Origin of the sequence: Dyadobacter jiangsuensis, from assembly GCF_003014695.1 — a bacterium.
Classification (GTDB): Bacteria; Bacteroidota; Bacteroidia; order Cytophagales; family Spirosomataceae; genus Dyadobacter; species Dyadobacter jiangsuensis.
Genome location: NZ_PYAS01000006.1, coordinates 1 through 57,671, shown reverse-complemented (window position 1 = coordinate 57,671; position 57,671 = coordinate 1). Strand labels below are relative to the sequence as shown.

Genomic DNA, 57,671 nt, shown 5'->3' with positions numbered 1-57,671 from the left:
ATCAACATGAAAGCGGATACGATCGTGAAACTGGCGGCGCATCCCAATATCATCGGTATTAAAGACGCTGGCGGAAGCATCGAACAAAGTATGGAGCTTGCCTCACGTGCGCCGGAAGACTTTTTGCTGCTTTCGGGCGATGATAACCTGGTCACTACCATGGTAAGCGTGGGCTGGCACGGTGTCATTTCCGTGATCGCCAATGCTTTCCCGAAAGAATTCCGCGACCTTACCTGGGCTGCATTGGAAGGCCGTTTCAAAGACGCTGCCCAGTTGCAACTTGCGTTCCTGGAATTCGATACTTTGCTTTACATTGAGTCGAACCCGGTTGGTATCAAGAAATGCCTTGAAATTAAAGGTATTTGCAGCTCGGATGTACGTTTGCCATTGCTGAAAGCCTCGAAAGATCTGGGCGAGAAGCTGGAAAAGGCGATGGTACGGGAAGGGTTTATGTGATAGTGCGGTCAGGTTTTGTCAAGTGTAGTCAGGTTTTGTCAAGTGTAGTCAGATTTGTCATCAGTGATAGTTTGGTGTTGACTTTGGCTTCCGACTTCTAAGTTTATATTTCAGGCATCACAGGTTTGGGGATTTAATTCCGGCCTGTGATGTTTTGTTTTAAATCAAAAACGAAATGCTATGATCACGTTTTACCCAGGGCCTAGCAAGGTTTATCCTCAGGTCGAACAATATATTTCCGAAGCATTTGCCAGCGGGCTGATCAGCGCCAATCACCGCAGCTCCGGGTTCATGCATTTGCTGGAACAGACGATCTCCGATTTGAAAGACAAGCTCGATGTTCCGGCCGGTTATGAGGTTTATTTCGTGTCGTCGGCGACGGAATGCTGGGAAATTATAGCCCAGTCACTGTTGATCGATTCCAGCCTGCATATTTACAATGGTGCTTTCGGCGAGAAATGGATGGAATATACACACCGCATTTCGCATCGTGCCAGCGACGCGGCCTTCGGGCTGAACGAAACGCTGCTCATGGACCGTTCCGCTGTTTTCTCGCGCAACGAACTGATTTGCGTAACCTACAATGAGACTTCAAACGGTACCAAAGTTCCCGAAGGCTTCCTGCTCGATATCCGCAAAAAGGTGGATAACCTCATTGCCGTGGACGCCACATCGGCGATGGCGGGCGTGATTCTGCCCTGGGAGAATGCCGATATCTGGTACGCTTCGGTGCAGAAATGTTTCGGCTTACCGGCGGGCCTCGCGGTAATGATCGTTTCGCCCAAAGCCATCGAACGCGCCATACAAGTGGGCGAGCGGAAGCATTATAATAGCCTGCTGTTCATTCGCGACAACTTTTTGAAATTTCAAACCCCTTTTACACCGAATATTCTCGGCATTTACCTGCTCGGAAAGGTGATGCAGCAGGTGTCGGGCATTGAAGAGGTGGATGCGCAGACGCGTAGCCGCGCACACGACTGGTATGCGTTCCTGCTGGAAAACGGTTACGAACTGGTGGTGGAAAATACTGCGGTGCGATCGGATACCGTGATCGCCGTCCGTGCAGAGAAAGAGCGCATTGCATTGCTCAAAAGTGCAGCACAAAAGGAAGGGATTACATTAGGCAATGGCTATGGTAAAGAGAAAGATACCAGTTTCCGCATTGCCAATTTCCCGGCGATCAGCGACGAGGAAATTAGCATATTGAAGGCTTTTTTGGTTAAAATGGCCCCTAATTGACAGAATGAGTAGTAAATGCCCCTACTTGTATTTATAACTAAAAACAAATCTACTCACCCGCGGATTTCTAAATTGTGCGATTAGATATTTTAAAGCAATACCAGGCCCAGACCAAATGTCTGGTTGCATTGGATTCGATTATTTTTGGTTTTGACGGCGAGGAGCTGAAACTGCTGCTCGTCAAAAGGGGGATCGAGGACGAGCACCACACCTGGTCGCTGATGGGCGGTTGGGTACAGCCCGACGAAAGCCTCGAAGGCGCCTCGTCCCGCATTCTTTTCGAATTGACCAACCTGACAGACATTTACCTCGAACAACTGTACACTTTCGGAAGCCCCCACCGCGACCCGGTGGAGCGCACGGTGTCGGTTGCCTATTTTGCCTTGATCAATGTGGAAGATTACGACCACAAGATCTCTAAAAATTACGAAGCGCAATGGTTCTCCATGCAGGAGTTGCCCAAATTGCTATTTGACCACGGTGTGATGGTCGATATGGCGATCCAGCATTTGCGCTACAAGGCCTCACAACACCCGATCGGTTTTGAATTGTTGCCGGAGAAATTCACGATCCCGCAGTTACAGAAACTTTACGAAGCGATTTTCGGGACGGAGCTCGATAAGCGGAATTTTAGCCGTAAATTGTTGTCAACCAATTTGTTGATCAAGCTGGACGAAAAGCAGAAGGGCTATTCCAAAAAGGGGGCTTTCTTTTATAAAATCGACGAGGAAAAGTATAAAAAGCAGTTCAATACATTCCTGAACTTCCTGCCGGGAAGCGCGTCCTAGCTGTCGCTATTTTCACGATCCTCGGTTTTTGAGGTTGTGTAAGCAGTCGGTTTTGAGCAACTTTGCGGGATCAAACCGCCCCAAAGTGTAAGCCCATGTTCAATTTTAAGGAAATCATTTCCGTCACGCTGATCCTCTTTTCGGTGATCGATGTGCTTGGTTCACTGCCGATTATCGTCGATTTTAGGCGGAAGTTAGGCAAGATCGAGTCCGAGAAAACGACCATCGTGGCCGGGGCGATTATGGTGATATTCCTGTTTCTGGGAGAAAGATTGTTGAGCCTTTTCGGGGTCGATATTGCTTCGTTCGCTATTGCCGGGGCTATTATCCTGTTCCTGCTCGGGCTCGAAATGATCCTGGGGCGCGATATTTTCAAACACGGCAATATCGATGTAGGCGTGGCGTCCATCGTACCGATCGCATTCCCGATGATCGCCGGCGCGGCCACGATGACCACATTGCTGTCGCTTCGTTCGACCTATCAAATTCAGAATATCCTGGTCGGCATCGTGCTGAACCTCTTTTTTATTTACCTCGTATTAAAATCATCGAACTGGCTGGAAAGGAAACTCGGGCAGGGAGGTACGGATATCCTTCGTAAGGTGTTCGGTATCATTCTATTAGCGATTTCTATTAAACTTTTCAAAACCAACCTTTCGATGTAAGTGGCGCCTTGGTCGTCGCTTTTTATGTCAAGACAAATTTTTAAAACCATATAACAATGCAACAACTGGATAGCCTTAATCAAGTCGCGGATTTCCACAGAACTTTCAAACACCCGATCCTGGAAACGCCGACGATTCCCTCCGAAGAAAGAAGCCGCTTGCGCGTAGCATTGCTGGCCGAGGAGTTGAAGGAGCTGGAAGTTGCGATTCTCGAAAAGGACATTGTGGAAGTAGCCGATGCACTTTGCGACCTGCAATATGTATTGTCGGGCGCGGTGCTGGAATTCGGGCTGGGTGAGAAGTTCCGCACATTGTTCGATGAAGTGCAGCGATCGAATATGTCGAAAGCCTGCAACTCGGTGGAAGAAGCGGAAGCGACCGTGGCGCATTACCAGGCGAAAGGTACAGAATGCTATTACAAAGAAGATAATGGCAAGTACCTCGTGTACCGCACGGCTGACGACAAGACTTTAAAGAATATCAATTATTCTCCTGCCGACCTGGCGTCGATCATCGGTTAATCGTATTCCCCCAAAAACAATCGACTCATTATGAGCTCTGTTCTCGAACGATTTTTGCGTTACGTGCAAATCGACACGCAGTCGGACCCTAATTCGGAGACGTTCCCCAGTACCGCCAAACAGCGTAACCTGAGCAACCTGCTCGCCGAAGAGCTTCGTGCACTGGGCGTCGCGGATGCGCACGTGGATGAGCACGGGTACGTGTATGCGACGATCCCTTCCAATTCTGAACGGATGGACATTCCTGTGATCTGCTTTTGCTCGCATGTGGATACTTCGCCGGATGTTACGGGCGAGCATGTGAAACCGATCGTTCACCGGAATTGGGATGGATCGGATATTGTCCTGCCGGACGATCATTCGCAAGTTTTGAGAGTAGGGGACCTACATGACCTGGATCAGCAGATTGGGAATGACATCGTTACAGCGAGTGGTACCACATTGCTGGGAGCTGACAATAAAGCCGGTGTGGCCGAAATTATGGCCGCGGCAGAGCATTTGTTGGCCAATCCGCAGATTAAGCACGGCGATATCAAGATCCTTTTCACGCCGGATGAGGAGGTAGGAAGAGGGACGGAAAAGGTAGATTTGCAAAAGCTGGGCGCCGATTTTGGCTATACTGTCGATGGTGAGGCGATTGGCACGCTGGAAGACGAAACATTTTCCGCGGACGGCGTGAAAATTACCATTCACGGCGTGAGCACGCATCCGGGCTATGCGATTGGGAAGCTGGAAAATGCGTTGAAAATAGCCGCCGAAATACTGGCAAAGTTGCCGAAAGACAGACTTTCACCGGAAACCACTCAGGATAAAGAGGGGTTCATCCACCCGGTTCAAATGGAAGGAATTCAGGAAAAAGCGGTACTGAGCTTCATTATCCGTGATTTCACTGTCGCCGGACTGCACGAAAAGGAGGCATTCCTGAAAGGCATTATGGAAGATGTCCTCCAAGGATATCCGAATTCTTCCGCCGAGTTCAAGGTCCAGGAGCAATACCGGAATATGAAGGAGGTGCTGGACCAACATCCCGAGGTGATTCAGCATGCATTGGAAGCGATGAAAAGGGCGGGACTTACCCCGATCCAGCGCAGCATCCGCGGCGGTACCGACGGCTCGCGGCTATCGTTCATGGGCCTCCCGTGCCCCAATATCTTCGCCGGCGAACACGCCTTCCACTCCAAACTGGAATGGGTATCGGTACAGGACATGGAGAAGGCGGTGGAGGTGATTGTCAGTTTGGCGGCTGTCTGGGAGGAGAAGTAGTCAAGTATGGTCATTTGTAGTCAAGTATGGTCATTTGTAGTCAAGTGTGGTCATATGTTGTCAGGTGTAGTCAGGTATTGTCAAGGATTGTCTCACTTAGCGATTAACTGACTATACTTGACTACTCCTGACCACACATGACAACACCTGACCAATACATTAATAGTTAATAAAAGGAACATTCGTGTCTAAAAAGTCAAAGTTTTATGTAGTGTGGCAAGGCCGGAAGACGGGGGTTTTTACCGATTGGAAGGAATGCGAGGCGCAGATCAAGGGCTTCGAGGATGCGCGCTACAAGTCTTTTGATTCTTTGCAGGAAGCCGAAGCGGCTATTCAGCGGAATTACTGGGAGTTTGTAGCCAAGAAGGATACCAAACCCGCGGTGCAGGAGCCGCCTGCTAACGTAGGTCGGCCGATTAAAAACAGCATTGCGGTAGATGCGGCGTGGAACACCGCCACCGGCGATATGGAATACCAGGGCGTATATTACGCCACCGGCGACCGCATTTTCCTGCAAGGGCCGTTTAAGGACGGTACCAATAACATCGGCGAGTTTCTGGCGATTGTGCATGCATTGGCCTATTTGCAGAAGAAGGAGAGCGATTTGCCGATTTACACCGATTCCAAGACCGCAATGGCCTGGATCAAGAAAAAACATGCGAATACCAAGCTGGCTTTGACCCCGCGGAACAAGCCGCTTTTTGAAATGTTGCAACGCGCCGAACGCTGGCTCGCAACAAACACTTACCCCAACAGGATATTGAAATGGGAGACGGAGTATTGGGGAGAGAATCCGGCTGATTTTGGAAGAAAATAGACCATAATATGCCCCGTAACGCCCATTTCCGGTTCAAGCAATTCACTGTCCGGCAGGATCAGTGCGCGATGAAAGTATGTACCGACGCCTGTGTATTGGGCGCATGGGCGGACGTGGAGGACGCCGACCGCATTCTCGACATTGGTGCTGGAACGGGCCTGCTGTCGCTTATGGTCGCGCAGCGCAACTCGTATGCGATGATCGACGCCGTAGAAATTGACGCGGAGGCTTTTTACCAGGCTGGGGAAAATGTGGAGCAAAGTCCGTTTCACGACCGCATTACTTTGTTTCATTCGGCGGTGCAGGAGTTCGTTTCGGATCATTTGTATGATGTGATCATCACCAATCCGCCTTTCTTCCAGTCGGATCTGCTTTCCCCGATCGATAAAAAGAATATCGCGCACCATGCCAAATCCCTTGATTTTGAGGAACTACTGGTTGCTATCGAGCGGCTTTTGAAACCGGAGGGGAAATTCAATATTCTTTTTCCGGTGGATGAAGGTGAGCGCTTCGCGGAAAAGGCGGAGCAAGCCGGGTGGAAACTCACTCGTAAACTGACATTGTTTCACCAGGAGGATAAAAAAGCATTTCGCTTGCTGATGCTTTTTCAACGAGCTGAATTCGCTCATAATGTGCACGTTGAACCCGATTTGTGCATTTATGAAAAGGATGGTGTTACCCATGATCCTCGTTTCAAGGAGTTGTTAAAAGCTTTTTATTTGAAATTTTGATCAGGAAAAACACGAACTTTGCCGCAAATTACCGGCAAAGCATTGTCACTGAAACCGTACATGACCGACCAAGCTATCCAGATTTCCGTTGTTATCCCGCTTTACAATGAAGAAGAGTCGCTTCCCGAGCTCTGCGAGTGGATTGCGAGGGTCATGGAGGAAAATCACTTTACTTATGAAGTGCTTTTCATGGACGACGGCAGCAAGGACCGTTCCTGGGAGGTGATTCAACGGCTTTCGAAGGAAAATGCTCATGTGCGCGGGATGAGTTTTGTGCGGAATTATGGCAAAACAGCTGCGTTGCAAACAGGTTTTCAGGCCGCAAAGGGTGAAGTGGTAATCACGATGGACGCCGATTTGCAGGATAGTCCTGACGAGATCCCGGAATTGTATAACATGATCGTCAATGACCGTTACGACCTGATTTCGGGTTGGAAGAAAAAGCGGTACGACCCAATCACCAAAACGATCCCCACGAAACTGTTCAATGCTGCGACCCGCAGTATTTCAGGGGTTTATTTGCATGACTTTAACTGTGGTTTGAAGGCTTACCGCAAGGATGTTGTGAAGAATATCACTATTTATGGAGAGATGCATCGCTACATCCCGGTGATCGCGAAATGGAATGGTTTTGCAAAGATCGGGGAGAAGGTGGTGCAGCACCGGGCGCGCAAATACGGTTACACAAAATTCGGTCTTGAGCGATTCATTTTTGGCTTCCTGGATTTGCTTTCGATCGCCTTTGTGAATAAGTTTGGACGGAGACCGATGCATTTGTTTGGCAGTCTGGGAACCCTTATGTTTTTTCTTGGAAGCCTTATAGCTGTGTGGCTTATCGGAAAAAAGATATATAACATTTACAATTTATTGCCCTACCGGAATGTTACAGAGAACCCGCTGTTCTTTCTGGCGCTGGTAGCGATAATGGTAGGCTCTCAATTATTTCTCGCAGGATTTTTGGGTGAATTGTTTGTGAAGCAATCTGTTTCAAAGACAGGGGATTACACGATTGCCGAGAAGGCAGGATTGTAAGAAATCAAGATCAGTATTCAACGAAATTTAAGTTTAAAGTTATTACCTATTACACAACTAATGATCGCTAACGTACACAAAGCACATCCGTGGCACGGAATTCCAATGGGTGACAAGGCACCCGAATTAGTTACTGCATTTATTGAGATTGTTCCTACCGATACCGTAAAATACGAAATTGACAAGGCCACCGGTTACCTCAAAATCGACCGCCCTCAGAAATACTCGAACATCGTTCCTGCATTGTACGGCTTCATTCCAAAGACCTATTGCGCGGATAAAATTGCGGCGCTGGCGCGGGAACGTTCCGGTCGTGATGTGACCGAAGGTGATGGTGACCCGCTGGACATCATCGTATTGTGCGAGAAGATCATTTCGCACGGTAACATCATGTGTGAGGCGAAACCTATCGGCGGTATCCGTTTGATCGACGGCGGAGAAGCCGACGACAAAATTATCGCTGTTTTGAAAGGCGACGAAGTGTACGGTCAGTTTAACGACCTGAGCGAATTGCCGGACGGTATCGTGGAGCGGTTGAAGCACTACTTCCTGACTTACAAAAACTTGCCGGGCGAGAAGGCACATATCGAGATTACCAATGTTTATGGTAAAGACGAGGCGCATGAAGTGATTCTTACATCGGTTGAAGATTACAAGCATTCGTATTATTGAGCCGACACACCATGTGACGTCAGTTGACGGAATTTAGAGCCGCTCCTGCTAGGGGCGGCTTTTTTTAATTCGTATCTTTGCGCAAATTTTGACCAACCATTGGCACTCGCTGCCAGGCATATATGAGTAATTTACAAGAAATTAAGAAGCGCCGCACGTTTGCGATTATCAGCCACCCCGATGCCGGGAAAACGACATTGACTGAAAAGTTGCTCCTTTTCGGTGGTGCGATCCAGACAGCCGGTGCGGTGAAGTCCAATAAAATTAAGAAGACCGCGACTTCCGACTTTATGGAGATCGAGAAACAGCGTGGTATCTCGGTGGCGACGTCGGTAATGACCTTCGAATACAAAGATCTGCTGATCAACATCCTCGATACGCCTGGCCACAAGGACTTTGCCGAAGATACCTACCGGACATTGACCGCGGTGGATAGCGTAATCCTGGTGGTTGACTGCGTAAAGGGCGTCGAAGAGCAAACCGAGCGCCTGATGGAAGTTTGCCGCATGCGCAATACGCCTGTAATCGTGTTCATCAATAAGCTTGACCGGGAAGGCCAGAATCCGTTCGAACTGCTCGACGAGCTGGAAAGCAAGTTGAATATCCGCGTTCGCCCGCTTACCTGGCCGATCAATATGGGGGCCAATTTCAAAGGTGTTTACAGCTTGTACGAGCAAATGCTGTATTTCTTTAAAATCAATAAAACCAAAATTGAGGCCGACGTCGCGAAGGTTAACCTGGAAGACGAGAAACTTGAAGAATTGCTTGGCGAGAGAGATGCGAATCAATTGACGGAAGACGTTGAACTCGTGGAAGGTGTTTATGATGCATTCTCGGAGGAGGCTTACCAGAAAGGTCAGCTGGCGCCCGTTTTCTTCGGAAGCGCGATCAATAACTTCGGTATCAAAGAATTGCTCGATACGTTCTGCGATATTTCACCGATTCCGCAGCCACGCCCGACAGACGTGCGTGAGGTAGAGCCTACCGAACCGAAATTCACTGGTTTTGTATTTAAAATCCACGCCAACCTTGATCCCCGCCACCGCGACCGCATTGCGTTCCTGCGCATTTGCTCGGGTAAGTTTGAACGGGGTAAATTCTATAAACACGTTCGTCTGGGCAAGGATGTGCGTTTTTCGAGCCCATTCACGTTCATGGCTTCGGACAAGAGTGTCATGGAAGAAGGTTTCCCGGGCGATGTTGTGGGTTTGTACGACACCGGTAACTTCAAAATTGGTGATACTTTGACCGAAGGCGAAAACCTGCAATTCTCCGGCATTCCGAGCTTCTCACCCGAGATATTCAAGGAATTGATCAATATGGACCCGATGAAATCCAAGCAATTGGAGAAGGGAATCCAGCAACTTACCGACGAGGGTGTAGCGCAGCTCTTTACCCTGGATCTCGGCAATAGAAAAGTAGTAGGTACCGTTGGAGAACTTCAGTTCGATGTAATTCAGTACCGCCTCGAACACGAATACGGTGCAAAATGCCGCTGGGTACCGATGAATATCTCCCGCGCCTGCTGGCTCACCGCTGACGATAAACCGGCTATGGACCAATTTATCCGCCTCAAAGGCAACCAAATTGCCTACGACAAGGACCGCAATCCGGTATTCCTCGCCGAGTCCGAATGGATGATCCGCATGAACCGCGAAAATAACCCGGCCATTCACTTCCATTTTACATCGGAGTTTAAGACGGAAATGGCGCTTTGAGAGTGATTTTGAGTGAGGTTAAAATTCGCTATATTTGTTTAGAAGCCAATTGAAAGGACCATGATACTCACCGAGACGATTCCTGCTAGCTTGATCTTCGAAGAACTCGACGGACGCCCCTTGTACCGCAAGGGCTACAAGAAAGTATTGGAAAATAATCTGTCGCCGGAAGAAGTTATGGGTTGTAGTTTTTTGCAGGCATTAATTGTCAGGATTATCAGTACCTATTTCGCTCAGATGCTGCAAAGGAACGGTTACTGGGTTCTAACCAATGAGCCGGGCTTGCACGTTTCACACGGGAATAATCTGACAAATGATGTAGCAGTTTTTGACAAGGCATTGATCAAGAACGTATTTTCAAAAAACTATCCCGATGTACCACCGAAAATCGTGGTCGAGGTAGATGTGAAAATCGAGGTAGGTCAGTTCCCGAGTCCTGAGGACTACTTTTTTCGTAAAAGCGAAAAGATGATCGAGTTCGGTACGGAGCGGGTGATCTGGATTTTGACGGAAAACTGTAAGATCATGGTAATGGATCAGTCTCGTGAATGGTCTGTTTATAAATGGGATGAAATGGTTCCTGTTTTGGATCAATATCAGTTTTGTCTGAACGATCTTTTGAGGGAGGAAGGAGTGATTTAGAACAGAATTCCAAAAATAAAACAGGCTGCTTCGTTCGTTGAAGCAGCCTGTTTTATTATCAATCGTCATTAGTTTCGCGGCCCTCCACCGCCGCCGCCTCCGCCGCGGTTATTCCGGCGGTCTTCGAGCATGGTTTTGTATTTCTCCTGCTGCTCTACGGTCAGGATCTTGCCGAGCTCGGTGTTGAATGTTTCCATCGAAGCCCGCATTTGTTCACGATCCATGTTTTGAGAATCCCTTAGCTCCTGCATTTTCTTAGCGCGAGCAAGGCTAAGGTCGTATACTTTTTTCTGCTGATCCTCCGAAAGTTTGAGGTTTTCGGTCAAAGTTTTAGTCTGGTTATCCGCACGTTGCTCGGGTGTTGCGTTGCCGCCGCGTTGCGCGAAAGTTGTGAAGCTTACAAATGCCAGTAAAATGGCCAACAATGATTTCCTCATGGTCAAAAAAGTTTAGATACCCGGGTTAGATGCAAAAAGGAGCGGCAAGTTTAATGCGCTATTTAAATTTTCGGCTGAGTATCTGAACCGCCAGCGCGACGGCAATGGCGCAGGTGTAACTCATTAGCGTGCCTACCAGCACATATTCCGATTTCTTGCTGATGTAGGCTGGCGGAATGCCCGGTTCGGTGGATTTATCATTGTACCTGAGCAACGATTTGGCGGCAATAAGAAAGCCGATAGCCGAATACTGATTCACTAACACAAAAACAAAAATGAGCAGCCGCTCCGACATACCTATCCAACGGCCAGCGCTGGCAAGGTTGTCGTCGGCCTCCGGTGCGAGTTTGCTGAGCTCCTCCCGCCAGGGGCGGGTCAGAATACCTACCAGGAACGAGACAGGTGATAGCGAAAGCAGTGCCCCGGATAAGGTGGCCAGGGTCTTAGGCGTATTGAGCCAGGTAGTAACTGCTTCAAAACCAATCGATATGCTGCCGGTCAGAATGAGTGCGGTCAATGCGATGGTAACCAGGTGTGCTGTCTGGTCGGCGATAAACCAGGTGAGGGGGCCCTTTTTGTCGAATGATATTTTAACAAGGTCGATCACCCCGTGTGCTATGCCTAGTACAACGGCGGGAAATGGGTTTTTCCACTGATGAAGGGCAATATATGAGACGATAATGACCAGTAGTACGTGAAAATACAAATACTTCGACTTGTATTTTTTCTCCTTTTTGTCGGTCACCCATTTGGTCGGCTGCCAGTAGAAATCAACGAGAACGTGTGCCAAAAGGAGCAGCAGAAATTCTGTCATAGCGGTTTAGCGTTTGGTGTATAGTGATAATTGCTTTGGAAAGGTAGCAAGAAAACGATCAATAGCCCACCACTTCGACGAGGTAACCCGCTGACTTGCTGCCGACTGGCTGATGGATAGCATTTCGGCTATCTGTGTCACATTTTTGCCTAGCAGGAGCGCTTCAACTACCTGGCTTTGAGCGGATGTCCAGCTTTCGATGAGTGTTTCCAGCAAATCCAGCGTCGCCGACAAGGGCTCAGACGGCCTGGGAAGCGCGATGCCAATCCGCGCCTTCTGCTGACGGATCGTGTCCGCGAGGTGCCCCGAAAGTCTGAATGCTTCGCCGTCGGATGTACCCGGACGGTCGGTGAGTTGCTCGGTATGGCCTATGCCTATGGCTATGCGCATATCGGCGTTGGGGGCGTGCTTGCGCATGCATGCGCGTGCGAGTATGGCCAGGTGCATGGCTTCGTCGGGATTCTTCAAAACGGCCTGGAAGCTGTCTCCACGGTATATTTCAGGTTTCAATGCCCATTTGAAAACCTGGTTTTGGTGCAAGATAGCCAGTAATTCTTCCAGCCATGCGGTTGATTCTTCGCGTGAAAACTGGGTAGAATTTACCATATCAGCGGTTATAACCGCCCGGAACGCTTTCATGAGTATAAGGTTTTTTGCTTATATTAATCAAATATAAGGTAAAAGCCTTATATTTTGAAGATATAAGTTAAAAACCTTATATCGGTTGAATATAAGTTAAAAACCTTATGTTTTTTTGAGGAACAGATTCGCCAGATGGGCCCATTCTTCTTTCAGGCTTCCTTTAAATACCTCTGAACCAGCACGGCGGTACCAATATCCTGCATTGAAAGTATCGCCTTCGACGCGATGCAGATATGCGTGCAGGCGGTCGTAGGATTGCGTTCCTTCCCGGCTTTGGGCAATATTATGCGCGGCTTCCCAATCGCCGTTGGCGTCGTGCCAAAGCGCTTCGAGCAGGACGGGAAGGTCCTTGGGAGGAGCAGGCTGGGAAATCGATTCCTGGAATTGTTCGAATGTCATGATCGGTGGAAAGATGGTGAACAACGGTGAAAACAGCCGCAAGATACGCCTCAGAGCCCTGATTTACCGATTTTACTTGTATATTGTAAGGCACAATTGTAATTAAGACAACAATATATGTTTAAACAATTATCAACGATATTAGGCTGCATGACGCTGGCGGTGTATTGCCAGGCACAGGAGACTTTTCCGAGAAATGGCGCCTACGATGAAAGAACAGGACGCTACGCTTTCACAAACGCGACGATTGTCGTGGATCCGAAAACGACCATCGAGAATGCTACGATGCTCATTGAAGATGGGGTGATCCGGGAAACGGGTAAGCAGGTGAAAATTCCGGCCGGTACGGTTACGGTCGATCTGAAAGGCAAATTTATTTACGCATCGCTCATCGAGCTGGATTCGGATTACGGGATGCCGGAGGTAAGAAGGGCGCAGGGCGGCGGTGGCCGGCAAACGCCTCAGCTGGAATCGAACAAAAAAGGAGCATTCGGTTGGAACCAGGCCATTCAGCCCGAAACGGATGCCAGTACGCTTTTCGCGCCCGATTCCAAAAAGGCGGGCGATCTGCGGAAAATCGGTTTCGGTACGGTACTGGTGCATTCGCACGACGGCATTGTGCGCGGAAGCGGCGCACTCGTAACGCTCACCGACGAATCAGCCAACAAGGCAATACTCAATGGTAAAGCATCGGCGCATTTTTCTTTCGGTAAAGGGAGCTCATCGCAGACCTACCCGTCGTCGGGAATGGGCGTGGTGGCGCTTTTGAGACAAAACTACTACGATGCCGACTGGTACGCGAAAGGCGGAAACAAAAAGGAAACCAACCTCTCACTCGAAGCATTCAACCAGATTAAAGCACTGCCTTCGTTTTTTGAAACCGGAGATAAATACAGCATCCTCCGGGCCGATAAGATCGGGGACGAATTTGGAATACAATACATTATCCGTGGAGGAGGAGACGAATATCAGCGTATTCAGGAAATTAAAGCCAGCAAGGCAACGCTGGTATTACCATTGGTTTTTCCGGACGCTTATGATGTGACCGACCCGTGGGATGCGGAAGTAGTAACCATGAGCCAGCTGAAACACTGGGAACTGGCGCCGCGTAACGCTTCGGAGGTTGCCAAGGCGGAGATCCCTTTTGCATTGACAACTTCAGGATTGCGGAACAAAGCCGATTTCTGGAAGAATCTGCGCACAGCCATCGAATACGGCTTGCCGAAAGAAAGAGCATTGGCAGCGCTCACAACCCTGCCAGCCTCGCTGGTCAAGGCTGATACCAAGATCGGAAGCCTGAAATCGGGAATGCTTGCCAACTTTATCATTACTTCGGGAGACCTGTTTTCAAAAGACAATGTGATTTACGAAAACTGGATCCAGGGCAAGAAATTCGTGCTGACGGCATTGGATGCTCCGGATATCAGAGGTACTTACTCGCTTTCGCTGAATAACCAGCCTGCCGGAAAGTTACAGATCACCGGATCGCCGGAAAAGCCTGAGTATAAAATCACGGTGCAGGACTCGATCAAGATTACTCCCAAGGCAATCCTGGCGAATGCATTGCTTACATTGAGCTATCAGCAAGACAAAAAAGTGGGCGGTACTACCCGACTCACAGGCTGGCTGAGCGGAAGCGGGTTCAGCGGAGAAGGTGTGCTGCCGGATGGAACTGTTATTCCATGGAGCGCTGCGCTTACGGAAAAGAATACAACGGTTGCCGCTGCCGATACTACCAAGCCTAAAAGCAAGGAAACAGGGCCAATTGTGTATCCATTCGTGGGTTATGGGAGTGAAACATTACCGGCGAAGGAAACCGTACTGATCAAGAATGCGACCATCTGGACCAACGAGAAAGAAGGAATTCTGCAAAATGCCGATGTGATTGTTCAGAACGGCAAAATCACGAAAGTAGGGAAGGGCCTCGCAGCACCCTCGGGGGCGAGAACAATCGATGGTACGGGCAAGCATCTTACCAGCGGTATTATCGATGAGCATTCACATATCGCGCTTTTCAGCATTAACGAGGGTGGGCAATCCAGCTCCGCGGAGGTGCGTATGAGCGACGTAATCAATCCTGACGATATCAACATTTACCGGCAACTGGCGGGAGGAGTTACGGCCTCGCATTTGCTGCACGGCTCGGCGAACTCGATCGGCGGGCAAAGTGCGATGATTAAACTGAAATGGGGCGCGGGTCAGTCCGAAATGCTGATCCCGGAGGTGAAAACGATCAAGTTCGCATTGGGTGAAAACGTGAAACAATCGAACTGGGGTGATGTCCAACGCGTGCGCTTCCCGCAGACGCGCATGGGTGTTGAGCAAATCTATTTCGATCATTTCCTGCGGGCAAAAGAGTATGCCGCAAGCTGGAAAAGCTACAATGCAAATGCTAAAAAGGCGAATGTCGCACCGCCTCGCCGAGATATCGAGCTCGATGCACTGGCGGAAATTTTGGGTAACGAGCGTTTCATCACCTGCCATTCCTACGTGCAATCGGAGATCAATATGCTGATGCACGTGGCGGATTCGCTCAAATTCCGCATCAATACGTTTACTCACATTTTGGAAGGTTACAAACTCGCCGACGGTATGCAGAAGCGCGGCATCGGTGGTTCGACATTTGCTGACTGGTGGGCTTATAAAATGGAAGTGAAAGAAGCGATCCCGTACAATGCGGCATTGATGTATCATGAAGGCGTGACCGTAGCAATTAACTCCGACGATGCCGAAATGGCTCGCCGCCTGAACCAGGAAGCTGCTAAAACAGTAGAGTACGGCGGTGTACCGGAAGAAGAAGCCTGGAAAATGGTGACTTTGAATCCCGCCAAACTGTTACATGTCGACGACCGGATGGGAAGCGTGAAGGCCGGTAAAGATGCGGACCTGGTACTCTGGAATGCGAGCCCGCTTTCAGTATACGCAAGGCCCGACTTCACGATGGTCGAAGGCGCCATTTATTTTGACCGCAAAAAGGATGAAGAGAAACAGAAATCCATTGCCCTGGAACGCGAAAGGCTGATCCAGAAAATGCTGGGTGAAAAAGCAGAAGGTAAGCCTACGCAAAAACCGGAAGCCACGAAGCCGCATATGTGGCATTGCGAAGATGTAGTGGGAATTCACGCAGAGCATGTGGATATCCACGCTGGTAAATAACTGTTTCAGGACATTCAAATTGATTTTTATGAAAAAATATAAACTGATTGCGGGCTTTTTGCTGGGATTGACAGCCGGGGCACAGGCGCAAAATCCTGCTCCTGCAAAGCCACAAACCAAGCCGGTAGTGCTCACAGGGGCTACCATACATATCGGAAATGGGCAGGTGATTCAGAATGGCGCCATTGCGTTCGATAAAGGCATTATCACGCAGGTAGGACCGGCAGCTTCGGTAACAAGCCCCTCGGGCGCTGAAACCGTCGATGTGAAAGGAAAACACATTTTCCCAGGTCTGATTTCCCTGAATACGACGGTCGGATTACAGGAGATCGCGTCGGTAAGGGCTACGCTCGATTACCGCGAAGTAGGGGAGATCAACCCTCACGTGCGTGCGCTCGTGGCTTACAACACCGATTCGGAAGTAATACCGACCTTGCGGGGTAATGGTATCCTGGTGTCGCAGGCCGTGCCGCAAGGCGGCGCGATTTCGGGCTCTTCATCTGTTTTTTACAGTGATGGATGGAACTGGGAAGATGCGGTTCTCAAAAAGGACGACGGTATCTGGCTGAGCTGGCCGGCATTTCTGGCAGGAAATTTCGATAACGAAACTTTTACGTATTCCATCAAGCGAAATGATAAGCGCCAGGAAGTAATCGATCTCTTCAAAAAGACATTCGCAGAGGCAAAAGCTTACGCTGAAATTGCTAATCCAAGCCCGGTGAATCTTCGTTTGGAAGCGATGAGGCCCCTTTTTGCAGGTACAGCCAATCTTTATATCCGTGCCGACTACGCGAAGGATATCATTGAATCCATTCGTTTTGCACAGGAGGCGGGTGTGAAAAAGATAGTTATAGCAGGTGGTAACGAATCCTACAAGGTGACCGCCTTTTTGAAAGAAAATCAGGTTCCGGTCATTATCAATACTACGCACAGGCTTCCCGAGGGCGTCGACGAAAACGTTTACCTTCCCTATGAGCTGCCCGGGCTGCTTCACAAAGCAGGGGTAAAAGTAGCTATTACCTACGCAGATGAATGGTGGCGCACGCGTAACCTCGGTTTTCTGGCAGGTACCGCATCCGGTTTCAGCGGGGTAACGTCGGAGGAAGCATTGCAATTTGTTACGCGCAATGCAGCTGATATTATCGGTGCCGGACAGCAGGTAGGGACGCTCGAAAAAGGCAAGCAAGCTTCATTGCTCGTTTCTGACGGCGATATCCTCGATATGCGTGGTAATATGATTCAAGCGGCATACATCCGCGGCGGAAAGGTTAACCTCGACGACAAACAGAAGCGGCTTTATGAAAAGTATAAGGACAAGTACGGGAAGAAGTAATTAGTCAGAAAGTCAATAGGTCAGCAATTGTAAAGCCATCCGTGTTCGTAGCGGATGGCTTTGTTTTTAGTGATTTGGATTGATGTATTTCAGGATATCGACCTTGCCGAAATCTCTGTCATTATCCGCTATCAACGTAAAATTGTTAACAATGGCTGTTGCGGCGATAAATGCATCCGGAAGTTTTAATCTGTATTTCTTCCTGACCGCTATGGTTTGATCAACGACAGCGCGGTTTAAGTCGAGAACAGTGGAGCCGTTTATGAACGACTCGTAGATCATTTTGTCTATTGCATCATTAGGTTCCCAAACACGCAGCTCGATCTCTGTTATCAGCGAGATAATCGATTCGTTATCAATGACCTTGTCGATTAAACTCAGCCCGGAGGAGGGCAACGTGGCATTGAGATATTTAATAACAGCGCTGGTGTCTATCAGATATCTCTCTTCCATTCATTCCTTAGTGTGTTTAACTGTGAATCAATCTCCTGCTCTGTCATTGGTGACTTGATTTGTTTTCGCAATGCGGATAGCGGCCTCCGGTTCTGGACAAACTTGATCAAATGCATTTCCTCCATATCCAATAGAAGTTTCAACGCCTTATCGTCTGTGATTTCTATTTCAATGGTTTTCATAATCCGACCAGTTTATTTCAAAAATCAATTTACAAAAAATACAATCAACTTTCCCCGACCAGGTAGATCCCGTCGTTGGTGATGCGGATAATGCCTTGTTTATACAGCCCTCCGATCGCTTTTTTAAACACCTTTTTGCTGATTTTAAGTCTATTATAAATATCTTCGGGTGAGGAGCTATCCGAAAGATTCAGGAAGCCCTTGCTCTTTTTAACTTCTTCAAGGATTTGCTTCGCCACCGGTTCTACGACTTCGTAACCGGTCTTTTGAAGGCTGATATCCAGCTTATTTTCCTCGCGAATTTTTTTGACATAACCTTTCAGCGAATCACCGATTTGCAAAGGCTGGAACACCTCGTTGGCGTAAATGAGGCCTTTGTGGTATTGGTTCACGACCACATTATAGCCGAGATCGGTCTTCTGCCATACAAGCAAATCCACTTCATCGCCTTCCGCGACTGTGAGCCGTTCGCTTTCCAGAAATTTGTCGATTTTGGCGGAAGCCAGGAGGCGCTGCGATTTCTGGTCGAGATAAAGAAACACGACGTGCGATTCGCCGATCTCCATGGGCTTCGGTTGCTCACGGAATGGTACGAAAAGATCCTTAATGAGCCCCCAATCGAGGAATGCGCCGTATTCGGAAACGTCTTTCACTTCCAGGAACGCAAACTCGTTACGGATGATTTTGGGCGTCTGCGTGGTCGCTACCGGCCGGTCTTCCGAATCGAGATACACGAATACCTTGATCTGATCGCCGACTTGCATGTCGTCCGTGATATATTGATTGGGAAGCAGCACTTCTTCACCTTCCACATCGCTCAGGAACATCCCTACGCTGGTAACCCGCTCGATGGTCAGGTAATTGTATTTTCCGATAAATAGCATTATTCAAATAACGAGGTTCGGATACAAAGGTAGCGGTTTCGAATCGATTTACTCTTCATCGTTCATTTCACCTTGCTTATCCATATTCTGTTTCTCTTTCGAGCGGTTCAGGCGATAAGACAATGTAACCAGGAACTGACGCGGACGCCATTGAAATACCGAATAGGAATAGTAACCCGCATTCTCGGTAATGCTCCGGCGCTTTTGTGAATTGAGTAAATCGCGGGCGCTGGCCGTAAGTGTGCCACGGCCTTTCAGGATATCTTTCGATAAACCAAGGTCGATAAAATAGATCGATAAATCTTTGCCTTGCGTGGTGCGTCTCGGTGCACGGTAGTTTAAAGAAGATTGAAAATCCACCGAACCGAACAGGGTAATGCGGGAGGAAAACCGGCTGGTCCAGGAATAGGTGTCGCTTTGGTATAGTTTGTCATTGTAATAACCTTCGTTCATCGCCCTGAAAACATTGGCATTGGCAGTGAGCTTCCACCACGGTGCCGGATCATAGGTAAGGTTGAATTCAAAACCGTAAGAATCTCCTGTCGAGAGGTTAATGGGGGTAATGGTGGTGAAGCCGGTGGAGTCGACGGATGTGATATTCTCCACGACGCCTAGCCTACGACGATAGTAGACGCTCGAAAGCAGGGTGCCTTTATTCATATTCAGCAAATGCCCGGCTTCGAAAGAATGCGTGAATTCGGGGTTCAGGAGCGGGTTACCCGCGCGGAAAACACGGGAATCGCTGAAATTGGAGAATGGAAGCAGATCCCGGAAGCTCGGGCGGCTCAATCGGTAGCTATAACTGAGCTGTAAAGTCTGGGCGTCTGCCAGCTTGTATGATAAATGAATGCTTGGAAAAAGATTGAAATATTCCCGGTGATTGATTTTCGCTGTCTTTTTCAATTCGGTTAAAATGTCGGTATACTCGCCGCGCAGACCGGCCTGTACGAAAACTTTTCCGAACTGATTGCTCGCCATCAGGTAGGCAGCATGGATTTTCTCGTCATAGGCCAGCCGGTTGTCGTAGTCGGGTAATATTACCCAGTAGTCCGGTTCGAGTTGCTGATGAACCGAAAAATCATTGTCGAGCAGCCTGATGGACGTTTTCAGGCCGGCTTCGAGCTTACCGTCTTTTCCCAGGGGATGAATGTAATCCAGCTGGGCCAAAAAGTTTTTTTCATCCTCGGTATTGTACGATCGCTGACGGATATCGACGGTATTGTTATCGGCCACCTCGTGGTATTGCGATGCTTCCGTTTCATCGCTGAGAATGTATTTCGCATCGAACGTCAGGCTTTGTCCTTTTCTTTCAAAAGTCTTCCGGTAATTCAATGCGGCCTCGATATTGGTTCGCGGCTCGGTCTCATTCTCGCTGCGCGTAACCGTGCGTGTGAGGATATTGTTCATGTCGAAATCCCGGTATTCAAGCCGTGATTTGTTGTCGTTTTGTGATTTACGGACAGAGAGTGTGGCGGTAATGGTATTATGGTTATTCAAAAAGTAATCCAGGCCTACGCGAACGTTGTTGGAATAGCCTGCGCGGTTGCGCCGGTTGGTTTGCTCGTATACAAAACTGGTATCCGCGCTATTGTATTCCTGCCTCGAATGCCCGCGCCCGGGCCCGTCGCGGTACATGAAGCCGTAATTGGCGATCAGGTTTACCTTTTTCTTCCGGTAGTTGACATTGAACGAAGCTCCGAAATTGGAAGGGTAGCCGGCTGTACCTGTGAATGTGCCATTCAAGCCGTAGCGGATATTTTTCTTCATTACAATATTCAAAATGCCGACTTCCCCCTCCGCATCATAGCGCGACGAGGGATTTGTAATGATCTCCACACTTTCGATCAAGTCCGCCGGAATCTGCCGCAGTGCCTCGGCGGGGTTTAGCCCCACCATACCCGACTGCTTGCCGTCGATCAGAATCCGGACATTACCACTGCCGCGCAGGGCCACGTTGCCTTCCACATCCACGGTGACGGAAGGCATATTGTTGAGAATGTCTGACGCATTGCCGCCGATGTTGGCCAGGTCTTTTCCCACATTAAATACCCGCTTGTCGAGTTGCAGTTCCATCTGGCTCTTTTCCCCCTGGACAACGAGTTCTTCGAGTACGCGCGCATTCGATGTGAGCGTGATAGTGCCCAACACCACCGGCTGGGCTGCTACCCGGACGTTCGGGATGATCTTCTCGTCCATAGCCAGAAAAGTGATCTTAATCAGGTAACTGCCGGGTTCGGCAGGGATATTGAAAAGTCCGTTTTCGTCGGCAGTGCCGCCACCGATCAATGCAGAATCTTTTGCAGCAAGCAGCGCCACATTCGCAAAAGGAACCGGTTTTTTCTCCGAGTCTTCCAGTTTGCCGGTAATAGGGTAGGTACTAGACGGTTCGTCCTGTGCGTAAAGTTGCGTGCACAGGCAATTCAGGAGTGAAACGATCAGGAGTATTTTCTTCATGACGGCAAGGGCCCTTATGCCGGTAATGCCTGGCATATGTTAGGTTGAAGGTGAGCCGGTTAGATTAAAAAACGGTACCAAGGTTTAATGACTTTTTAATCTTGCATGAAAAAAATCGCATGCCAGTAGAACTATGCCCGTGTGATACCAGCCTGGCTCATTTCCTGTGCCTTCCCGAGCGTTTCCATGCTCCCGATGTCGATCCAGTACCCCGTTGTCTGGGGCACGCCGACAACATGCAGGCCCGCATGCAATGCTGATTGGATGAGTTGCCATCCCTCGTAAGGAATGCCTTTCGGCAGGAGATTCAGGACTTTTTTGTTAAACATATATACGCCTGCACTGACGATAAATTCGTAGCCTGGTTTTTCAGTAAAACTGCTGATATACCCATCTGATCGCATTTCCAGCACGCCATAAGGTACTTTAACAGTATTAGGAACTGCCAGAACGGCCAGGTCAGCCTGTCGGGAAAAATATTCGGTGCAGAAATGCGCTATGTCGAAATTGGAATACACATCGCCGTTGATTACCAGAAAATGTTCCTCAGCCCACTGGTTTTTCAAGGTCATGGAGCCCATGCTGCCCATCGGAGTGCGTTCCCTAATGTACCGGATCGAAATGCGTTCTTCCTTCCCATCGCCCAGGTAGCCGATCAGCTGCTCGGCCAGATGCCCGACTGAAATATGGATATCGCGGAATCCGAATCTAACCAAGTGGTCGATCAGATGCCGGATAATCGGCTTGCCGCCAACCGGAATGAGCGATTTGTGAGTGTTGTCTGTAAGCGGTTTTAGTCGGGTGCCTTTGCCGCCCGCCATGATAACGATATTTACGGGCCATTGGCCCATTTCAGCGCTCCGGAACATACTACCTAATTTTTAGTGCTGACATTCAAAAAACTTTTGATGATCTGACTCACCCTTTGCAGCTGTTCTTCGGAGATGGACGTCGAGCAGGGCAGCATAATCCCGCGCCGGGACACCTCGGAGGAAACATTCTCACGGCTGATGTACCAATCCTGCCGGAATGTCGGGAGCTCATGAATGGGCGTCCACAGAGGCCTTGTTTCGATATATTCGGCTGCCAAAGCCGTTATCAGGCTGCGGCTTTCACCCACCAGCATGGCGGAATGCCAATTGTTGGAATCGGTACCGGGAGTCAATTGCTGAAATACTGCCCCGCAATCCGTGAATGCACGGCGGTAATGCGCGGTAACCTCCTTTTTCTTTTGCAGGAAGCTTGCCAGCTGTTCCATTTGTGCGCAGCCCATTGCCGCGAGCGGGTTTACGAGCCGGAAATTGTAGCCCAATTCGTCGTGCATGTATTCGATTGGGTGATTTTTCGCCTGGGTAATAAGGTGCCGCGCACGTTTTGCCAGTACCTCGTCGTCGGTGAGGATGGCGCCGCCGCCGGCAGTAGTAATGATTTTATTACTGTTAAAACTCATGGTTCCAAGCAAACCTGAGGTCCCGGAATGCCGACCAAGCCTGAATGAGCCCAGCGAACAGGCGGCGTCCTCGACTACGGCCAGCGTGAAACATTCCGCGATGGCATTAAGCCGTTCCATTTCGCAGACATTTCCCAGCAAATGCACGGGTACCACTGCTTTGATCCGGCGGCGGCTTTCACGATGGAAGCATTCTGCATGGTTTTGATAAGTGTGGCTTTGGAGCCAATCCTGCAACAAATCGAGGTCCATCAGCCAGGTGTGTGCGTCGATATCAACCATGATGGGATCGGCGCCGAGGTATTTTACCGCGTTTGCTGTGGCTACGAATGTGAGGTCAGGCACTAGTACCAGGTCTCCCTGCGTCACGCCCGCGAGCGTAAGCGCTATCTGCAATGCGCTCGTGCCGTTGCTCGCGCCAATCACGTGCGCTGCGCCCGTGTAGTCGGCGAGTTGTTGCTCAAACCGGCGGAGGAACTCGCCTCCCGACAGCCAGTTAGAGTCAACTGCCTCGGCCATGTATTGTTTTTCGCGCCCGTTGAGATAGGGTTCGCAAAGCGGAATAGGGGAGGGTTTATATGTTTCCATAGCGTGCATTCATGGGGTCACTGATCACCTGTTCGTGGAGCAACGAGGCTATTTCACGGATACCCATCGGAACCGTTTTGGTGATGGCGAAGCCGAGGACTTTTTTAATTTTATCACAATTAACCTTGTAATCGCGCGGGTCGGTGACTACCGGGTGGTAATTCACTTCCAGCGAAGGGATCACTTGGCAGATCTCCGCCGCCAGCATTTTCTTGGTATAGTTCTGCGAAGTATCGCCTACGTTGAATGCTTCGCCGTTTACCTTTTCTTTGTCGGCGGTGAGGGCCATTTTCACCGATCGGGCCAGGTCGCTGACGTGGCAATAGGGGCGCCAGAAGTTCTCACCATAAATGAGCAATGGCTTTCCCAAAGCCGCATCTCGTGTGAATTCGTTGACGGTGAGATCAAAACGGGGCCTGGGGGAAATGCCGTAAACCGTGGAAAAGCGGAGGATAGTGCGTGTAATAGTACTGTCGGGCTGGGCAAGCAGATATTTTTCAAAATTGACTTTGGTCTCCGAATACAACGAAATCGGATTCAGCTCGGCAGTTTCGTCGAGCAGGGCGTCGGCGAGAGCCATTTTGCCATAATTGCTGCAAGTGGAAGCGAATACAAACCGCTCGACTCCAGCCTCTTCACAAAGCTCGTACAGGCGCACGGAAGCGTGCCAGTTTACTTCCAATGCCAGGTCGGGGTATTTCTTGCAGGGCGGTTCGCCGACGATGGCGGCAAGGTGACATACATAATGCACGCCGCTGAGTGCCGCCTTGATATCGTTGTCGTTCCGGAGGTCGCTTTTGATGAAACGGAACGCCGGGTTCCCCCAGAAACTCAGCAGCGATTCACCACCGAATGAGAGGTTATCGAGCACGACTACCCGGAACTGGTCCTCCAACAGGATCCGTACCAGCTCGGAGCCAATATAACCCGCACCGCCAGTTATCAGGACCGTTTTGGCTTGTTGATTAATCATATGCAGATACTTTATGAAAAGATTGAATGAGTTCTTCCGTAATGATGTCAGGTGACCACTGGTCGATGATCGCCTTGCCGTTACCGCCCATTTGCGCGAACTTCCCGGGGTGGCTCATGAACCACAGCAGTTTGCTCGTAAAATCCTGCTGACTGGAAGGATCGAACCGGAAGCCATTGAGGCCGTCGATGACGAGGTCGGTGGCGCTTCCGCATCGTTCCGACACGAGTACAGGCATGGAATAAACCATCGCTTCGTTGGTGAGAAAGCCGAATGGCTCGAATGTGCTGGGCAGCACGGCAACGTCGGCCAGCGTGTAGCGGATGGGTACTTCATACCATTCGCAGGGCTCCATCCAATGTACCGACTGGCAACCGAGCAAACGTATTAATTCTTGCAGACGCGGTTTCTGGCTTCCTTCACCGCTCAGGATCAAGCCCCATTCGCTGCCGTTTTCTGACAAGCTTTTGGCTTCGTGAAATGCCAGGATGAATGTGTCGAGATTCTTGCGCTCCACGAATCGGCCTGCATACAGGAAATTATAGCGCGGCAGGCCGATCTCCGCTTTCCTGCGCTCGCGCAACGGGAGCTCGAGTGTGAAGATTTCGAGCAATGCATCATTATCCACACCCACGTTTTTCGTGCTGAGGATGCGGTTACGGCTTACATCCAGTTTCAGCGCGTATTCGGCGGCTTTCTGTCCGAGGCAAACCAGTGCATCGCATTGACCGAGAAAAGTCCTTTTCAGCCGCTCTTTCCACCAAACTCGTCGTCGGCTGATCTCGCTGCTTTCGAAATCCAGCACAACTTTTATTTTGTTGATTTTGCAATAGCTGAGTACAAACCAGTAGGCAGGATCGTAGTAGCCATTGAGATAAACAACTTCTGGTCGGTGGTGACGCAGTGCGGCGAGAAGCTTCCTTGTTTTTGGGATATGCCCGATGTGCTCAATGGCCTTGTCGGGAAAAAGGACTTCGTAGGGGTAGGTGTGGATGCTCAGGTCAGTTTTGAGCCCGAGCCGGCTCAATTCGCTGAAAGCCAGTTGCAGTACAAAGAAGTCGTTCCCTTCTCTGTGTAGCCTTTCGTGAAGTTGGGTGAAAATCCTGGCCTTGTAATGCGACCAGAGGATATTGTGGATAGCCAGTACCTTCATTGATTCCTGATTTCAGTCTTGCAAAGCCGCTCTTTCGGGCCTTTACACTCTGGACAGGACTGTTATGGAAATCAATGCACGTCCCCGGAAAAATTTTGATGCCGGGGACGATGAATGGCTTTATTGAAGCGTATTGCTTAGTCTTTTCAGTTCAATCTCGGCGGATTTGGCGGCATAGTTCAGGTTGATCAGCCTGTAACCTGCTTCTTCAAAGCTGCGTTGGGCCTCGCGCACGTCGATGATCGTTGCCTGGATCAGCTCAAAGCGTTGGAGTGTCAGGTCGAGCAGCTGCTTGCTGAGGGCGTAGTTTTTCTTCTGGTTTTCGAGCTGTTCGATGGAGCTCTGGTAGGTTTGGTACATTTTCACTGCGTTGGCGCTGTAATCGCGGAGCAGCGTGCTTTTCTGCAATTCAGCCGTTTTCGTGTCTATCTCAGCGGCTTGCTTCTGGCGTCTGAATGCCGTGCCGTTGTAGATCGGGACCGCGAGCGTGAGACCTGCCTGCGGACCTACCACCCGGTTGAGCAATGTAAGACCGGCCGCTGTTTGGTTACGCGAAAAGTTATATGCTGCATTGAAACGAACCGTTGGGTAACGGAGCGCAGCGGTTTCTTTGACAATCAGTTCGTTGATAGTGATCTGATGGTCCGCCGCTTTGATGTCCGCATTGGCAGCCAGCCGGTCCATTACGGAAGCCAGCTGCATATTATTGTCCACAGTGATGGTATCCTTAATCGTCACCGCAGATTTGGGATCGAGCGTAAGGGTACGAAGCAGTTCTGTTTTAGCTACCTGCGCTACCATTTGCTGGTTCAGTAATGTCTGGTTAAGCGTATTCAAATCGATTTCCGCCTGAAAAATGTCTGCATTGTTAGCCATCCCGGCCTCTTTCCGTACCCGCAGGATTTCCAGGCGTTTTTCGGAGGCAATAATCGATGTCCGGATCGTATTGATATAGCTCAGCTGGCGAACAACATCATAATAGCTCGTCATAACCAGCGCGATCGTGTTCTGGATTTGCGAGTTAAGTACTTCGGAGCTTTGGTATTGCAGTTCGGCGAGGCGTTTTTTGGTAGCAACCACGCGTTTGCCATTATACAGGAGCATTCCGACGGCAAGGTTCGCCTGCGTGTTATTACCCGCGGCTGCGTTACGGCTGATCTCAACACCGGTGTTCAGTTTCTGGTTAACCTGCGTAATCTGCTCCGTATTGGAAGCATTGAGGGAGACCGTCGGCAGGCCGCCTGCTACGCCATAGTTGTTCAGGATGGTATTCGCATCTACATTGTTTTTGGCGATCTCGATTTCATAGCTGTTTTTGAGTGCCGTAGCCACAGCCTGTTCGAGCGTAAGCGCCAGGGTATCGGCCGGTTGAACAGAACCGGGATATCCGGCCCAGCTTGTGCCGGAGCAAAGCAGAATGAGTGTGAATGCGTATTGGTATTTTTTAAGAAAGGTGAGCGAGCCCATGTAAAAAACAATAGTTGATTTTGTATGAAAAAATATCCTTTAAGCCACAAGCTCCTCTGCCATTTTCTGCTCTTCCGTCACCTTGTGTTTTTTGGGTGAAATGAATGTGTAAATCGCCGGAATGACGAATAGCGTCAGGATCAGCGAGAACATCAGACCTCCTACGATCACCACGCCAAGGGGTACACGGCTGGTTGCCGCCGCACCAAGGCTCAATGCAATCGGCAATGCGCCGAATGCAGTTGCCAAACTCGTCATCAGAATAGGACGCAAACGCTGCGTTGCCGATTCGACGGCGGCCGCCATACGCCCCATTCCCTGTTCCCGTTTCTGGTTGGCGAATTCCACAATGAGAATACCATTCTTCGTCACCAGCCCGATGAGCATGATCATCCCGATTTGCGAGAAGATATTAATGGTTAATCCAAACAGATAAAGACTGAGTAATGCCCCCGCTAACGCCAGCGGCACGGTGATCATGATGATGAACGGGTCGGTGAAGCTTTCAAACTGGCCTGCGAGTACGAGGTACACGAGCAAAAGTGCCAGCCCGAATGCAAAGCTGGTGTTGGAAGAACTTTCCTCGAAGTCGCGGGATGGGCCGGTGAGTGATGTCTGGAAGGATTCGTCGAGTAATTTTGCGCCTATCTTGCGCATGGCTTCCACGCCGTCGCCAATCGTCTTGCCTTCTACGAGCGATGCCGAAATGGTGGCACTTTTGTAGCGGTTGTAGTGGTAAATCGTCGGCGGGCCGCTTTCCTCTTCCATATGCACGACGGCAGTCAGCGGAATGCTCTCGCCGCGGTTGTTACGCACATACAATTTATCGATATCCGCTGGTTTGTTACGCTCCGAGCGTTCCACCTGGCCGATTACCTGGTATTGCTGGCCATTCATGATAAAGTAAGCCAGACGGCGCCCGCTGAATGCAGCCTGAATGGTAGCAGCCACGTCGGTGGTGGATAAGCCAAGGTCGCGTGCTTTGAGGCGGTCGATCGTTAGGCGGACCTCGGGTTTGTTGAATTTGAGGTTAACATCCACGTTCTGGAAGGTCGGGTCCTGCCTTGCTTCGTCGAGGAATTTGGGAAGAACCTCACTCAATTTATCAAAATCGAGGTTTTGCAATACAAACTGAACCGGAAGCGAGCCTCTGGAACCGATACCCACGGAAATGGTCTGTTCCTGTGTTGCGAATATCCGGGCATCATTGAACCGCGAAAGCTTCTTATTGATTTCCTGCGCGATCTCGTTCTGGCTTTTCTTGCGCTCGCTCGCATCCACGAGGCCAATGCGGCCTGTACCGCTATTCACACCGCCGCCGCCAAAACCGGGCGTGGCCGAGAATGTAAATGCTTTTTCAGGAATCGAGTCATTCAGAAAGTCGCTGAGCTGATCCGAAACCTTTTGCATTTGGTCAAAACTCGTTCCTTCCGGAGCCGAGAGGTTGAAACGGATACTATTCCGGTCCTCCATTGGTGCCAGCTCGCTTTGCAAATGGCTGTAAGTATACCAGATCATCACACCGCAGGCAATGACCAGCACCCAGGCAATCCACCGCGCTTTCATAAATCCGCGGAGCATTCTGTTGTAGCCATCCTCCATTCCGGTGAAGAACGGTTCGGTTTTGTTATAAAACCAGCCGTGACCTGCGTCTTTTCGGTTCAACACCACGTTCAGTACCGGTGTGATGGTAAGCGAAACGAATGCAGATATCAATACCGCAGATGCTACCACGATCCCGAATTCACGGAAAAGGCTTCCCACAAAACCTTCGAGAAAGATTACCGGGAGGAACACCACTGCCAGGGTCAGGGAAGTTGAAATAACCGCGAAGAAAATCTCCCGGCTGCCTTCCAATGCAGCTTGCCGGATCGGTAAGCCGCTTTCGAGCTTTCGGAAAATGTTTTCCGTTACCACAATACCATCATCCACCACAAGCCCCGTCGCGAGCACAATCCCCAGAAGGGTGAGGATATTGATCGAAAACCCGCACATGTACATGATAAAGAACGTCGCCACGAGCGATATTGGAATATCTATCAGCGGGCGGACGGCTACAAGCAGGTTTCGGAAGAAGAAAAGGATTACGATCACCACGAGCGAGAATGCGATGATCAGCGTTTCTTCCACTTCCTTGATCGATTGCCGTACCAGGCGCGTATTGTCGATCAGGACGTTGAAAGTAATGTCCGACTTGTTCGATTTCTGGATCTCCGCGAGGCGTTTGTTGAACTCGTCGGAAATCTGCACGTAGTTGGCGCCGGGCTGGGGGATAACCGCCAAACCTACCGCGTACATGCCATTGTATTTCCAGCTTTGCTCCTCGTTTTCGGGGCCTAGTTCAATCTTGGCTACGTTACCAAGCCTTACGATTCCCGCACTGTCGTTACGGATTACGAGGTCGTTGAATTCCTTCTCGCTTTTCAAACGGCCCATTGTCCGGATCGTTAGTTCGGTATTGTCGCCGTAGATTTTACCGGCAGGCAATTCCACGTTTTCCGAAGCGAGTGTAGTGGTAATGTCGTTGAAGGAAATGTTGTAGGAGCTCATCCGGTCGGGGTTCAGCCAGATGCGCATGGCGTAGCGTTTTTGCCCGAAGATATTGATCGCGCTCACGCCGTCGATCGTCTGCAAACTTTGTTGCAGCACGTTTTCGGCATATTCACTCAGTTCGAGCAAGCCTTTTGACGGGCTTTGCACGGCAAGGAGGAGAATGAAGTCGGAGTTGGCATCGGCTTTGCTCACCACCGGTGGTGCGTCGATGTCCTGCGGGAGGTTTCGTACGGCCTGGCTCACCTTGTCGCGCACGTCGTTGGCGGCGCCTTCCAGGTCGGATTTCAGGTTGAATTCTACGGTAATGTTACTCGAACCGATCTGGCTGGAAGAGCTGATACTTTTGATACCGGGAATACCGTTGATGCTCTTTTCGAGCGGCTCGGTGATCTGGCTCTCGATAATGTCGGCATTGGCACCGGTGTAGCTCGTTCGCACGTTCACGATCGGCGGATCGATGGCCGGGTAATCCCTCAGTGAAAGGAAGTTATATCCTACCACACCAAAAAGGATGATGAGCAGGTTCATCACGACCGCCAGAACGGGCCGTTTCAGGGATAGTTCTGAAATATTCATAGCAGGGGTTTCAAAGGAATGGTCACTGCAACAAGTACCGCGAGGGCAATTGTTACTTACTCGCTACATTCAGGTTTCTAACACTTCTCACTTTCACAGGAGCATCGGGACGGGCAAAAAGTACGCCCGAAACAACCACCGTATCGCCGACACTCAGGCCTTTGGTTACTTCCACTACGTCCTCCCTGCGATCACCGGTTTCAACCTGGGCAAAAACAGCCTTGCCGCCTTTCACGGTCACGACTTTCTTGCTGCGCGCTTCCGGGATAATGCTGTTGGAGGGGATGAGTATGCTATTCTTATTGTTGCTCGCAGTGATATACACTTTGGCAAATGAGCCGGGACTGGTATTCCCCGAACTCAATACCGCGCGGACGGTCAGGTTGCGGGTAGTCTGATTCACCTGCGGTTCAATCGCCAGGATACGGGCGGTTTCATATTTGCCGGAAGCCTGGTCGAGCATTACTTCCACGGTACCGCCTTTGTTTACATATTGCTGGTAGCTTTCGGGAACCGTGAAATCTATGCGGAGATTGGAGAGCTGCTGCATGGTGGCAATAATGCTTTGAGGCGTTACGTACGCACCCGCACTCACCTTGCGCAAGCCTACTACACCTGTAAACGGCGCCTTGATGATCGTTTTGTCGATCAGCGCCTGGGTGTAAGCCATATCCGCTTTGAGGGTATTGACATTATTAAAAGCCAGGTCGTAATCTGCCTGGTTGATGCCATTAACGGCGAGCAGCTGTTTGAGCCTTTTCTCGGTTGTTTCGGCAAGGTCGAGCTGTATTTTCGACCGGTTGAGCTGGGCGAGGAGGTCGGCATTGTTGATCCGGGCTATAACGGTGCCTTTTTGGACCGTTTTGCCTTCGGGTACATCGAGGAAGGTAAGCAATCCGCTTACTTCCGGCCGTAATTCTGCGAATTCGTTGGCCACGATGGTCCCATTCACTTCTACCTTGTCACTTACCTTCTCGGATTTCGCAACGATCACATCCACGATGGTGGGGCCTCCACCGCCTTTTTGTTGAAAGGTATCCTTTTTTTCTCCGCACGAAAGCGTAATAAAGAGTGAACCGGCAATGAAAAGTGAAGACAGAGGTTTGGTTAAGTTTGGCAATCCTTCTGCACGGGCAGATCTGGCGATAACGTTCATAGGGTTGGTTAACCTGGGCTTAAATTGGTTTAGGAGTCTGGCGGACTAAATGCGTCCTATTCAGAGGTTTGTTCAAAATTAGATATTAATCTCGAACCGATTAGACTTTTCGCCGCTATAAAAGTTTAATGCCAGCTAATTTTTTTATAAGGAACTCCCAATCACTTTCAGCAACGTATCGCATTTCAGCTCCGTTTCGAACCATTCCTGCTCAGGTACAGAATCTTCCGTGATTCCGGCGCCGGCAAAAAACGTCGCAATGCCGTCCTTGAACCGCACCGTGCGCAGGTTTACGAATAAATGGGTATCGCCCGCTACCTGCGCAGGCCCCAGGAAGCCGCTGTAATAGGAGCGGTTATAGCCCTCGACGTCATTGATAAATTGGAGGCTTGGTGCCTTCGGTACGCCGCAAATAGCGGATGTCGGGTGCAGCAGTTTGAGCATGACGGACGCCAGCTCAGGGAAATTAAGCGCCACGGTATCGACCTCGAAAACAGTCCTGAGATGGTAGAGGTTTCCCGCCAGCACAGTTTTAGGCCCTGTTTCCAGGTATTCACGCAGGCGGATTTTTTTAAAGCACTCAATAATATAGCGGCTCACAAGCGCCTGTTCTTCAATCTCTTTCTCTCCCCAACGGATGTCGTACTTGGGTATGAGCGCACCCGAGGCGTCGCGTGCGCCTTGCGTACCAGCGAGGGACATGGTTTTGAAAGCACCGCCGGACATTTGCTCCACCAGCAATTCGGGGCTTGCACCAAGCCACATTTCATTTTCCTCGGGAAGATTTACCAGGGAAACAAATGCGTGCGGATATGCTTTTACCAGCCTTTGAAATGCCAGTGCCGGTTGGAATGCGTCGGTGTACCGCAGGTCTTTGGTACGCGAAAGCACCACTTTTTTGAATTGATTTTGGCGAATCGCTGCCACGGCGAGCTCTACGGTCCGTTCGAAACGGGATTTGGCATCGAGGTGGCCGCTTAATGGCAATAGCGGGCTGGCAGGTGCCTGTTGCTGACTGTCGCTACTGCTTTCGGTTAATGCGAGTTGGACGAGTCTTTTTACTTCGGGATGCTCTTCGCCGAGCTGATTCTCGATATGCGTGATCCTGTTGTCCTCCGAGAATGTCAGGATAATATCACCTTCCAGGAAAAGTACTTCCTGGTCGTCTTCCCAGTAAAATGTGCTGATCACAAAGCCGGGACTCATTTTTTCGAGTTCGGGAAGCGTTTTGCGGGCCCCGTCCTGAATAGAAATAAGCAGTTTGATTTCGTTGGTATGCGGCAGGCGCCATAATGCGGATGGGAACCCCATTATCTTGGAGGCGTGCCAAAGCTCCTGAATCTGTAATCCTTCAAATATCGAAATCCCGGTGTCGGTCTGTACTGATAGCATTTATAACGAATGGGCGTGTCCCGTTAGGTCAATTTTCTGCAAAATAATGTCAGCGGTCCGCATTCACAATAGCAACCGTGAGTCTGCTGATACAAACCAGTTTGTTTTCTTCATTGGTAATCCTGATGTCCCAGATGTGCGTGGTCCGGCCGATATGGATCGGTCGCACAGTCCCGTACACATAGCCTTCCTTCACGGGCCTCAGGTGATTCGCATTAATTTCCAGTCCTACTGCGTGCTTGTTTTCGCTTTCAGGAATTGTCAAAAACGAGGCAATACTACCTAACGTTTCCGCCAGCACAACGGAGGCTCCGCCGTGCAAAATCCCGAAAGGTTGGTGGGTACGTTTGTCGACCGGCATTCGGGCTGACACATAATCTTTTCCGATTTCCGTAAACTCTATTCCGATGTGGTGGGCGATACTGTTCTTTCCAAAAGATTGTAGTGAATCGACGGTGACGGTTTTAGCAAACATATCTAAAAAATGTATAAATTTGTATTGGCTTTGCGGATAAAAAACAAGGTTTTTGTAAATTTTATATTTAAATTATCCTATTACTTTGAAAAGAAAATCGATTTACCTCATTCGCCACGGTGAAACTGATTTGAACCGCAGGGGAGTTGTACAGGGAAGCGGTGTTGATTCCTTGTTGAATGAATGGGGAGAAGCTCAGGCCGAAGCTTTTTTTAATGCTTACCAACATGTTCCGTTTGATAAAATTTATACCTCTGACTTAAAGCGAACACATCAAACCGTCCGCGGGTTCATCAGGCGGGGCATACCGCACGAGAGCTACGCGGGGTTGAATGAAATATCATGGGGAGACCGTGAAGGCCGTGAGCCGAACACGGGCGATAACAACTATTACCGTGAGCTGGTAAATGCGTGGAAAGCAGGCGAAGTGAATCTTGCGGCGGAAGGCGGGGAAAGCCCTGTGGATGTGCGTGAACGCCAGATTCCGGTGATCGATACGATCCTTTCCCGCCCGCACGAAAGAAATATCCTCATCGCCATGCACGGCCGTGCCATGCGCGTATTGCTGACCACGCTTTTCAACCAGCCGCTGGTGCGTATGGACGACTACGAGCACAGCAATCTTTGCCTCTACAAGATCAATTACTCCTACGATACTCAGCAGTTCGAGCTGGAAGTATCCAACGACATCACACACCTTCTTTCCATCGAAATCCCGCAAACGATATAGCAGCCGTTTGTGTAGATTCGTTTCCATTGGTGTATTAATGTACCTCCCCTGAGGGGTCATTAATACATTTGTGGCTTTTCAATACATTATCAGCGTTCGTATGCTCATGTCCAAAAAACGCATCTATTGGACTCTTCAGATACTGGGATGGACATTAATCATCATGTTCGAATACATTCCGTATCTCCTGGAATACGGCTTCAAGCTGACGGAGTTCTATTCTGCGCTGGCCAATATCCTGCTGGGCATTTGCCTTACCCACGTGTACCGGCTGGTAATCAGGCGGTGGAATTGGTCGTCGTTGCCGCTGCCCAGGCTCGCATTGCGCGTAATTGGCTCGGTGTTGTGGCTGGGGCTCATTATGACGATGATTAACCAGCCGATGGACCGTGAAGTGCTGGAACATAATATGCTGAACCAGCCATTGATTTTTTGGGGATATTATACCAATTGGTGCAAGATTCTGCTGGCATGGATATTATCCTACACGGTTTATCATTATGTAGAGCAGAACCGGCTAGCCAGCTACGAGAAAATCATGCTAAGAATGTCGATGCGTGAAGCGGAAGCGAAGGTATTGCGCTCGCAGCTTAATCCGCATTTTACCTTCAATGCATTGAACAGCATCCGCGCGCTGGTGTACGAGGATCCCAAGCGTGCGCAGCTTAGCATTACGCAGCTGTCCAATATATTAAGGAATTCTTTGCTGGCCGATCGCCGTAAAACAGTGGATTTGCAGGAGGAACTCCGCACGGTCGAAGATTACCTCGAACTGGAAAAAGTGCGTTACGAGGACCGCCTTTGTTATAGTATTACCACCAACCCGCAGGCTATTTATTGGCAAGTACCGCCCATGATGTTGCAAACGCTCGTCGAAAATGGTATCAAACATGGTGTGGCGAAGCAAATGGGAGGTGGATTTATCGGCTTAAAATCGGAAATTGCAAATGAGCTGCTCGTTATTACGATCCATAACTCTGGTAACCTGGGGAATACGGAGGTGAACGCAGGAAACCTGGGCAATACCGAATCCGGTGGGGTTGGCTTAAAAAATACAGCCGAGCGACTGTCGATTTTGTACGGTAAGGCGGCGACATTCCGGATTTTCCAGGAGAAAGAGAACGTGGTTTGTTCGGAAATAAAAATCCCGATGCTTTCGGAAGGCGTGATGATGGTGGGAGAGGGATCCGAGAAAGAGAACTAATGACCAAATCAATATATTATCTGTTTATTATTCCTAACTGATCCATCCGCCATGAGGACCTTAATTGTAGATGATGAGCGACTAGCGCGCAACGAGTTGAAGAGATTGCTTGAACCATACACTAAGATAGAAATAGTAGGAGAAGCCGCCAACGCGGAGGAGGCACTGAAGCTGATTGAAGAACAACAGCCTGAGTTGCTTTTCCTGGATATTCAAATGCCTGGTAAGAACGGTTTCGAACTGCTCTCGTCAATCGAAGGCAAAAGCCCGGAGGTGATATTTACAACCGCATTCGACGAGTACGCGATCAAGGCATTTGAATTCAATGCGCTGGATTATCTGCTCAAACCAATCGATACCGAGCGCCTCAAAGAAACCATTCACCGCATCGAGGAAAATCAGGCGCAGCCGGAAGCGCCTACACATGCAAATGAGCGCGCTGAGAAAGTACTGGGCGAAAACGACCAGGTGTTCGTGAAAGACGGTGAAAAATGCTGGTTTGTCAAACTGGGTAAGATTCGCTTGTTCGAATCGATGGGCAACTATGTTCGTCTCCATTTCGATGACCAGAAGCCTTTGGTGTTGAAATCGTTGAACAACCTCGAAGAGCGCCTCGACCCGAATACCTACTTCCGCGCCAACCGCAAGCATATTATCAACCTGCATTGGATCGAGAAAATCGAGCCGTGGTTCAGCGGGGGCTTGTTGGTAACATTGCAGGGCGGAGATAAAATTGAGATCTCGCGCCGCCAGGCCATTCGCTTCAAGGAATTGATGAGCCTTTAATCGCTTTCCCAACTGTAAAAAATCAAAGACTATGGGTATGAAGCAAATGACTGCCCTGATGCTCGGCGCTTTGTCGTTTTGGGCATGTAACCAGCAGTCAAAAAAAGAGAATGCAGTTGCTGAAACCGGCTACCGGGCAGGTGAGGTAAAAAAGGAGCAGTTCGGCGGCTGTGATACGGTTTCCAACAAAGGGGTTTCCGTGCTGATCAATCTCTGGGAACCTACCGATTCCGGGGCGGTTGCCGTCAAAATCAGGGAAATTCTTACGGATAAGGCCATTAAGCGGTTGAATTCCTACGGCGATCCGGCCAGCGCCCTGGCCCGCCTGGAAGCCATCAAGAGCCCCAAAGCGGCTTTTGAGAATTTTGAAAAAAATTACAACGATTTCAAAAAGGATTTTCCCGATTCACCTGGCTGCTGGGAAGTGGAATTACACGGAGATACCGTCATGACAACCCCGAAAGTGATGTTCTATCAGTTGGATCATTACGCATTCACCGGAGGAGCACATCCCAATAGCTTCACGTCTTATCATGCATTTGATGGCAAAACGGGTGAGGAAATAGAAATGAAAAATTTTGTAGCCGATTCGGTGGCGTTGCTGAACCTGGTGGAAAAGAAGTTCCGTGAACTGGAAAAGCTCGCTCCCGGGGTTGACCTGGAAGATGCCGGTTACTTTCTCGCGAACCATAAGTTCTTCATTCCCGCCAATTATGTGTTTACGTCCGAGGGTGTCCTGTTTTTCTATAACCCCTACGAAATAGCAGCCTATGCCCGGGGGCCGATAGAGCTTACAATTCCTTACGAAGAGCTGAAAGGTATTATCCGAAAAGAAGCGGTATTCTGATCACATTTGGCCGGAATCTTTGAAACTATAATAACCGTCATCGGTAAAGATGATATGGTCCTGAACAGGCAGGTCGAGTAATCGGCCTGCCTCTTTTATTTGCTCGGTAAGCACCTTGTCTGCATAACTTGGTATGAGTTGGCCCGAAGGGTGATTATGCACGAGGATCAGCGAACTGGCCATATGGTCGAGCGCGATTTTGAACACCATTTTGATGTCGGTAGCCGTGCCGGAAATGCCGCCTACGCTTACCTGTATCACGCGCATGATGTAGTTGCCGCGGTTGAGTAGCAAAATCCAGAATTCCTCATGCGTTTTGTCCATCAGGTAGGGACGCATGGCTTCATATACCGGCTGGGAGCCGATGATCTTACGTTTTTTATCTGGAATGATGTCTTTGCGTCGCCGGCCGAGTTCCAATGCGGCAAGGATAGTGAGCGCCTTCGTTTCGCCTGTTCCCTTGATTTTAGTAAGATCCCGGACATTCAGTTTGGCGAGCTCGTTGATATTGTTGCCAACCGACGTCATGAGTGCTTTGGCCAGGTCTACGGCAGTCATTTCCCTCGTTCCCGAGCGGATGAGAATGGCCATCAGTTCGGAGTCCGAGCAGGCGGCCCGGCCTTTGTTCATGAATTTTTCACGGGGCTTGTCATCATCGTGCCAGTTGATGATCACTTTCGGGTTGTCGCTCTTTTTTCTGGGCATATCATAGGTTGCATTAGTGCTTGCATCCTTGATACGCCGGAAGTCTGTTTTGGTAACAAATCCTATTGCCCGAGTTCCGTGAGTGCGGCACGGGCTTTGTTGTCGATACTGTTCTTGTATTCGTGTTTTTTAAAGCTCATCGCTTTTTTGAAATACATTATAGCCTTCTGATTGTCAGCCTTTTTTTGATAAATATAGCCCATTTGCAGAGCCGAGGACGCTGCAAAACCTCCTGCACCCGCGTCCGTCTGCCCAAGCGCGATCGAGCGGTCATAAAATGGTACACAATCATTCATCCGGCCTGATTTTTGGAGAATTCGTGCCATACGATAATTGAACTCGGCCTTTTCGTAGGTTGTGGCGAAAGTTTTTTCCGAAACAGTTTTCATCAGTTCCCAAGCTTTCTGAAAATAGCCGCCGTCGGTTGCATACCTTGCCTTGTACAGCACTTTTTGCCTCGGACTGATTTTCTCCTCGCTGAATTCTTTCGCAACCCTTTCTGCAAACTGATCGGCCTCGATGATCGTACTTCCTTTTTGCGTTACTTTCAGAATGTAGTCTGTCGCCTCCTGATCGCGTCCCGCAAGCCAACGGCACATAAACATCTTGAAATAGCTGTCCTTAATGTAATTGAAGCCGGCATATTGTTTCAGGAATCTCGCATAGGAAGCAAATGATTCATCATAATCGCCGTTTTGCAATGCGATTTCCCCACGCAGGTAATGCAGGAACGGGAAGGGCATATATTCTTTGCCTACCGGCGCGTCAGCCAGGAAATGAGAGGCTTCTTCACTCCGGTTTTCCTTCATCAGCACGGTCGTAGCAAAGAAATGCAGCAGCAGGTTGTCGGGCTGTTCTTTCGGCCATTGCCGGATCCGCACCTGCTGCTCGGGGCTCAGTTGGAGTGTATAGGCATGTAATAACAAGTCGATGAGTTCGGCCTCCTGTCTGAAAAACGGCTCTTCCTTTACCACTTCACGGAGCTCGCGGATACCCTGCGCGATATTGCCTTTAAGTCCAAGTATTTTGGCTATCCACGTATAGTTTTCAGGAATCGAGCCAATCAGCACGTGCAGCAGGCCGAGTGATTTGAGGGTAGGAGTGAATGGAGGGAATTTCTTGCGATTGTCTTCCAGAAGCCGGTAAGCCTTGATGATCTCCCAGGAGCCGCTCACCTCGTTGCCGAATTTCAGCTTGGCAAATGCGGAATGCAGGCGGATATCGGCCTGAAAAAGCCGCTTGTAAGGTGATTTCTCCGACAGTTTTCCCACCTGGTCGAGCCTTTTGTCCTGCTGCTGGGTAAAAATTTTGTAGCGCGAGCGATCTTCGGCGATAAGCAGGTAATGCAAGTCGGCGTAGCTATCAAGGTAAGCGATAAACGGATTGTCAGCATTGATCGCCCGTTCGTCGTCGATGAGCTCACGAGCGGCTGGTAATCTCAGTTTTTGTATTTCAAAATAGGCCTTTTGGAGCTTTGGCGAAAAAACGACGTCACCTTGTTCGTCGGTAGCTAATGCAGGCCGGTCGATAGATGAGATGAGCAGCAGGCACAATAGTAATCTTAATCCCGCATATTTGACCTCCGAATAGCTCCTGCTCATGGTAATGCACATAAAAAAAGGTTGCCCGGATAAGACAACCTTTCAATTTAGTATTTAAAATCCTAGCGACGCTGGTGAACCGGTTGAACGCTTTCTACGTCGGCAAGGATACGTCCGCAGTGCTCGCAAACGATCAGTTTCTTACGTTCGCGGATATCAGCCTGGCGCTGAGGAGGAACGATGCTGAAACAGCCACCGCAAGCTCCACGCTGCACATGCACAACGGCCAGACCGTTGAGTGAGTTGTCGCGGATTTTTTGGTAAGATTTCAGTAAGCGTTCTTCGATTTTCTTAATGTGTTTCTCTCTTTCAGCGATCAGCGCCTGTTCTTCGGCCTGGCTTTCTGAGGTAATGACCGAAAGTTCGTTTTTCTTCACTTTCAGGTCTTCGTTTCTTTCGTTCAGGATAGATTCCGCACGGTTGGCGTCTTCTTCGATGAGGCGGATACGGGCTCTGGCTTCATTGATCTTCTTGTCGGCCAGTTGCATATCAAGCTCCTGCAATTCTATTTCTTTGGTGATGGCGTCGTATTCGCGGTTGTTGCGGACGTTCATCTGCTGATCTTTGTATTTCTTGATCAGTTTTTCCCCTTCTTTCTGCGCATTTTTGAAATTGTCGATTTCTGTGTTCAGATTGGCAATTTCAGATTTAAATTTTCCTAAACGCGTTTCGAATCCTGCAATCTCGTCTTCGAGGTCCCTTACTTCTTCGGGCAGGTCCCCGCGGGTTTTTAGTATTTCGTCAAGGCTTGAATCGATTTCCTGAAGTTTCAGGAGAGCATCTAGTTTTTGTGCGATTGTGTTTTCCATGTATGTCTTTTATGGACTTGTTTCAATGCTTGAAATGTGAGGTAGTCAGCCCTAATTTAAACAGATTATCAGCAGAATTCGTTGTCAAAACCGGTTTTCAGGAAAAATACCGCACCGGATTGGTACTGATTTCTGACAAACAGAGTGCGAAATTACTAAATTTTCCTGATATATAGTCATGCAATAAATTTTTCGTAAATACTTCGCTTTCGTAATGGCCTATGTCACAGATCATAATGCGTCCTTCGGCATCGAAAAATTCATGATACTTGTAATCCGCAGTTACGTACACGTCGGCGCCAGCAGAGACGGCATTGCGTAATAGAAAACTGCCCGCACCGCCACATACTGCCACTCGGCTGATCCTGGCGTTGGTCGGCTCGGTATGTTTGATCACGGCTGCTGCCATATTATTCTTTAAACACGCCAGGAAATCAGCGGTTTCCATCGGTTCCGGCAACTCGCCGATCGCCCCGGCGCCCACCTCCTGGTTTTCGTTTTCTAATGCCGACATATAATAGGCTACTTCCTCGTACGGGTGCGCTCGGCGGAGCGCACGCAATACCTGCGCCTGCATATGGGAAGGCAGCATTATTTCCACGCGATGTTCCTTGACCGTTTCCAGTTGTCCCTGTGCGCCTATGACGGGGTTTGCGTTGTCGCCGGGCAAAAAAGTGCCTAATCCTTCACTTCGAAAGCTGCAATTGCTGTATTCTCCAATTTCTCCGGCACCTGCTTCGAACAATGCTTTTAGTACCTCTTGGGTGTTTTCCACGGGGCAGAAGAAGGCCAGTTTGTTCAGGAGCTGTTTTTTAGGGGCCAGTACTTTTATGTTTTGAAGGCCCAGGCGTTTCGCAATCTGCCAGTTCACGCCGCCTACGACATGGTCCAGGTTTGTGTGGGTGGCATACAAGGCAATGTCATTTTTGATAGCCTTGATCACCGTCCGTTCCACGTAATTCTTGCCATTGAGCTTTTTCAGGCCTTTAAAAATAATAGGGTGGTGTGCGACGATGAGGTTGCATTGTTTGCGGACGGCTTCGTCGACGACGTCCTCGGTAATATCGAGTGTGAAGAGGATGCCGGTAACTTCAGTATCCGGCGCGCCAACCAGCAGCCCGGCGTTGTCATAATCTTCCTGGTAGGGCAGCGGAGCTAGTTTTTCGAGCTCGGTTAAAATTTCTTTGATGAAAGTCATAAATTTTTCTCGTGGTTCAACTATTTCATTTTCAGAATATTCTTAGTTGAAGGGTTATTGATTTACAAATAAAATAACTAAATTGCTGTGTAAGGTGTTGCAATCGTAAATATTAGTAGTAGTTTTGCACCACGTTTTACAAAAACGATTGTGAAACGAATCGGTTTGGTAGTTCAGTTGGTTAGAATACATGCCTGTCACGCATGGGGTCGCGGGTTCGAGTCCCGTCCAGACCGCCGATAGTTTGAAATGTTGTTTGGTAGTTCAGTTGGTTAGAATACATGCCCGGCCCGCGTAGGGTGTCACGCATGGGGTCGCCGACGGACGTCAAATGTTTGAAGTTCTTTTTTTAATGGTTTGGTAGTTCAGTTGGTTAGAATACATGCCTGTCACGCATGGGGTCGCGGGTTCGAGTCCCGTCCAGACCGCACAAAAGCTCAGAGAGATCTGGGCTTTTTGCATTTTAGGGCTTCTCTATTGGTATGATTTTCATGTCGGGCAAAGGTTTTTAAAATCTTTTCACCAAACGACAAAAAATTATGGCCAGCCATCAATTTCAGGAATGTATCGACGCTTGCGTATCATGTGCGCAGGCGTGTACCTATTGTGCGACCGCGTGCCTGCGCGAGCAAAATGTTGCACATCTTCGAAAATGCATACAACTCGATATGGAATGTGCGGCAGTATGCCGCGCTGCTGTGGAGTTAATGGTGCTCGAAAGTGATTTTAGTGCCCATCTTTGCAGGGTATGTGCGGATGTTTGTAATGCATGTGCTGCTGAGTGTGAGCAACATGCGGTAATGGGGATGGATCATTGCCGCGTTTGTGCGGAGTCGTGTAGGCTATGCGCGGCCACCTGCGAAAGTATGGCTACACCCGTTTGAGATAGGTGCAAAAAAAACACGCAGGTTTCAAAATGAACCCGCGTGTCAAATTACACTTCATCAACAAACTAAAAACCAAATAAAACTAATACGAAAAAAATCGCTTGTCAAGTTTTTTTTGCTGTAGGAGGGGGATTCGAACCACCCACGGTGCGGTTAGCTACGGTACAAATACTGTTGGTGGTCCACCCCAGTCGACTTGCGTCGGCATTATGCCGCGTTTATCCCTTATTCACCACCCCCGAGACAGGAGGGCATGGCTGCCAATTTCATCACCCTACAATGTGATTTCAAACTAAGCAAAAGCGGCGTTGCTGCCGGCTTTTTTATAATTTGGTTCTGCAAAACTAAAACTTCTGATCTGAATTCTAAAATATTTTCATTTAAAATTGTTAAAATTTACAATTCTTTCATAATTTGACCTTGATTGTTGCGAAGAATTCAAACTTTTAACACGAAATGCAAAAATATTCAGATATTGATAATACCGATCTGCGCATCCTTTCCCTGCTGATCGAGAATGCAGCGTTACCGTACACGGAAATCGGGAAGCGCGTGTTTGTGTCGGGTGGGACCGTCCACGTGCGGATGAAAAAGCTGGAACAAATGGGAATCGTGAAGGGCTCTCAACTCGTGATCGATCCTACGAAGCTGGGCTGGGATATCAGCGCTTTTCTGGGAATCTACCTCGATAAAAGCTCGTTGTACGAGCAGGTAGCGACCGAACTGGAAGGAATCCCCGAAGTTGTGAATATCCATTATACCACGGGAATTTATAGTATCTTTCTAAAGATCGTGTGCAGAGATACCGGACACCTCCGCGAAATCCTTCACGATAAGATCCAGAAAGTAAACGGCATACAGCGGACAGAAACCTTTATTTCGCTGGAAGAGCGCATTAATCGATCTATTCCATTGGCCGAGAGCTAGTTGGAAATTTATCTTGACCTCAATCAAAGAAATTTGTAGATTTGTATTGTATATATAAAAAACTTATATATATTTGCTATATAAAAATTTCACTCATGGAGAATAACACAACGAGTAACGAGTATGTACGGGGTACATTGAAAACCATCGTGTTGAATTTGCTGGCAGAGCACGACAGGATGTATGGTTATGAGATTACCCAGGAAGTAAAAGACAGAACAGGCGGAGCTATCGCCCTGACGTTCGGTGCGCTCTATCCCGTACTCCATAAACTGGAACAGGAAGGGTTGCTGCTGACCGAGTCGGTGGAGGTGGACGGGCGTCTTCGGAAATATTATTCCCTGACGCACCGCGGAAATGAAACCGCCCGCACTAAAACCAATGACTTAGAACGTTTTATAGAGGCAGTAAGATTACTGCTGGCCCCTAAAAACCTGGCAACAGAATAACGAATAGGTACATGGCTAATCTCTAAACAGATCGATCTATGAAACGCCTTCAGGAAAATCGCATTGACCAAATAACCCAATATTTGCAGGCAAGCAAGCTGGATCCGGAATTGCTTCCGGAAATTCTCGACCACCTGGCTTGTGAAGCGGAGGAAAGTCTTTGGGATGGCAAGTCATTCGAGCAGATTTACCAGAATATGGTAAATACGGCTGATGCACAAACCCTCCTGAATCTGAGTGTTGATCATCAAAATCTATTAGCCATGGAAAAATCCCTCAATGACATCGTCTTCGAGAACCGTAACAAGTCTTACGGTGCGTATGATCTGAGAAAAGGTTACGGGCAAACAGTCCAGCGGGCGGTTGTGATGGGTGTAGCGTTCTTTCTGCTGCTGGTGATGTTTCCGCAGCTTTATGCCAAGCTCATTCCTGATCCGAAGCCGGATGACATCGCGTATATCGTGGAGGCAACGCCCGTCGATATCATTATGGAAGAGCAGCCTGTGCCTCCGGCCAGAGAAGAGCCCGATCCAGTACAGAAAACGGTGAAATCGGTGACGCCCGAAGTGCTTCCTGATAACGAGGTGCCCATCGAAGAACTGCCTCCCGTTGTGGATGATCTTCAAAATGCACAGCCTTCGACTGAGACGGTAGACGGAGTGGATAATCTGGAGGTGATTGCGCCGCCGGTGGAGAATGCTGTGGCCCCCAAAGCTGAGGCTGCCGGTGTGGAGAAAAGAAAAGAAGAGACTTTTACATTTGTAGAACAGTCGCCACAATATGCAGGCGGAAATGAGGCGATGGCGGCGTTTTTACGCAAAAACCTGAAATACCCTTCGCAAGCGTCGCGAGCGGGCATTCAAGGAAAGGTATTCGTACAATTTACAGTAGGTTCTGATGGAAAAATAGAGAATGCGGCCGCAGTGAAGGGAATCGGTTTTGGTTGCGATGAAGAAGCGGTGAGAGTGGTGAAAATGATGAAAGACTGGATGCCCGGCAAACAGGCAGGCGTTCCGGTGAGGGTTAGATTCACACTGCCGATCGCATTTCAACTGGACTGATCATCGCCCACTTGCGTAGATGCCTCCCTGTTATTGAAGAAAATCCTCGCTTCGGCGGGGATTTTTTCGTTTTTTTGTACTATTCAAATTTTCCCTCCGCGGGCCGGATGATGATAATATTAGTGAGTAACCATTTCAGTGTGAGTAATTAATGTATGCGATAGTTGATATTGAGACCACGGGCGGGGGAGGGACTTCACGCATTACAGAAATTGCCGTTTTCAGACACGATGGTACCCGGATCGTCGATTTTTTTCACTCCCTGATCAATCCGGAGATGTATATTCCGCCATTCATCACCCGCCTTACGGGCATCGATAATGAGATGGTAAAAGATGCGCCTACGTTTTACGACGTTCAGGATGCTGTAAGGGCCATGACCCGCGACGCGTGGTTCGTAGCTCACAATGCGAAATTTGATTATGGATTCATCAAGCGCGAGTTTGGGGCATTGGATGAATACTTTCAGCGCGACTTGCTTTGTACCGTCCAGCTGAGCCGGAAAATTTTCCCCGGTCTGAAATCGTATAGTCTGGGCAATCTGTGCGAAAGTCTGGAAATCATGATCGAAAACCGTCACCGGGCTCATGGCGATGCCGAAGCGACCGTGCGCCTTTTCGAAAAATTGCTGCTGAATGACAGGCAGAATCTTATCCCAATGGATTTGTATCAGTAGCCAAATATCATCCCAATCGTGCATGGAATGGTTTTTGAAGGTTAGATAAGCATCACTAACCTAAATAATTCCTTCTCATGAAAGCTTACATCAATCTCCTGATAATTCTTCTCTTGTCCTTCACACTGACGAGCTGCGAGCTGATCGGCGACATTTTCAAAACGGGCGTCTGGACAGGCGTAATTCTCGTTGTAGGTGTTATCGCCATCGTGATCTGGCTACTGGCAAAGGCATTCGGCGGAGGCTCGCGGTGACGTGCAGACAAAATATATGTTAGAAATACTTAAAAAAACGCACGCAGGCGCTTGCATCTGAAAATTCTCCGTTTCATCTTTGCACTCCTCAAATGAGGGTCGGGCATCAAAAAGCGATGCCGGCAATGCTTGAAATGGGGGATTAGCTCAGTTGGCTAGAGCGCTTGCATGGCATGCAAGAGGTCGTCGGTTCGAATCCGATATTCTCCACTTGATAATCAGCCACTTACAGATAAAATGTAAGTGGCTTTTTTATTTAGGTCGAACATAGGTCGAACATTTTTCTTTGTTTTTATTTGGCTTTCTTAGGTATCTGGTGATTCAGCCACATTACTTTTTAGCGGTTTTTTGCTGGTTTAGCGTTTAATCGAACAGCCGCTACTGTCGTTGTGTTTTCATCTACCTCATTTTTGGGGTTTGAGTATCGAGTGTCAAACATTTTTTTTGCATCATTATAGCTAGTCACTGCACCGAGGATATGCAGAAATTTGATATAATACCATGCAAAATCGATCTGGTATGGTTTGAAACCACTTCTTGCACTTTTAGGAAACAAGTGATGGTTATTGTGCCATTCACCGGCAACAATTCCTGGCCACAGTTGGTTAATAGATCGATCTGCATGGTAGAAATCGATTCCCGGGCGCTGCTTATCCTCCCCCTTGCCGTGACCTTCGTAATTGAAAGTTCTGACACCTACGGCCCAAAAGCCTGCCGCGCCGAAGAGTGTACATGATAATGCATGCCCTCCAAGCAAGAAAAAGATTAAATACCAAAACGACCAGTTAAGGATCCAACTGACTAAGGCTCTCCCAGGATGTTGGTAGGATCCCCAGCTCTTGTACTGTTGGAATGTATTCGGGACGAGACCGGTATGCTTCATTAAAGATTTTACGCGACTATATTGGACTTCATCCAGACTCAGTGAAATGGGCTGGTGATTAACATCCGCCAAAAAGCAGTACAAAAAACCGCCTTCCGCATTATAAGGATCTCCCGGGCGATCAGATTTGGCGTGATGTACGTGGTGAGACACTACATATATTTCCTCAGGGATCATACTAATCGTCAAATTCTGTGTGAAAAACCGCCAGAAATGATTGCGAAATTTGTAAGCGCCATGCGTGCAATATCGGTGGTGCCAGATGGTACCGTGTGTTCCCATAACGAACATGCTGTATATGAACGCGGCGATCAGCAATGGAACGGTAAAAAATTTTAAGATAAAAAGTAGTAGAAATGGTACCATGCAGACCACCTTTCCCCAACTCAAAACCGTTAACCAATTTCTTCTGTCTCGAAAAACATTCAATCTCTGGAAAAACTCTGAAAATAATTGCTTAACACTGGGTTTGACAAGGTTTCCCTCGTGGTCTTGCCAGCCATAAGATGGTACGCGTAATACGACATCGATAAAACTCATAATAATGGGTTGAAATAGTGGAAATATTTGATGCGGTTGTTTGCGGCATTAGGCCGTTTCGCTAAATAGGCGGCATAATGCTCAGGCCTTTTCAAATCTCGAAGTCTGAACCTGACCGTTAAGTCAGGTGCGCACAAGTGGAGAATGCTAACGCATTATAATTCTGAAGCAAAGAAGTCTATGCAATTTACCGGCGGCACTGCGGGTGTCTTGGGAATAATTGATCAGTGATAATGAATGCCTACATCCGGCAGGAGCGGTTTGCCGGAGGTTTTTTCCCAATGAGGCGACCGAGCGGTAAAATCTTAGAGAGGCAATGCTGTAAAGGTAGCGTATTTGTGATAAGAGGCCATTGAAAAGCAGTTATTTAATTGATGTACTCCTAGCTATAACCATTTAAGTTCCCTATCTTCCTGAATGGAAAACATACATCTAGTAGGGTCGGTGGTCTCGTTGTTAACGGACCCCAGGAAGCGGTTGACGGTCAAAAAGTATTTGAAGCGTATTTACTATTGTGAGGAAATCGGCGACGGTGACAAAAAGGTGTTGGCTTTTTTTGAAAGGGAATTGATTCCAATTCCATTGAACTGATCGATTTAATAAGACGGTGTGCGGCGAGCCCCAATGCAATTTGCTAGGGCTCGCTTTTTGTTTACTGCCCTTCACCTGCTTATGACCCAGCCTTAGGGCATCTTAACTGTGGCTAGATTTTTGCTTCAATTGGCCACCCACCAATCATCGCCTACAAATGAACAGAGACGGAGAAATCATCATTATTGAGGATAACGAAGAGGATAGAAATGTGCTCGAATACGTATTTGAAAAGCTGAACTATCCCAACAGGAGGGCATATTTCAAGGATGGAGAGTCAGCGTTAGCCTATATGAATGCACCCTATGCAGAACCCTTCCTGATACTGTCTGACATTGATCACCCTTATATGGATGGTGCCGACCTTAACACTCAGCTTATTACCGACATTGAAATCAGGCGAACAGGCATCCCTTATCTTTATCTGACGAACAGGGCAAATCACGAGCTGATAATTGATGCATATGGTAAAATGGCACAGGGCTTCTTTATTAAACCCAATTCACCAAAGGAACTTGTTTCGACGCTGAAAGCCATCATAGATTATTGGCTGGCTTGTGCTATTTCCTCTTGAACGTCGGGGGGGCGCGGTGGTGGCTCTTAGTAATCTATGGCTATCTCAACAGTAGATAACCAACGCGTGTGGAGGTATTGTTAAGCGGATCGCCTTCCCGTTCCTAACTTCAATATTTAATTCTGCCGGGCTCAGATCGGAGGCAAACAAGCACTTCATCGAGCCGTCAAGAGGGTGCATCACATCATCGACTGTGACGTATACAATAGCGTAATTTTCCTGGTCTAAATTCATAGCGCATAGTATTTCATGGTCGTCCGAGATGCGCGACCACGCGATTACCTCCTTATCGCCGGTTTCGTCATCCGGGTAGCTAAAAATAGTTCCATTCCGTGAGGTTGACCGGAGAAAAAAGGCTCCGGACAGCAAAGTAGGATATTTTCGAATCAAGCTTTCAAGACGCTCCATTTGAGAAGGCCGTAACTTTTCCTGACAGTGCTCACGGACACCCCAAAAGTCAGGATTTAGGTGGACGTCGAGCAGGTTTTGCATTACAGAAGTCAGGTTTAGCCTAGTGTTCCATGAAGGTAGCCATTTTTCAACGAAATAAAATATTATTCTAAATACTTCTAGAAATATTTTTATTGTCAAAATTTTATTTTACATTTGGTAAATATTTTAAAATAAAGTTATGAATAGAGGAACGGTTAAGTTTTTTAATGAAACCAAAGGGTTTGGTTTTATTGCTCCGGAAAATGGCGGAGATGACATTTTTGTACACACCACAGGTCTTAATGATGATATCCGTGAGAATGACAGTGTGTCTTACGAAGTTGAAGAAGGTAGAAAAGGCCTGAACGCAGTTAATGTAACCATTATCTAGCCTGCCAAACCATACAAAGAAACAGAATCCTCCCGGTGTGGAGGATTTTTTGTTTTAGACCAACAAATGAAATCCAATTCCCAGCAATACCCGAGATCGTTATGGCGGATTATCGCGGTCCGATTGACAGATCTGCCAGCAACGCTTTTGAGTAATGCGCTGCTTTGCCTGACGTCACTCCTGTCAATTTTACTATCCTTATTGCTTCGGTTTGTACTGCAATACCGGAAAATAGTGATCCGGAAAAATCTGATAAGTTCTTTCCCCACCAAGTCCGCAGAGGAGATCCGTGGGCTGACAAGCGCATATTACCGCCATATGAGCGACCTATTGCTCGAACCTTTTTTGTTTTACCTGGCTCCTGAAAGACTGAGAAAGCGCCTGGCTAAGTATAATAATCCGGAAGTTTTGGAATTACTCCACGCAGACCAGCGGCCAGTAATAGTCTTCGCTTCGCACTACGGGAACTGGGAATATCTGATTAATCTTCCGCAAGTAACGGACTATCCGGTCTACACAGCTTACTCGCCAATCAAAAATGGTCTGCTCGACAGGATGATGATCAGGTTGCGTTCTTTCCTGGGGGTCAAACTTATTCCCAAGAAGGGATTTTACCGGCAAGCGTTGTCGCTATTGCGCCAAACTGCTATCCCTAACTTACTGGTGGTCATTGCAGATCAGCGGCCTGCGCCTGGCAGCGACAAATTTCATATTTCATTCCTGGACCAGGAGACTGCCGTTCAAACGGGAGGAGAACGGATGGCGGCTTCATCGCAGGCGGCAGTCGTGTACGTTGAATCGCAAAAAAGGTCTCGTTTCAGCTACGAGTTCACATTTCGGCTGATGGAGCACCCTGATCGGTCAACGCCCCTGAGCATTACAAAGTCTTACTATCATTTTCTGGAGAATAGCATCAGCCGTGCCCCATCTTACTGGTTATGGTCACACAACCGGTGGAAAATTCCGGCGGCGGGTGCTATCCATTCATCTTAAATATTGATCATGGCCGTACATCTCATTCGAAAAAACACCGTTTTTCAACCTGATTCAAGCCGGGTCATTGCGCGATTTCTATACAATGGCGAGGATAGGAGTAAAGAACTGATTTCGACTATCCTGGCTCTTGATGCAGGCACCCAGGTACGGCAACTGAACAGCGTTCTGAGAAAATACGCGAAACGGCATCGGAATATCCTCAAGGTATTCGAACGACATTTTCGAAAGCTGGAAGTTCTGCTCAAAGCAATGCAAATAGACCCGCAGGATCTGGAAACGAACCAACGTCTGCTGATCGGTGCCTATTTCACGATGGAATACTCCATCGAAGCTGCGGCCTTTTTCAACCCGTCCATTGTGGCCGATCCCGATCAATCCGGCGTCGAACTAGGTGAAACGCGGGTGATCCTCAGCTTTCGGGCTACAGGGGAAGGACATATATCGTCTATTGTATTCCGTTCTGCGCTCATTGACCAAAACGATGATATTGTCATCGATACGCCTGGCCGGTTACTCGATTCTCCCGAGCATGTGCGCAACCACATCTATAAGAAAAAGTCGTTTCTATCAAAATTGGGCGAAATGCAGGATTTGGATAATCTTGCGTATCCGGCTTTGGAAAGAAAGTTGACCGAGACTTTTACGTACGAAGAACTCAAACGGTACGTGGAAGAAACCAGCGGGTTGTCGGAGATGGACATCGCGGGCGCGGTGTTTCTCCGCGAGGTAATGTGGCTGGCCTCTTCGCACTATGAAATGGATTTTTCCCTTGATACCGACATCTCAGAACGTGTGATCTTTCCCATTGCGGATACGGAAAAAAGAGGTATCGAAGACGCGAGGTTTGTCTGTTTCACCGATGACAAGCAAGAGCGGACCTACTTTGCTACCTACACGGCGTACGATGGCGTCAATATCCTACCCAAGCTCTTGACTACCCGCGACTTCTATCATTTCAAAGTACTGCCGCTGCACGGAGAGATTGCGCAAAACAAGGGAATGGCACTTTTTCCTCGCAAGATCAAGGGTAAATACGCCATGCTTTGCCGTATCGACGGCGTTAATAATTACATTGCCTATTCGGATAATATCAGCGTTTGGCGCAAGGCCACGTTGATCCAGACACCCAAATTTCCCTGGGAATTCGTTCAAATGGGAAATTGTGGCTCACCCATTGAAACCCGGGCGGGATGGCTGGTACTAACGCACGGAGTAGGCCCGATGCGGGAGTACGTGCTAGGTGCATCGCTGTTTGAATTGGAAAGTCCTGAAAATGAGATTGGGCGTCTGATTAACCCCCTACTAATCCCCAACGCAAGCGAGCGCGACGGTTATGTGCCGAATGTCGTGTATTCCTGCGGCGCATTCGTGCACAATCAGAGTCTGATTATCCCCTATGCGACTTCCGACTATGCCTCTACTTATGCAGTGGTCAATTTAGAAGAATTATTAGAAGACCTTATCGTCGACAAGAACTAACGCCGGAGAATTTCTTCGTAGACGCTCATGTAATTGTCCACCATCTTTTCTTTCGAAAACATCGCCTTCGCCCATTGGCGGCATTCCTGCCTGTCAAGCTGTGCAACCCTTTTTACAGCCTGAACGGCCTCACCGATTGTATGGACCAGGAACCCGGTTTTCCCGTCGACAATCAGCTCGCACATCGAGCCACGGTTAAAGGCGATCACCGGTGTACCGCAAAACATCGATTCAGCGACGCTTAAACCGAAAGGTTCGTCGAACTGAATCGGGTGAAGCAGAGCGAGCGCCTTTCCGAGTAACGTTTTCCGCTCGGATGGCCCGACGTTCCCAATATAAAAGACTGATCTTTCATCGACGCAGGGCTCGATCTTTTGCTCGAAATAGGCATCGTCCTGAATCAGCCCCGCTATTAGCAGGACTTTCCCTGACTCTCGGGCTATCTGAATCGCTTCCAGCGTTCCCTTCTCTGGATGGATACGTCCGAAAAACAGGAGATAGTCTTGCGGGTTTCTCTCGAAAGGAAAATCCTTGCCGTCGACACCGTTATAAACTGTTGCAATGTAGTCCAGTTCGTCGCTACGATCGGCATTGCTAATGGATGCGTAAAAACATGATCCGTTATACTTCCGGTAGACATCCAGGATTTTCGGGGATGAAAACCCATGGATCGTCGTCAGCATTGGGGTGGGGATAAGCTTTGAGTAGGTTAGTGGCAGAAAATCGAAATGATTGTGGATCAGGTCAAACCGCGAGGCGTTTTCCATTAGATGGCTGATATGCAAACATTCAGCTACCTTCGGGTCTACCTCCCTGTCTTCCGCATAGGGAGCGTGCGAGGTTCCTTCCAGTTTTGCCGTAGTCATCGAATCGGTTGTGGCAAAAAGCGTTACATCTACCCCCTTCTCGACGAGCCCCTCCGTCAGATACGAGGCCACCTGCTCCCATGGCCCATATTGGCGGGGCGGCGTACGCCATGCGATCGATGATAGTATAGCCACTCTCATACCAGTTCGGCTTCCATTTTGGTGACTTCCTCAAATGCTTCGAGCACGCTTAAATGGGAGATCAGGTAGGCCAATGTGCTCTCGGCTCCCTGGTTTCGGTTGACGCCTGTGCTTTCCAAACCGTCGCAGCAGCCTTTTGTTTCAAAATCGTAAAGGCTTACCCGGAGGTCGTTTTCTCCTAAAAACCACATGAAACAGGTGGATAATTTCTGGATATAGGATTGATCTTTGGTAAGCCGGAATGCCTGATGGAACATCAATACCATGGCAAGGGCATCCAGTGGTTGCTGAGCAAACATCGATTGCTCTCGGTCTCTGCCGTACCAGTTCTCGTTGCCAACGACCGACAAATAGCCGTTACGGAGCGTTACATCCGAAAGGAAGTCCATGCTTTCTATTGCTACTTCGAAGACGCGGGGATCATGCAAAAACTCCGCAGCATGCAGGAGCGCCAAGGGTAAAAATGCATTGTCATACGCCAGCAGCGATTCAAACCATTGCCAATCACTGCTGTGGTGGATATCATATTCGGCGAGAAGCCTGCCGGTCAGGGCTCCCAGTATTCTGATCATCCCCTCGTCGGTCGGATTGCTTTTCAAATAGTGGCATATCCCGACGACGGTGTTGGCAATACTTCGGATAGATTTGAGTTTGGTAAAATTCGGCACAGCGTCAAAGAAAATCTCGCGACCGGTCTGGTAATAGGCGTCATTAGGCGCATTCCCGAGCAGATAGCCCAACGACCAAATCGTGCGACCAAAAGAGTCCTCCGACCCCACTTCATCCAGGAAGTTACGATTGAAGCTCAGGAAGTTTCTGAACATGCCGTCCTGGGTCTGCATGTAATTGATGTAGCTTAAATAGGTGGGCGACAGTTTCAAGGCAAGTGGATGCTTGTTTCTTTTGTAGGTCATCAACACCATCAGCAAGGCCCTTGCATTATCATCCAGGCAATAGCCTTCTTTCAGGTTCGGGATCCCGTATTTGGCGTGCTGGATAATGCCGGTGTCGTCGGTGAGGCGCTGAACATGATCGAGCAGGAACGGCGGGAGCGCAAGCGGGTCCAAAATCATCGGACTGCCCGATTCAAGATCCAGTCCGATTTTCGCTATTGATTCCGCCAATTCCAGGTATTTTTCCCCGATTTTCGGCCAGGTTATTTCGCGACCATAATCGAATGCATTTTTGCGGAGCTGCCGCATCTGGTCGGGATGATCCAGTAGTTCAAGCAATATCTCGGTGAGTGCCGGTGAGTCGTGGAAGTTGAAAAGGCGGCCCCTGCCATCGGCGAGCAGTTCTGCCGCATGCCAATACGGCGTAGAGATCACTGCATTGCCGGCGCCGATCGCATAGGAAAGCGTCCCGCTGGTGATCTGAGCCTCGCTGGTATAAGGGGTGATATAGATATCGGAGGCGGAGAGGTATTTGAAAAGCTCGGACTGACTTATGAACTCGTTCAGGAATACGACATGCTTTTCAATACCCAGCTGTTTGACCAGGCCTGCAAGGAATACACGGTATTCTTCCCCGGCGTGCCTGACTACGTTGGGATGTGTTTTTCCCAGCACAATGTAGACAAGTTGCGGATACTTCTTCACTACCTCGGGCAAGGCCCTCAGGACTGTCTCAATTCCTTTATTACGCCCGATAAATCCGAATGTCAACAGCACCTGCTTGGAGGAAAGTCTGAATTCTTTCTTAGCCAGAAGCTGGCCAAAGTGTATGTCCGGCACACCATGTGCAATAAGGGCGATTTTGTCGATGGGTACTTTGTAGACATCCGACAGCATATCGACCGCGGTCTGGCTCATGACCACTACCGACTGCGCAATTTTACATATCTCGGTCATCACAGCCTTCTGATTGTAGGAAGGTGTTTTCAGGACGGTATGCAGCGTCACGATCAGCGGAATTTTGAGCCGGTATAATAACGGCAGGATGTAGATGCCGTTCTGCCCGCCAAATATCCCGAATTCGTGTTCGAGGATGCATACATCGGCCCCGCTCAGGTTAATGACATTGGCTGCTTCCAGGTAATCCGTCTGCTCTTCCTGCCGGATACTAAGCTTCACCTCTTTGGGATAATCGTAATGCAGGCCATTGTCGTCTATCGCGATCACAAAACCTTGCAAGCCACTGACCAGGGCTTCCTCTCCGACGGTTGAATGAAATAAATTTTGAGTGAAAGTGCCAATTCCGCACTCCCTCGGAGGATAGGTTCCTATAAAAGCAATTTTCATTTCGGCCGTTTGTTGATTTGTTGTAAGATAACCTAATTAAACTGCATTACCCAGGAATATTTCAGCTGCCACCAAATACTTTACAGAATCCCCAGGAATCCATAAAACATGTTGAATATCAATCAAAAGGACCTACCTTACAACAAAACTAAAAACCATGTCAAAAGAAAATACCCAGCAGAAAAGCGACAAGAAAAAGCCCGCTAAAAATCTGAAAGAAAAGCGCGCGGACAAGAAGGAGAAGCGGGATAATAAATCGAAGATCGACTAGATGACGCGCGTTTCAGTCAAGCACAGAATAGACTACAGATACGATCACAAAGTACTTCTGTCCCCACACAGATTCCGCCTTGCTCCACAGCGCGATACCCAGGCGATCATCGAAGGATACAGGTTTGTTCTGCGGCCCGCTAATCGCCTATACTGGCAACACGATGTTTACGGCAATAAAATGGCACGGGCCGATTTCGATGAGAAAACAGATTTTATGTCGGTGGAGGTTACTCTGGAAATCGAGCTGACCAGTTTCAACCCTTTCGATGTGCTAGTCGACGATGAATCGCAGTACTTCCCATTTTTGTATCCTTCGATCGTTAAAAATGCTTTGCTGCCATATTTGCAGATCTTAGACAGGAGCTCTGCCCTCACCGCATTCGTTGGCTGCGCTGAAAAGTTTCATGGTGAAACTCTCTCTTTCTTGGTACAGCTCAATCAGCACGTTTGTAATTATCTCCTTTACGTGCAGAGATTAGAGCCAGGCGTGCAGTCATGCGAGATGACCCTGAGAACCCGGACTGGTTCTTGCCGCGATTCGGCATGGCTCATGGTTCAGGTGCTGCGACGATTAGGACTGGCAAGCAGGTTTGTATCAGGTTATCTGATACAATTAGGTACCACATCGGGCGACTCTATTGAATTGCATGCCTGGGCAGAAGTGTTCATACCAGGGGCAAGCTGGATTGGTTTGGACACGACCTCAGGCCTGTTCACCAGTGAAGGCCATATCCCACTTGCGATCGGACCCGGTCCCGAGCAAGTCGCACTTGTGGAAGGACTAACCGAGCCCTGCTCATCTACAATGACCTATCAATTTGAACTAACAAATCACTAGACAGCAACGCCGTTTATCCCAGTTGTCCGAACCTTATCGCTAATCCCTTATCGCGATTGTACCTGGGTTATCGTTGAGGTAACACAACAATGAATTGTCGCAAGCGAGTACAGACTTTTGATCTTAATCAGAATCCTGAACTTTCCGCATACGCACAAGGTATTATGGGAAACAAGACCTAGACGCCGGCATTGTTGTTGCAATAAATTCAATTTTTTTCAAAATTGCAGAAGATAAAGGATACCATGGGGTCCGAAGTGTCCGCGCCTGTGCTGAAAAATAAACGTTTAGGCTATACAGACCTCATGAAAGTTTGAAGTATCGGAAAACAGAACTGGCAAAGAAGGAGAAATAAGCAGGAGTAACAATGTCTCTTTACGGATACACCTTTTTGGCGGAGGTAGAAGATTTTGACATCGAGGACTACATTGAATAGATGGACTGGCCCTCTGCCGCGGGACGACATATAAGAATCTACATAAAAGAAGGCTCTATTTTCTTTTACCTACACGACGAGCTGAAAGACAGATTGTTTCAATTTTCTGCATTAGACCCTTCAAAGCTAAAAACAAAAGAAGCTTTTGAAGATGTAGTTAAAACCTACCTATTAACAAAACTTTGACAACTTGTCAGATGATGAATGTAGTTACTCTCAACCCTTGAAGGGAATATAGCGTCCAAATCCGACACCTTATTTTATGTCCGTCTACTTTGTCCCAGATCGTTTTTAGCTCGGGAGCTTACATAGCTTAAAATCTAAAAACATTCTTCATGTAGTCGGCTTGGTGCAGAAGCAGTCCAATAGCGAACAATAGTTTCCAACAGCTCTTTTATCTCCTCAAAGTCGGCCGGTTTCACGAAAAAACCCTGCACCGAATCGCAGTAGGCTTCGACCACATGAGCATGGTTAAGCGATGTCGTCAAATACAGATAAGGCACACATTTAAGTGCTATGTCCGCATTCTTCTTTAATTCAACTCTCAGCTCTAATCCTGTGAGCTTTGGCAGATTTACATCCGATAGTATCAAGAAAATGGAGCCATGTTGCGCATGCAAATAGTCTAGTGCTGCAAATCCGTCGGGGAAATAAATCCTTTTGTTGGGGAAATCAAGCTCTACGAAAGCCTCTTCGAGCACGAATTGATCGTCTAAATCATCCTCAATCACTATAATAATGCCTTTTTTGTCCATTTGATATGAGGATTAAAACGGATGGTTTACAAATCTCGGTCCAGTCCAAGATCGTTGATTTCATTAACAACTGGATACAACGTCACCAAGCCGATTTTTGGCAGGCTCCGGTGTAAGAGCGTAACAAGAAAGTGCCCTGGTTTTGACTCGAAAAATGGCGCTAGCATCGACATCAACCGCTACTTAGTTTATTATCTATTCCGGCGGTTATTATCAAGCTTTCGTGAATTTAAATCCAAAGACGCCCACACATGCCGAAGCGAATCTACTGAGGGTTCCGTTGTTTGGTCGAAAGCTTGATCAATCATGCCCGTTAAACGAGGAGATAATTGCTGAGCCACTTCGTACCTTGCCGCTGTGCGACGCCCCTGTTCAATTTCCTCATTCGAACATCTAACTGTCGCAAGCGAAGCAGCGGTAACACAAAGCAGTACTGCCAATGAGACAAGGTAACTTTTAGCCTTCCAATCGAACGTGACTGGCTTAGGATTTTCCAGAGCATATGATAATGTTTCAAGGCGCTTTCTAACACCCACTAGCTCGGAAAGCATCATTTTGCCTGACGGCATTTTTGCCAGGCTGGCCTGAATATCAGCCAGCATTTGGCGTGCTAAATCATCGACCTGCACTTTGGGATCAATCGACAGGCTTTCCAGCACTGAAATCTTTTTTACCAGGATAGCCAATACCTGCTCGAAGCCATCCAGTTTATCTTCGATATCTTTCATAAATGTAATCCTCTCGATTTTTTGCGTTTGTGTTTTCTTTTAAGCTCTGGATTAGTCGTGTCGTGTTGCGTTACGGGATCCATCAAGTCTTTCAGCAGGTTTTGCTCCGGATAGTTCGGCAAACCATATCTGTGAGTTAGTATTTTTTCTTGTGCCGGTGGTGGTATGCCGCGATCCCACATCTTACGCCTCACCGACTGGAAAATTCGGTGAAATTGACCACCTCAATACGGTTTAAACTGACCACCTGTTCCGGCTGAAATTGACCGCCTTGTTTCGGAGCAAATTGACCA

General features: G+C 48.6%; 55 protein-coding genes and 3 tRNA genes (1 of these 58 running past the window's edge). 32 read left to right on the top strand and 26 right to left on the bottom strand.

The window, feature by feature from the left end:
- The 12 genes from dapA to CLV60_RS13545 all read left to right on the top strand — a co-directional run.
- On the top strand, positions 1-456 hold the 3' portion of the coding sequence (gene dapA, locus CLV60_RS13600; protein WP_106595923.1) for a 4-hydroxy-tetrahydrodipicolinate synthase. It extends 435 nt beyond the left edge of the window; the window shows 456 of its 891 coding nt (coding positions 436-891); the start codon falls outside the window, past its left edge; it ends in the stop codon at positions 454-456.
- A 180-nt stretch (positions 457-636) separates the two neighbouring features.
- Positions 637-1,695 (top strand): aminotransferase class V-fold PLP-dependent enzyme, encoded by a 1,059-nt coding sequence (locus tag CLV60_RS13595; RefSeq protein ID WP_106595922.1) that lies wholly within the window; start codon positions 637-639, stop codon positions 1,693-1,695.
- Positions 1,696-1,769: 74 nt separating this feature from the next.
- Positions 1,770-2,483 (top strand): NUDIX hydrolase, encoded by a 714-nt coding sequence (locus CLV60_RS13590; protein WP_106595921.1) that lies wholly within the window; start codon positions 1,770-1,772, stop codon positions 2,481-2,483.
- 95 nt (positions 2,484-2,578) lie between these two features.
- The gene (locus tag CLV60_RS13585; protein WP_015814556.1) at positions 2,579-3,148 is read left to right on the top strand and encodes a MarC family protein; all 570 of its coding nucleotides are present in this window, start codon (positions 2,579-2,581) and stop codon (positions 3,146-3,148) included.
- 56 nt (positions 3,149-3,204) lie between these two features.
- Positions 3,205-3,669 carry a pyrophosphohydrolase domain-containing protein gene (locus CLV60_RS13580; RefSeq protein ID WP_106595920.1) on the top strand — a complete coding sequence of 155 codons (465 nt, stop codon included), beginning with the start codon at positions 3,205-3,207 and terminating at the stop codon, positions 3,667-3,669.
- A 30-nt stretch (positions 3,670-3,699) separates the two neighbouring features.
- Positions 3,700-4,932, top strand: a complete 1,233-nt coding sequence (gene pepT, locus CLV60_RS13575; protein ID WP_106595919.1) for a peptidase T — start codon at positions 3,700-3,702, stop codon at positions 4,930-4,932.
- Positions 4,933-5,116: 184 nt separating this feature from the next.
- A complete protein-coding gene (locus CLV60_RS13570) occupies positions 5,117-5,749 on the top strand; it encodes a ribonuclease H1 domain-containing protein (protein WP_106595918.1) in 633 nt (210 codons plus the stop codon).
- Positions 5,750-5,757: 8 nt separating this feature from the next.
- Positions 5,758-6,480, top strand: coding sequence for a tRNA1(Val) (adenine(37)-N6)-methyltransferase (locus tag CLV60_RS13565; protein WP_106595917.1), 723 nt, complete (start codon positions 5,758-5,760; stop codon positions 6,478-6,480).
- 60 nt (positions 6,481-6,540) lie between these two features.
- Positions 6,541-7,512 (top strand): glycosyltransferase family 2 protein, encoded by a 972-nt coding sequence (locus CLV60_RS13560; protein WP_106596217.1) that lies wholly within the window; start codon positions 6,541-6,543, stop codon positions 7,510-7,512.
- A 60-nt stretch (positions 7,513-7,572) separates the two neighbouring features.
- Entirely contained in the window at positions 7,573-8,184 is a 612-nt protein-coding gene (locus tag CLV60_RS13555; protein ID WP_229225596.1) for an inorganic pyrophosphatase, read from the top strand.
- A 122-nt stretch (positions 8,185-8,306) separates the two neighbouring features.
- Complete coding sequence (locus tag CLV60_RS13550) at positions 8,307-9,902, top strand: peptide chain release factor 3 (protein WP_106595916.1); 1,596 nt, start codon at positions 8,307-8,309, stop codon at positions 9,900-9,902.
- Between the two features lie 60 nt (positions 9,903-9,962).
- A complete protein-coding gene (locus CLV60_RS13545; protein WP_106595915.1) occupies positions 9,963-10,544 on the top strand; it encodes a PDDEXK family nuclease in 582 nt (193 codons plus the stop codon).
- 68 nt (positions 10,545-10,612) lie between these two features.
- On the opposite strand, the gene CLV60_RS13540 is transcribed toward CLV60_RS13545, so the two are convergent.
- The 4 genes from CLV60_RS13540 to CLV60_RS13525 form a co-directional block, all read right to left on the bottom strand.
- Complete coding sequence (locus CLV60_RS13540) at positions 10,613-10,981, bottom strand: DUF4890 domain-containing protein (protein ID WP_106595914.1); 369 nt, start codon at positions 10,979-10,981, stop codon at positions 10,613-10,615.
- A gap of 58 nt (positions 10,982-11,039) precedes the next feature.
- Positions 11,040-11,795: a DUF3307 domain-containing protein gene (locus CLV60_RS13535; protein WP_106595913.1), complete on the bottom strand. Its 756-nt coding sequence runs from the start codon at positions 11,793-11,795 to the stop codon at positions 11,040-11,042.
- A gap of 6 nt (positions 11,796-11,801) precedes the next feature.
- Complete coding sequence (locus CLV60_RS13530) at positions 11,802-12,434, bottom strand: hypothetical protein (protein ID WP_106595912.1); 633 nt, start codon at positions 12,432-12,434, stop codon at positions 11,802-11,804.
- A 105-nt stretch (positions 12,435-12,539) separates the two neighbouring features.
- A complete protein-coding gene (locus tag CLV60_RS13525; protein WP_106596215.1) occupies positions 12,540-12,836 on the bottom strand; it encodes a hypothetical protein in 297 nt (98 codons plus the stop codon).
- A gap of 117 nt (positions 12,837-12,953) precedes the next feature.
- Here CLV60_RS13525 and CLV60_RS13520 point away from each other — a divergent pair, with 117 nt between their 5' ends.
- Together CLV60_RS13520 and CLV60_RS13515 are read left to right on the top strand one after the other, a co-directional pair.
- On the top strand, positions 12,954-15,992 hold the full coding sequence (locus CLV60_RS13520) for an amidohydrolase family protein (RefSeq protein ID WP_106595911.1): 3,039 nt from the start codon (positions 12,954-12,956) through the stop codon (positions 15,990-15,992).
- A gap of 28 nt (positions 15,993-16,020) precedes the next feature.
- Positions 16,021-17,325, top strand: coding sequence for an amidohydrolase family protein (locus CLV60_RS13515; RefSeq protein WP_106595910.1), 1,305 nt, complete (start codon positions 16,021-16,023; stop codon positions 17,323-17,325).
- A gap of 66 nt (positions 17,326-17,391) precedes the next feature.
- Here the strand turns inward: CLV60_RS13515 and CLV60_RS13510 are convergent, their stop codons facing one another.
- The 12 genes from CLV60_RS13510 to CLV60_RS13450 all read right to left on the bottom strand — a co-directional run bounded on the left by CLV60_RS13510 (position 17,392) and on the right by CLV60_RS13450 (position 33,081).
- Complete coding sequence (locus CLV60_RS13510) at positions 17,392-17,778, bottom strand: type II toxin-antitoxin system VapC family toxin (protein ID WP_106595909.1); 387 nt, start codon at positions 17,776-17,778, stop codon at positions 17,392-17,394.
- A 226-nt stretch (positions 17,779-18,004) separates the two neighbouring features.
- Positions 18,005-18,844 (bottom strand): CvfB family protein, encoded by an 840-nt coding sequence (locus CLV60_RS13500; RefSeq protein ID WP_106595907.1) that lies wholly within the window; start codon positions 18,842-18,844, stop codon positions 18,005-18,007.
- Positions 18,845-18,892: 48 nt separating this feature from the next.
- On the bottom strand, positions 18,893-21,298 hold the full coding sequence (locus tag CLV60_RS13495) for a TonB-dependent receptor (RefSeq protein WP_106596214.1): 2,406 nt from the start codon (positions 21,296-21,298) through the stop codon (positions 18,893-18,895).
- 131 nt (positions 21,299-21,429) lie between these two features.
- Positions 21,430-22,167, bottom strand: coding sequence for a nucleotidyltransferase family protein (locus CLV60_RS13490; RefSeq protein WP_106595906.1), 738 nt, complete (start codon positions 22,165-22,167; stop codon positions 21,430-21,432).
- Between the two features lie 5 nt (positions 22,168-22,172).
- Complete coding sequence (locus tag CLV60_RS13485) at positions 22,173-23,336, bottom strand: LegC family aminotransferase (RefSeq protein WP_106595905.1); 1,164 nt, start codon at positions 23,334-23,336, stop codon at positions 22,173-22,175.
- A complete protein-coding gene (locus tag CLV60_RS13480; RefSeq protein ID WP_106595904.1) occupies positions 23,323-24,309 on the bottom strand; it encodes an NAD-dependent epimerase/dehydratase family protein in 987 nt (328 codons plus the stop codon). The genes CLV60_RS13485 and CLV60_RS13480 overlap by 14 nt, the downstream gene beginning before the upstream one ends.
- A complete protein-coding gene (locus CLV60_RS13475) occupies positions 24,302-25,462 on the bottom strand; it encodes a glycosyltransferase family 4 protein (protein WP_106595903.1) in 1,161 nt (386 codons plus the stop codon). Before CLV60_RS13475 ends, CLV60_RS13480 begins: the two co-directional genes overlap by 8 nt.
- A gap of 120 nt (positions 25,463-25,582) precedes the next feature.
- Positions 25,583-26,929, bottom strand: a complete 1,347-nt coding sequence (locus tag CLV60_RS13470; RefSeq protein ID WP_106595902.1) for a TolC family protein — start codon at positions 26,927-26,929, stop codon at positions 25,583-25,585.
- 39 nt (positions 26,930-26,968) lie between these two features.
- Positions 26,969-30,058: an efflux RND transporter permease subunit gene (locus CLV60_RS13465; protein WP_106595901.1), complete on the bottom strand. Its 3,090-nt coding sequence runs from the start codon at positions 30,056-30,058 to the stop codon at positions 26,969-26,971.
- 52 nt (positions 30,059-30,110) lie between these two features.
- On the bottom strand, positions 30,111-31,214 hold the full coding sequence (locus CLV60_RS13460) for an efflux RND transporter periplasmic adaptor subunit (protein WP_106595900.1): 1,104 nt from the start codon (positions 31,212-31,214) through the stop codon (positions 30,111-30,113).
- 144 nt (positions 31,215-31,358) lie between these two features.
- Positions 31,359-32,606 (bottom strand): chorismate-binding protein, encoded by a 1,248-nt coding sequence (locus CLV60_RS13455; RefSeq protein WP_106595899.1) that lies wholly within the window; start codon positions 32,604-32,606, stop codon positions 31,359-31,361.
- Positions 32,607-32,655: 49 nt separating this feature from the next.
- Complete coding sequence (locus tag CLV60_RS13450; protein WP_106595898.1) at positions 32,656-33,081, bottom strand: hotdog fold thioesterase; 426 nt, start codon at positions 33,079-33,081, stop codon at positions 32,656-32,658.
- Positions 33,082-33,166: 85 nt separating this feature from the next.
- On the opposite strand from CLV60_RS13450, the gene CLV60_RS13445 reads away from it, so the two are divergent.
- The 4 genes from CLV60_RS13445 (at position 33,167) to CLV60_RS13430 (ending at position 36,648) form a co-directional block, all read left to right on the top strand.
- The gene (locus tag CLV60_RS13445) at positions 33,167-33,811 is read left to right on the top strand and encodes a histidine phosphatase family protein (protein ID WP_106595897.1); all 645 of its coding nucleotides are present in this window, start codon (positions 33,167-33,169) and stop codon (positions 33,809-33,811) included.
- Positions 33,812-33,917: 106 nt separating this feature from the next.
- Entirely contained in the window at positions 33,918-35,015 is a 1,098-nt protein-coding gene (locus tag CLV60_RS13440) for a sensor histidine kinase (RefSeq protein ID WP_106596213.1), read from the top strand.
- 51 nt (positions 35,016-35,066) lie between these two features.
- Positions 35,067-35,801 carry a LytR/AlgR family response regulator transcription factor gene (locus CLV60_RS13435; RefSeq protein WP_106595896.1) on the top strand — a complete coding sequence of 245 codons (735 nt, stop codon included), beginning with the start codon at positions 35,067-35,069 and terminating at the stop codon, positions 35,799-35,801.
- A 37-nt stretch (positions 35,802-35,838) separates the two neighbouring features.
- A complete protein-coding gene (locus CLV60_RS13430; RefSeq protein ID WP_229210961.1) occupies positions 35,839-36,648 on the top strand; it encodes a PdaC/RsiV family protein in 810 nt (269 codons plus the stop codon).
- Here CLV60_RS13430 and radC read toward each other — a convergent pair whose 3' ends face one another.
- From radC to CLV60_RS13410, 4 genes are all read right to left on the bottom strand, one after another.
- Entirely contained in the window at positions 36,649-37,353 is a 705-nt protein-coding gene (gene radC / locus CLV60_RS13425) for a RadC family protein (RefSeq protein ID WP_106595894.1), read from the bottom strand.
- A gap of 62 nt (positions 37,354-37,415) precedes the next feature.
- Complete coding sequence (locus tag CLV60_RS13420; RefSeq protein WP_229210960.1) at positions 37,416-38,954, bottom strand: tetratricopeptide repeat protein; 1,539 nt, start codon at positions 38,952-38,954, stop codon at positions 37,416-37,418.
- 62 nt (positions 38,955-39,016) lie between these two features.
- On the bottom strand, positions 39,017-39,763 hold the full coding sequence (locus CLV60_RS13415) for a zinc ribbon domain-containing protein (protein WP_106595892.1): 747 nt from the start codon (positions 39,761-39,763) through the stop codon (positions 39,017-39,019).
- A gap of 97 nt (positions 39,764-39,860) precedes the next feature.
- The gene (locus CLV60_RS13410; protein WP_106595891.1) at positions 39,861-40,961 is read right to left on the bottom strand and encodes a Nif3-like dinuclear metal center hexameric protein; all 1,101 of its coding nucleotides are present in this window, start codon (positions 40,959-40,961) and stop codon (positions 39,861-39,863) included.
- Positions 40,962-41,123: 162 nt separating this feature from the next.
- Between CLV60_RS13410 and CLV60_RS13405 the strand changes: the two genes are divergently transcribed.
- From CLV60_RS13405 to CLV60_RS13370, 9 genes are all read left to right on the top strand, one after another.
- Positions 41,124-41,197, top strand: a tRNA-Asp gene (locus CLV60_RS13405).
- 118 nt (positions 41,198-41,315) lie between these two features.
- Positions 41,316-41,389: transfer RNA gene (locus tag CLV60_RS13400), tRNA-Asp, on the top strand.
- 111 nt (positions 41,390-41,500) lie between these two features.
- Complete coding sequence (locus CLV60_RS35185) at positions 41,501-41,845, top strand: four-helix bundle copper-binding protein (RefSeq protein WP_106595890.1); 345 nt, start codon at positions 41,501-41,503, stop codon at positions 41,843-41,845.
- Between the two features lie 459 nt (positions 41,846-42,304).
- Positions 42,305-42,775 carry an Lrp/AsnC ligand binding domain-containing protein gene (locus CLV60_RS13390; RefSeq protein ID WP_015814589.1) on the top strand — a complete coding sequence of 157 codons (471 nt, stop codon included), beginning with the start codon at positions 42,305-42,307 and terminating at the stop codon, positions 42,773-42,775.
- A gap of 95 nt (positions 42,776-42,870) precedes the next feature.
- A complete protein-coding gene (locus CLV60_RS13385; RefSeq protein WP_015814590.1) occupies positions 42,871-43,224 on the top strand; it encodes a PadR family transcriptional regulator in 354 nt (117 codons plus the stop codon).
- Positions 43,225-43,262: 38 nt separating this feature from the next.
- A complete protein-coding gene (locus tag CLV60_RS13380) occupies positions 43,263-44,285 on the top strand; it encodes an energy transducer TonB (RefSeq protein WP_106595889.1) in 1,023 nt (340 codons plus the stop codon).
- A 151-nt stretch (positions 44,286-44,436) separates the two neighbouring features.
- Positions 44,437-44,961, top strand: a complete 525-nt coding sequence (locus CLV60_RS13375; protein WP_106595888.1) for a 3'-5' exonuclease — start codon at positions 44,437-44,439, stop codon at positions 44,959-44,961.
- Between the two features lie 77 nt (positions 44,962-45,038).
- Entirely contained in the window at positions 45,039-45,215 is a 177-nt protein-coding gene (locus CLV60_RS34245; protein ID WP_019942548.1) for a hypothetical protein, read from the top strand.
- 136 nt (positions 45,216-45,351) lie between these two features.
- Positions 45,352-45,425, top strand: a tRNA-Ala gene (locus CLV60_RS13370).
- 127 nt (positions 45,426-45,552) lie between these two features.
- Here CLV60_RS13370 and CLV60_RS13365 read toward each other — a convergent pair.
- Positions 45,553-46,638 (bottom strand): fatty acid desaturase, encoded by a 1,086-nt coding sequence (locus tag CLV60_RS13365; protein WP_106595887.1) that lies wholly within the window; start codon positions 46,636-46,638, stop codon positions 45,553-45,555.
- Positions 46,639-47,386: 748 nt separating this feature from the next.
- Here CLV60_RS13365 and CLV60_RS13360 point away from each other — a divergent pair.
- A complete protein-coding gene (locus CLV60_RS13360; protein WP_106595886.1) occupies positions 47,387-47,803 on the top strand; it encodes a response regulator in 417 nt (138 codons plus the stop codon).
- A 45-nt stretch (positions 47,804-47,848) separates the two neighbouring features.
- Here CLV60_RS13360 and CLV60_RS13355 read toward each other — a convergent pair whose 3' ends face one another.
- The gene (locus tag CLV60_RS13355) at positions 47,849-48,295 is read right to left on the bottom strand and encodes a hypothetical protein (RefSeq protein ID WP_146151550.1); all 447 of its coding nucleotides are present in this window, start codon (positions 48,293-48,295) and stop codon (positions 47,849-47,851) included.
- 139 nt (positions 48,296-48,434) lie between these two features.
- Between CLV60_RS13355 and CLV60_RS13350 the strand changes: the two genes are divergently transcribed.
- The 3 genes from CLV60_RS13350 (at position 48,435) to CLV60_RS13340 (ending at position 51,101) form a co-directional block, all read left to right on the top strand.
- Entirely contained in the window at positions 48,435-48,626 is a 192-nt protein-coding gene (locus CLV60_RS13350) for a cold-shock protein (protein ID WP_106595884.1), read from the top strand.
- Between the two features lie 66 nt (positions 48,627-48,692).
- Positions 48,693-49,619, top strand: a complete 927-nt coding sequence (locus CLV60_RS13345) for a lysophospholipid acyltransferase family protein (protein WP_106595883.1) — start codon at positions 48,693-48,695, stop codon at positions 49,617-49,619.
- Positions 49,620-49,628: 9 nt separating this feature from the next.
- The gene (locus CLV60_RS13340) at positions 49,629-51,101 is read left to right on the top strand and encodes a glycoside hydrolase family 130 protein (RefSeq protein ID WP_106595882.1); all 1,473 of its coding nucleotides are present in this window, start codon (positions 49,629-49,631) and stop codon (positions 51,099-51,101) included.
- Here the strand turns inward: CLV60_RS13340 and CLV60_RS13335 are convergent.
- Positions 51,098-52,108: a glycosyltransferase family 4 protein gene (locus CLV60_RS13335; protein WP_106595881.1), complete on the bottom strand. Its 1,011-nt coding sequence runs from the start codon at positions 52,106-52,108 to the stop codon at positions 51,098-51,100. The genes CLV60_RS13340 and CLV60_RS13335 overlap by 4 nt on opposite strands.
- On the bottom strand, positions 52,105-54,348 hold the full coding sequence (locus CLV60_RS13330) for a glycosyltransferase family 4 protein (RefSeq protein WP_106595880.1): 2,244 nt from the start codon (positions 54,346-54,348) through the stop codon (positions 52,105-52,107). Before CLV60_RS13330 ends, CLV60_RS13335 begins: the two co-directional genes overlap by 4 nt.
- Before the next feature lie 271 nt (positions 54,349-54,619).
- Between CLV60_RS13330 and CLV60_RS13325 the strand changes: the two genes are divergently transcribed.
- Positions 54,620-55,459, top strand: a complete 840-nt coding sequence (locus tag CLV60_RS13325) for a transglutaminase family protein (RefSeq protein WP_106595879.1) — start codon at positions 54,620-54,622, stop codon at positions 55,457-55,459.
- Between the two features lie 756 nt (positions 55,460-56,215).
- On the opposite strand, the gene CLV60_RS13315 is transcribed toward CLV60_RS13325, so the two are convergent.
- Together CLV60_RS13315 and CLV60_RS13310 are read right to left on the bottom strand one after the other, a co-directional pair.
- Positions 56,216-56,650, bottom strand: coding sequence for a response regulator (locus CLV60_RS13315; protein ID WP_106595877.1), 435 nt, complete (start codon positions 56,648-56,650; stop codon positions 56,216-56,218).
- Positions 56,651-56,841: 191 nt separating this feature from the next.
- Positions 56,842-57,378, bottom strand: a complete 537-nt coding sequence (locus CLV60_RS13310; RefSeq protein WP_106595876.1) for a hypothetical protein — start codon at positions 57,376-57,378, stop codon at positions 56,842-56,844.
- Positions 57,379-57,671: the final 293 nt, after the last annotated feature.

Coding starts and splice junctions, on each gene's coding strand:
- CLV60_RS13595 (WP_106595922.1), top strand. CDS start 637: ATGATCACGTTTTACCCAGGGCCTAGCAAGGTTTATCCTCAGGTCGAA.
- CLV60_RS13585 (WP_015814556.1), top strand. CDS start 2,579: ATGTTCAATTTTAAGGAAATCATTTCCGTCACGCTGATCCTCTTTTCG.
- CLV60_RS13580 (WP_106595920.1), top strand. CDS start 3,205: ATGCAACAACTGGATAGCCTTAATCAAGTCGCGGATTTCCACAGAACT.
- pepT (WP_106595919.1), top strand. CDS start 3,700: ATGAGCTCTGTTCTCGAACGATTTTTGCGTTACGTGCAAATCGACACG.
- CLV60_RS13565 (WP_106595917.1), top strand. CDS start 5,758: ATGCCCCGTAACGCCCATTTCCGGTTCAAGCAATTCACTGTCCGGCAG.
- CLV60_RS13560 (WP_106596217.1), top strand. CDS start 6,541: ATGACCGACCAAGCTATCCAGATTTCCGTTGTTATCCCGCTTTACAAT.
- CLV60_RS13555 (WP_229225596.1), top strand. CDS start 7,573: ATGATCGCTAACGTACACAAAGCACATCCGTGGCACGGAATTCCAATG.
- CLV60_RS13550 (WP_106595916.1), top strand. CDS start 8,307: ATGAGTAATTTACAAGAAATTAAGAAGCGCCGCACGTTTGCGATTATC.
- CLV60_RS13545 (WP_106595915.1), top strand. CDS start 9,963: ATGATACTCACCGAGACGATTCCTGCTAGCTTGATCTTCGAAGAACTC.
- CLV60_RS13540 (WP_106595914.1), bottom strand. CDS start 10,981: ATGAGGAAATCATTGTTGGCCATTTTACTGGCATTTGTAAGCTTCACA.
- CLV60_RS13535 (WP_106595913.1), bottom strand. CDS start 11,795: ATGACAGAATTTCTGCTGCTCCTTTTGGCACACGTTCTCGTTGATTTC.
- CLV60_RS13530 (WP_106595912.1), bottom strand. CDS start 12,434: ATGAAAGCGTTCCGGGCGGTTATAACCGCTGATATGGTAAATTCTACC.
- CLV60_RS13525 (WP_106596215.1), bottom strand. CDS start 12,836: ATGACATTCGAACAATTCCAGGAATCGATTTCCCAGCCTGCTCCTCCC.
- CLV60_RS13520 (WP_106595911.1), top strand. CDS start 12,954: ATGTTTAAACAATTATCAACGATATTAGGCTGCATGACGCTGGCGGTG.
- CLV60_RS13515 (WP_106595910.1), top strand. CDS start 16,021: ATGAAAAAATATAAACTGATTGCGGGCTTTTTGCTGGGATTGACAGCC.
- CLV60_RS13510 (WP_106595909.1), bottom strand. CDS start 17,778: ATGGAAGAGAGATATCTGATAGACACCAGCGCTGTTATTAAATATCTC.
- CLV60_RS13500 (WP_106595907.1), bottom strand. CDS start 18,844: ATGCTATTTATCGGAAAATACAATTACCTGACCATCGAGCGGGTTACC.
- CLV60_RS13495 (WP_106596214.1), bottom strand. CDS start 21,298: ATGAAGAAAATACTCCTGATCGTTTCACTCCTGAATTGCCTGTGCACG.
- CLV60_RS13490 (WP_106595906.1), bottom strand. CDS start 22,167: ATGTTCCGGAGCGCTGAAATGGGCCAATGGCCCGTAAATATCGTTATC.
- CLV60_RS13485 (WP_106595905.1), bottom strand. CDS start 23,336: ATGGAAACATATAAACCCTCCCCTATTCCGCTTTGCGAACCCTATCTC.
- CLV60_RS13480 (WP_106595904.1), bottom strand. CDS start 24,309: ATGATTAATCAACAAGCCAAAACGGTCCTGATAACTGGCGGTGCGGGT.
- CLV60_RS13475 (WP_106595903.1), bottom strand. CDS start 25,462: ATGAAGGTACTGGCTATCCACAATATCCTCTGGTCGCATTACAAGGCC.
- CLV60_RS13470 (WP_106595902.1), bottom strand. CDS start 26,929: ATGGGCTCGCTCACCTTTCTTAAAAAATACCAATACGCATTCACACTC.
- CLV60_RS13465 (WP_106595901.1), bottom strand. CDS start 30,058: ATGAATATTTCAGAACTATCCCTGAAACGGCCCGTTCTGGCGGTCGTG.
- CLV60_RS13460 (WP_106595900.1), bottom strand. CDS start 31,214: ATGAACGTTATCGCCAGATCTGCCCGTGCAGAAGGATTGCCAAACTTA.
- CLV60_RS13455 (WP_106595899.1), bottom strand. CDS start 32,606: ATGCTATCAGTACAGACCGACACCGGGATTTCGATATTTGAAGGATTA.
- CLV60_RS13450 (WP_106595898.1), bottom strand. CDS start 33,081: ATGTTTGCTAAAACCGTCACCGTCGATTCACTACAATCTTTTGGAAAG.
- CLV60_RS13440 (WP_106596213.1), top strand. CDS start 33,918: ATGTCCAAAAAACGCATCTATTGGACTCTTCAGATACTGGGATGGACA.
- CLV60_RS13435 (WP_106595896.1), top strand. CDS start 35,067: ATGAGGACCTTAATTGTAGATGATGAGCGACTAGCGCGCAACGAGTTG.
- CLV60_RS13430 (WP_229210961.1), top strand. CDS start 35,839: ATGAAGCAAATGACTGCCCTGATGCTCGGCGCTTTGTCGTTTTGGGCA.
- radC (WP_106595894.1), bottom strand. CDS start 37,353: ATGCCCAGAAAAAAGAGCGACAACCCGAAAGTGATCATCAACTGGCAC.
- CLV60_RS13420 (WP_229210960.1), bottom strand. CDS start 38,954: ATGAGCAGGAGCTATTCGGAGGTCAAATATGCGGGATTAAGATTACTA.
- CLV60_RS13415 (WP_106595892.1), bottom strand. CDS start 39,763: ATGGAAAACACAATCGCACAAAAACTAGATGCTCTCCTGAAACTTCAG.
- CLV60_RS13410 (WP_106595891.1), bottom strand. CDS start 40,961: ATGACTTTCATCAAAGAAATTTTAACCGAGCTCGAAAAACTAGCTCCG.
- CLV60_RS35185 (WP_106595890.1), top strand. CDS start 41,501: ATGGCCAGCCATCAATTTCAGGAATGTATCGACGCTTGCGTATCATGT.
- CLV60_RS13390 (WP_015814589.1), top strand. CDS start 42,305: ATGCAAAAATATTCAGATATTGATAATACCGATCTGCGCATCCTTTCC.
- CLV60_RS13385 (WP_015814590.1), top strand. CDS start 42,871: ATGGAGAATAACACAACGAGTAACGAGTATGTACGGGGTACATTGAAA.
- CLV60_RS13380 (WP_106595889.1), top strand. CDS start 43,263: ATGAAACGCCTTCAGGAAAATCGCATTGACCAAATAACCCAATATTTG.
- CLV60_RS13375 (WP_106595888.1), top strand. CDS start 44,437: ATGTATGCGATAGTTGATATTGAGACCACGGGCGGGGGAGGGACTTCA.
- CLV60_RS34245 (WP_019942548.1), top strand. CDS start 45,039: ATGAAAGCTTACATCAATCTCCTGATAATTCTTCTCTTGTCCTTCACA.
- CLV60_RS13365 (WP_106595887.1), bottom strand. CDS start 46,638: ATGAGTTTTATCGATGTCGTATTACGCGTACCATCTTATGGCTGGCAA.
- CLV60_RS13360 (WP_106595886.1), top strand. CDS start 47,387: ATGAACAGAGACGGAGAAATCATCATTATTGAGGATAACGAAGAGGAT.
- CLV60_RS13355 (WP_146151550.1), bottom strand. CDS start 48,295: ATGCAAAACCTGCTCGACGTCCACCTAAATCCTGACTTTTGGGGTGTC.
- CLV60_RS13350 (WP_106595884.1), top strand. CDS start 48,435: ATGAATAGAGGAACGGTTAAGTTTTTTAATGAAACCAAAGGGTTTGGT.
- CLV60_RS13345 (WP_106595883.1), top strand. CDS start 48,693: ATGAAATCCAATTCCCAGCAATACCCGAGATCGTTATGGCGGATTATC.
- CLV60_RS13340 (WP_106595882.1), top strand. CDS start 49,629: ATGGCCGTACATCTCATTCGAAAAAACACCGTTTTTCAACCTGATTCA.
- CLV60_RS13335 (WP_106595881.1), bottom strand. CDS start 52,108: ATGAGAGTGGCTATACTATCATCGATCGCATGGCGTACGCCGCCCCGC.
- CLV60_RS13330 (WP_106595880.1), bottom strand. CDS start 54,348: ATGAAAATTGCTTTTATAGGAACCTATCCTCCGAGGGAGTGCGGAATT.
- CLV60_RS13325 (WP_106595879.1), top strand. CDS start 54,620: ATGACGCGCGTTTCAGTCAAGCACAGAATAGACTACAGATACGATCAC.
- CLV60_RS13315 (WP_106595877.1), bottom strand. CDS start 56,650: ATGGACAAAAAAGGCATTATTATAGTGATTGAGGATGATTTAGACGAT.
- CLV60_RS13310 (WP_106595876.1), bottom strand. CDS start 57,378: ATGAAAGATATCGAAGATAAACTGGATGGCTTCGAGCAGGTATTGGCT.